General features: G+C 32.2%; 58 protein-coding genes (1 of these 58 only partly in view). 31 read left to right on the forward strand and 27 right to left on the reverse strand.

Annotated elements, in window-relative coordinates; genetic code table 11:
- The 6 genes from ACFWU4_RS06885 to ACFWU4_RS06910 form a co-directional block, all read left to right on the forward strand.
- A partial coding sequence (locus ACFWU4_RS06885) for a gliding motility-associated C-terminal domain-containing protein (protein WP_411126162.1) occupies positions 1-1,516 on the forward strand: 1,516 nt, incomplete at its 5' end.
- Between the two features lie 34 nt (positions 1,517-1,550).
- Entirely contained in the window at positions 1,551-2,477 is a 927-nt protein-coding gene (locus ACFWU4_RS06890) for a type IX secretion system membrane protein PorP/SprF (protein ID WP_411126164.1), read from the forward strand.
- Between the two features lie 10 nt (positions 2,478-2,487).
- A complete protein-coding gene (locus ACFWU4_RS06895; RefSeq protein ID WP_411126166.1) occupies positions 2,488-4,464 on the forward strand; it encodes an OmpA family protein in 1,977 nt (658 codons plus the stop codon).
- Between the two features lie 106 nt (positions 4,465-4,570).
- Positions 4,571-5,098 (forward strand): isopentenyl-diphosphate Delta-isomerase, encoded by a 528-nt coding sequence (gene idi, locus ACFWU4_RS06900; RefSeq protein WP_411126168.1) that lies wholly within the window; start codon positions 4,571-4,573, stop codon positions 5,096-5,098.
- A complete protein-coding gene (locus ACFWU4_RS06905) occupies positions 5,095-5,505 on the forward strand; it encodes a 6-pyruvoyl trahydropterin synthase family protein (protein ID WP_411126170.1) in 411 nt (136 codons plus the stop codon). Before idi ends, ACFWU4_RS06905 begins: the two co-directional genes overlap by 4 nt.
- An 81-nt stretch (positions 5,506-5,586) precedes the next feature.
- Positions 5,587-5,856 carry a hypothetical protein gene (locus ACFWU4_RS06910; RefSeq protein ID WP_411126172.1) on the forward strand — a complete coding sequence of 90 codons (270 nt, stop codon included), beginning with the start codon at positions 5,587-5,589 and terminating at the stop codon, positions 5,854-5,856.
- A 96-nt stretch (positions 5,857-5,952) separates the two neighbouring features.
- Here the strand turns inward: ACFWU4_RS06910 and ACFWU4_RS06915 are convergent, their stop codons facing one another.
- The 7 genes from ACFWU4_RS06915 to ACFWU4_RS06945 all read right to left on the reverse strand — a co-directional run bounded on the left by ACFWU4_RS06915 (position 5,953) and on the right by ACFWU4_RS06945 (position 9,986).
- A complete protein-coding gene (locus ACFWU4_RS06915; RefSeq protein WP_411126174.1) occupies positions 5,953-6,666 on the reverse strand; it encodes a DUF4369 domain-containing protein in 714 nt (237 codons plus the stop codon).
- Between the two features lie 52 nt (positions 6,667-6,718).
- Positions 6,719-8,029, reverse strand: coding sequence for a DUF819 domain-containing protein (locus ACFWU4_RS06920; RefSeq protein WP_411126176.1), 1,311 nt, complete (start codon positions 8,027-8,029; stop codon positions 6,719-6,721).
- 64 nt (positions 8,030-8,093) lie between these two features.
- Positions 8,094-8,273 carry an Arc family DNA binding domain-containing protein gene (locus tag ACFWU4_RS06925; protein ID WP_411126178.1) on the reverse strand — a complete coding sequence of 60 codons (180 nt, stop codon included), beginning with the start codon at positions 8,271-8,273 and terminating at the stop codon, positions 8,094-8,096.
- Entirely contained in the window at positions 8,266-8,781 is a 516-nt protein-coding gene (locus tag ACFWU4_RS06930) for a hypothetical protein (protein ID WP_411126180.1), read from the reverse strand. The genes ACFWU4_RS06925 and ACFWU4_RS06930 overlap by 8 nt, the downstream gene beginning before the upstream one ends.
- Entirely contained in the window at positions 8,781-8,939 is a 159-nt protein-coding gene (locus ACFWU4_RS06935) for a DUF4177 domain-containing protein (protein ID WP_411126182.1), read from the reverse strand. The genes ACFWU4_RS06930 and ACFWU4_RS06935 overlap by 1 nt, the downstream gene beginning before the upstream one ends.
- Before the next feature lies 1 nt (position 8,940).
- Entirely contained in the window at positions 8,941-9,123 is a 183-nt protein-coding gene (locus ACFWU4_RS06940; RefSeq protein ID WP_411126184.1) for a hypothetical protein, read from the reverse strand.
- 2 nt (positions 9,124-9,125) lie between these two features.
- Complete coding sequence (locus ACFWU4_RS06945) at positions 9,126-9,986, reverse strand: SPFH domain-containing protein (RefSeq protein WP_411126186.1); 861 nt, start codon at positions 9,984-9,986, stop codon at positions 9,126-9,128.
- A 382-nt stretch (positions 9,987-10,368) separates the two neighbouring features.
- On the opposite strand from ACFWU4_RS06945, the gene ACFWU4_RS06950 reads away from it, so the two are divergent.
- Positions 10,369-14,373 (forward strand): CHAT domain-containing protein, encoded by a 4,005-nt coding sequence (locus ACFWU4_RS06950; RefSeq protein ID WP_411126188.1) that lies wholly within the window; start codon positions 10,369-10,371, stop codon positions 14,371-14,373.
- Positions 14,374-14,376: 3 nt separating this feature from the next.
- On the opposite strand, the gene ACFWU4_RS06955 is transcribed toward ACFWU4_RS06950, so the two are convergent.
- On the reverse strand, positions 14,377-15,306 hold the full coding sequence (locus ACFWU4_RS06955) for an alpha/beta hydrolase family protein (RefSeq protein ID WP_411126190.1): 930 nt from the start codon (positions 15,304-15,306) through the stop codon (positions 14,377-14,379).
- Between the two features lie 372 nt (positions 15,307-15,678).
- The gene (locus ACFWU4_RS06960; RefSeq protein WP_411126191.1) at positions 15,679-16,284 is read right to left on the reverse strand and encodes an alpha-ketoglutarate-dependent dioxygenase AlkB family protein; all 606 of its coding nucleotides are present in this window, start codon (positions 16,282-16,284) and stop codon (positions 15,679-15,681) included.
- Between the two features lie 32 nt (positions 16,285-16,316).
- Here ACFWU4_RS06960 and ACFWU4_RS06965 point away from each other — a divergent pair, with 32 nt between their 5' ends.
- Positions 16,317-16,997, forward strand: a complete 681-nt coding sequence (locus tag ACFWU4_RS06965) for a M15 family metallopeptidase (protein ID WP_411126193.1) — start codon at positions 16,317-16,319, stop codon at positions 16,995-16,997.
- A 6-nt stretch (positions 16,998-17,003) separates the two neighbouring features.
- Here the strand turns inward: ACFWU4_RS06965 and ACFWU4_RS06970 are convergent, their stop codons facing one another.
- From ACFWU4_RS06970 to ACFWU4_RS06980, 3 genes are all read right to left on the reverse strand, one after another.
- Complete coding sequence (locus ACFWU4_RS06970) at positions 17,004-17,357, reverse strand: MauE/DoxX family redox-associated membrane protein (RefSeq protein WP_411126195.1); 354 nt, start codon at positions 17,355-17,357, stop codon at positions 17,004-17,006.
- On the reverse strand, positions 17,350-18,324 hold the full coding sequence (locus ACFWU4_RS06975; RefSeq protein WP_411126197.1) for a hypothetical protein: 975 nt from the start codon (positions 18,322-18,324) through the stop codon (positions 17,350-17,352). Before ACFWU4_RS06975 ends, ACFWU4_RS06970 begins: the two co-directional genes overlap by 8 nt.
- 108 nt (positions 18,325-18,432) lie before the next feature.
- Positions 18,433-18,774: a DUF6249 domain-containing protein gene (locus ACFWU4_RS06980; RefSeq protein ID WP_411126199.1), complete on the reverse strand. Its 342-nt coding sequence runs from the start codon at positions 18,772-18,774 to the stop codon at positions 18,433-18,435.
- A 211-nt stretch (positions 18,775-18,985) separates the two neighbouring features.
- Between ACFWU4_RS06980 and ACFWU4_RS06985 the strand changes: the two genes are divergently transcribed.
- Together ACFWU4_RS06985 and ACFWU4_RS06990 are read left to right on the forward strand one after the other, a co-directional pair.
- Positions 18,986-19,552: an RNA polymerase sigma factor gene (locus ACFWU4_RS06985; RefSeq protein ID WP_411126201.1), complete on the forward strand. Its 567-nt coding sequence runs from the start codon at positions 18,986-18,988 to the stop codon at positions 19,550-19,552.
- A gap of 3 nt (positions 19,553-19,555) precedes the next feature.
- Positions 19,556-19,960, forward strand: a complete 405-nt coding sequence (locus tag ACFWU4_RS06990; protein WP_411126202.1) for a hypothetical protein — start codon at positions 19,556-19,558, stop codon at positions 19,958-19,960.
- Here ACFWU4_RS06990 and ACFWU4_RS06995 read toward each other — a convergent pair.
- Positions 19,957-21,276, reverse strand: a complete 1,320-nt coding sequence (locus ACFWU4_RS06995; RefSeq protein ID WP_411126204.1) for a hypothetical protein — start codon at positions 21,274-21,276, stop codon at positions 19,957-19,959. The genes ACFWU4_RS06990 and ACFWU4_RS06995 overlap by 4 nt on opposite strands.
- A gap of 123 nt (positions 21,277-21,399) precedes the next feature.
- Between ACFWU4_RS06995 and ACFWU4_RS07000 the strand changes: the two genes are divergently transcribed.
- From ACFWU4_RS07000 to ACFWU4_RS07015, 4 genes are read left to right on the forward strand one after another with little or no spacing between them, the layout of a single operon-like run.
- Positions 21,400-21,948, forward strand: a complete 549-nt coding sequence (locus tag ACFWU4_RS07000; RefSeq protein WP_411126206.1) for an RNA polymerase sigma factor — start codon at positions 21,400-21,402, stop codon at positions 21,946-21,948.
- Complete coding sequence (locus ACFWU4_RS07005) at positions 21,932-22,444, forward strand: hypothetical protein (RefSeq protein WP_411126208.1); 513 nt, start codon at positions 21,932-21,934, stop codon at positions 22,442-22,444. The genes ACFWU4_RS07000 and ACFWU4_RS07005 overlap by 17 nt, the downstream gene beginning before the upstream one ends.
- Positions 22,428-23,639 carry a hypothetical protein gene (locus tag ACFWU4_RS07010; RefSeq protein WP_411126210.1) on the forward strand — a complete coding sequence of 404 codons (1,212 nt, stop codon included), beginning with the start codon at positions 22,428-22,430 and terminating at the stop codon, positions 23,637-23,639. The genes ACFWU4_RS07005 and ACFWU4_RS07010 overlap by 17 nt, the downstream gene beginning before the upstream one ends.
- Before the next feature lie 3 nt (positions 23,640-23,642).
- Positions 23,643-24,281, forward strand: coding sequence for a hypothetical protein (locus ACFWU4_RS07015; RefSeq protein ID WP_411126212.1), 639 nt, complete (start codon positions 23,643-23,645; stop codon positions 24,279-24,281).
- Between the two features lie 2 nt (positions 24,282-24,283).
- Here ACFWU4_RS07015 and ACFWU4_RS07020 read toward each other — a convergent pair whose 3' ends face one another.
- From ACFWU4_RS07020 to htpG, 10 genes are all read right to left on the reverse strand, one after another.
- Positions 24,284-24,670, reverse strand: a complete 387-nt coding sequence (locus ACFWU4_RS07020) for a DUF2306 domain-containing protein (protein WP_411126214.1) — start codon at positions 24,668-24,670, stop codon at positions 24,284-24,286.
- Between the two features lie 24 nt (positions 24,671-24,694).
- Positions 24,695-25,930: a DEAD/DEAH box helicase gene (locus ACFWU4_RS07025; protein WP_411126216.1), complete on the reverse strand. Its 1,236-nt coding sequence runs from the start codon at positions 25,928-25,930 to the stop codon at positions 24,695-24,697.
- Positions 25,931-25,975: 45 nt separating this feature from the next.
- Positions 25,976-26,524, reverse strand: coding sequence for a hypothetical protein (locus ACFWU4_RS07030; RefSeq protein WP_411126218.1), 549 nt, complete (start codon positions 26,522-26,524; stop codon positions 25,976-25,978).
- A gap of 1 nt (position 26,525) precedes the next feature.
- Positions 26,526-27,488 (reverse strand): 23S rRNA (adenine(1618)-N(6))-methyltransferase RlmF, encoded by a 963-nt coding sequence (rlmF, locus tag ACFWU4_RS07035; protein ID WP_411126220.1) that lies wholly within the window; start codon positions 27,486-27,488, stop codon positions 26,526-26,528.
- 40 nt (positions 27,489-27,528) lie between these two features.
- Positions 27,529-28,320 (reverse strand): class I SAM-dependent methyltransferase, encoded by a 792-nt coding sequence (locus tag ACFWU4_RS07040; RefSeq protein WP_411126222.1) that lies wholly within the window; start codon positions 28,318-28,320, stop codon positions 27,529-27,531.
- Positions 28,321-28,329: 9 nt separating this feature from the next.
- Positions 28,330-28,965, reverse strand: a complete 636-nt coding sequence (locus tag ACFWU4_RS07045; protein WP_411126224.1) for an MOSC domain-containing protein — start codon at positions 28,963-28,965, stop codon at positions 28,330-28,332.
- Positions 28,966-29,174: 209 nt separating this feature from the next.
- Positions 29,175-30,365 carry an NAD-dependent epimerase/dehydratase family protein gene (locus tag ACFWU4_RS07050; RefSeq protein WP_411126226.1) on the reverse strand — a complete coding sequence of 397 codons (1,191 nt, stop codon included), beginning with the start codon at positions 30,363-30,365 and terminating at the stop codon, positions 29,175-29,177.
- A 307-nt stretch (positions 30,366-30,672) separates the two neighbouring features.
- Positions 30,673-31,263, reverse strand: coding sequence for a Crp/Fnr family transcriptional regulator (locus ACFWU4_RS07055; RefSeq protein WP_411126228.1), 591 nt, complete (start codon positions 31,261-31,263; stop codon positions 30,673-30,675).
- 592 nt (positions 31,264-31,855) lie between these two features.
- Positions 31,856-33,682 carry a glycoside hydrolase family 2 protein gene (locus tag ACFWU4_RS07060; RefSeq protein ID WP_411126230.1) on the reverse strand — a complete coding sequence of 609 codons (1,827 nt, stop codon included), beginning with the start codon at positions 33,680-33,682 and terminating at the stop codon, positions 31,856-31,858.
- 131 nt (positions 33,683-33,813) lie between these two features.
- Positions 33,814-35,724 carry a molecular chaperone HtpG gene (gene htpG / locus ACFWU4_RS07065; protein ID WP_411126232.1) on the reverse strand — a complete coding sequence of 637 codons (1,911 nt, stop codon included), beginning with the start codon at positions 35,722-35,724 and terminating at the stop codon, positions 33,814-33,816.
- 178 nt (positions 35,725-35,902) lie between these two features.
- Between htpG and ACFWU4_RS07070 the strand changes: the two genes are divergently transcribed.
- The 3 genes from ACFWU4_RS07070 (at position 35,903) to ACFWU4_RS07080 (ending at position 38,415) form a co-directional block, all read left to right on the forward strand.
- Positions 35,903-36,913 carry a 3-oxoacyl-ACP synthase III family protein gene (locus ACFWU4_RS07070; RefSeq protein WP_411126234.1) on the forward strand — a complete coding sequence of 337 codons (1,011 nt, stop codon included), beginning with the start codon at positions 35,903-35,905 and terminating at the stop codon, positions 36,911-36,913.
- Between the two features lie 166 nt (positions 36,914-37,079).
- Positions 37,080-37,805 carry an acetolactate decarboxylase gene (locus ACFWU4_RS07075; RefSeq protein WP_411126236.1) on the forward strand — a complete coding sequence of 242 codons (726 nt, stop codon included), beginning with the start codon at positions 37,080-37,082 and terminating at the stop codon, positions 37,803-37,805.
- A 46-nt stretch (positions 37,806-37,851) separates the two neighbouring features.
- Positions 37,852-38,415: a hypothetical protein gene (locus ACFWU4_RS07080; protein WP_411126238.1), complete on the forward strand. Its 564-nt coding sequence runs from the start codon at positions 37,852-37,854 to the stop codon at positions 38,413-38,415.
- A 339-nt stretch (positions 38,416-38,754) separates the two neighbouring features.
- On the opposite strand, the gene ACFWU4_RS07085 is transcribed toward ACFWU4_RS07080, so the two are convergent.
- On the reverse strand, positions 38,755-41,232 hold the full coding sequence (locus ACFWU4_RS07085; RefSeq protein WP_411126240.1) for a TonB-dependent receptor domain-containing protein: 2,478 nt from the start codon (positions 41,230-41,232) through the stop codon (positions 38,755-38,757).
- A gap of 102 nt (positions 41,233-41,334) precedes the next feature.
- On the opposite strand from ACFWU4_RS07085, the gene ACFWU4_RS07090 reads away from it, so the two are divergent.
- Entirely contained in the window at positions 41,335-41,697 is a 363-nt protein-coding gene (locus tag ACFWU4_RS07090; RefSeq protein ID WP_411126242.1) for a CoA-binding protein, read from the forward strand.
- 65 nt (positions 41,698-41,762) lie between these two features.
- Here ACFWU4_RS07090 and ACFWU4_RS07095 read toward each other — a convergent pair whose 3' ends face one another.
- Positions 41,763-42,260: a DUF4251 domain-containing protein gene (locus ACFWU4_RS07095; RefSeq protein ID WP_411126244.1), complete on the reverse strand. Its 498-nt coding sequence runs from the start codon at positions 42,258-42,260 to the stop codon at positions 41,763-41,765.
- A 76-nt stretch (positions 42,261-42,336) separates the two neighbouring features.
- Positions 42,337-43,797, reverse strand: coding sequence for a sodium:solute symporter (locus tag ACFWU4_RS07100; protein ID WP_411126246.1), 1,461 nt, complete (start codon positions 43,795-43,797; stop codon positions 42,337-42,339).
- A gap of 78 nt (positions 43,798-43,875) precedes the next feature.
- Between ACFWU4_RS07100 and ACFWU4_RS07105 the strand changes: the two genes are divergently transcribed.
- From ACFWU4_RS07105 to ACFWU4_RS07165, 13 genes are all read left to right on the forward strand, one after another.
- Positions 43,876-46,857: a VPS10 domain-containing protein gene (locus ACFWU4_RS07105; RefSeq protein WP_411126248.1), complete on the forward strand. Its 2,982-nt coding sequence runs from the start codon at positions 43,876-43,878 to the stop codon at positions 46,855-46,857.
- 84 nt (positions 46,858-46,941) lie between these two features.
- Positions 46,942-47,559, forward strand: a complete 618-nt coding sequence (recR, locus tag ACFWU4_RS07110) for a recombination mediator RecR (protein WP_411126250.1) — start codon at positions 46,942-46,944, stop codon at positions 47,557-47,559.
- Positions 47,560-47,566: 7 nt separating this feature from the next.
- Complete coding sequence (locus ACFWU4_RS07115) at positions 47,567-48,667, forward strand: glycosyltransferase family 2 protein (RefSeq protein WP_411126252.1); 1,101 nt, start codon at positions 47,567-47,569, stop codon at positions 48,665-48,667.
- 92 nt (positions 48,668-48,759) lie between these two features.
- Entirely contained in the window at positions 48,760-50,118 is a 1,359-nt protein-coding gene (locus tag ACFWU4_RS07120) for a dihydrolipoamide acetyltransferase family protein (RefSeq protein ID WP_411126254.1), read from the forward strand.
- A gap of 191 nt (positions 50,119-50,309) precedes the next feature.
- Positions 50,310-51,086 carry an exonuclease domain-containing protein gene (locus ACFWU4_RS07125; protein WP_411126256.1) on the forward strand — a complete coding sequence of 259 codons (777 nt, stop codon included), beginning with the start codon at positions 50,310-50,312 and terminating at the stop codon, positions 51,084-51,086.
- A 23-nt stretch (positions 51,087-51,109) separates the two neighbouring features.
- Positions 51,110-51,721 (forward strand): fumarylacetoacetate hydrolase family protein, encoded by a 612-nt coding sequence (locus tag ACFWU4_RS07130; protein ID WP_411126258.1) that lies wholly within the window; start codon positions 51,110-51,112, stop codon positions 51,719-51,721.
- Positions 51,722-52,063 carry an Hpt domain-containing protein gene (locus tag ACFWU4_RS07135; RefSeq protein WP_411126260.1) on the forward strand — a complete coding sequence of 114 codons (342 nt, stop codon included), beginning with the start codon at positions 51,722-51,724 and terminating at the stop codon, positions 52,061-52,063.
- Complete coding sequence (locus ACFWU4_RS07140) at positions 52,064-53,314, forward strand: competence/damage-inducible protein A (protein WP_411126262.1); 1,251 nt, start codon at positions 52,064-52,066, stop codon at positions 53,312-53,314.
- A gap of 88 nt (positions 53,315-53,402) precedes the next feature.
- On the forward strand, positions 53,403-53,639 hold the full coding sequence (rpmB, locus tag ACFWU4_RS07145; protein ID WP_008271039.1) for a 50S ribosomal protein L28: 237 nt from the start codon (positions 53,403-53,405) through the stop codon (positions 53,637-53,639).
- A gap of 26 nt (positions 53,640-53,665) precedes the next feature.
- Entirely contained in the window at positions 53,666-53,848 is a 183-nt protein-coding gene (gene rpmG / locus ACFWU4_RS07150; RefSeq protein WP_008271040.1) for a 50S ribosomal protein L33, read from the forward strand.
- 9 nt (positions 53,849-53,857) lie between these two features.
- Positions 53,858-54,010, forward strand: a complete 153-nt coding sequence (locus ACFWU4_RS07155; RefSeq protein ID WP_008271041.1) for a DUF4295 domain-containing protein — start codon at positions 53,858-53,860, stop codon at positions 54,008-54,010.
- A 141-nt stretch (positions 54,011-54,151) separates the two neighbouring features.
- Positions 54,152-55,126 carry a signal recognition particle-docking protein FtsY gene (ftsY, locus tag ACFWU4_RS07160; protein ID WP_411126265.1) on the forward strand — a complete coding sequence of 325 codons (975 nt, stop codon included), beginning with the start codon at positions 54,152-54,154 and terminating at the stop codon, positions 55,124-55,126.
- Positions 55,127-55,174: 48 nt separating this feature from the next.
- A complete protein-coding gene (locus ACFWU4_RS07165) occupies positions 55,175-56,851 on the forward strand; it encodes an amidase family protein (protein WP_411126267.1) in 1,677 nt (558 codons plus the stop codon).
- 162 nt (positions 56,852-57,013) lie between these two features.
- Here ACFWU4_RS07165 and ACFWU4_RS07170 read toward each other — a convergent pair whose 3' ends face one another.
- Positions 57,014-57,671: the 3' portion of a serine hydrolase domain-containing protein gene (locus tag ACFWU4_RS07170; RefSeq protein ID WP_411126269.1), read on the reverse strand. 422 nt of this gene lie beyond the right edge of the window; 658 of the gene's 1,080 nt are visible here — the last part of the coding sequence; its start codon lies beyond the right edge, outside the window; it ends in the stop codon at positions 57,014-57,016.

The raw sequence follows: 57,671 nt of genomic DNA on the forward strand, positions 1-57,671 counted from the left end.
AGAAGACCCAAGTATAGAAGCCGTAAAGACTGTAGCGATTACCAATGATGTAGCACCATTAGGAGCGAGTTTAGGTGATACGATGACTTATACGATCACAGTCTCTAACACAGGTAATGTAACTTTAGATGGAGTAGCTATAGTAGATACATTTGAGGATGCTGATGGTAACCCATTAACTTTAGCAACAGGCCCAACGTTTGTAAACACGAACCAAGCAGGAGGTGTAGACGGTATATTACGAGTAGGAGAAGTAGCGACTTATACTGCGACTTATGTAATAGAGCAAGATGCAGTAGATGCAGGAGGCTTTAATAATAGTGTATTAGCTGATGGGGATAGTCCAATGGACACTAATGTAGATGACACGAGTGATGATGATGATGATTTAGATGGTAACACAGAAGATGATCCAACTGAGACTACAATACTACCAGAGCCGAGTATTAGTTTAATAAAAACTACTTTACCACTAGAAGATACAAACGGTGATGGTATTGCAGGTAGTTTAGACGATATTATATCATATGTATTTATTGTAGAGAATACAGGTAACGTTACTTTAACAAATGTTGAAGTACAAGATGTGCTACCTGGATTGAATTTAATGGGTGGACCAATAGCACAGCTTATACCAGGAGAAATAGATGATACAACTTACACTGCGTCATATTTAATAACTCAAGCAGACTTAGATTTAGGAACAGTGACAAATTCTGCTACTGTTAGTGGTGAATCACCTGACGGAGATATAGGTGACCCGACAGATGATATTACTGATACCAGTGATGACCCTAATGACCCTAATGATGGTGATGATAATGGTGATGGTGACCCTGATGATCCAACAGTAACTGAAGTTAATTCAATTTTTGATTTAGATGTTGATAAGGTTGTTAATGAATTACAACCAATAGTAGGTGCAGAAGTAACATTTACTATAGAAGTTGCAAATATTGGTAACGTAACTGCTACAAATGTTGTTATAAGTGAACAAATACCAAGTGGATACGTATTTGTATCTGCAATTACAACAGCTGGAACCTATTCAGAATTCGATGGTGAATGGACAGTAGGTCAATTAGACCCAGATCAAGTAGAGATTCTTGAGATTACAGTTGAAGTCTTAGGATTTGGGGACTATCTAAATACTGCATTCGTACAGAGTTCTACAGGTGGCATAGATATAAACCCAGGAAACGATGATGATGAAGCAGCTGTAGACCCAATTTGTTTAACTATTTATAATGAGTTCTCTCCAAATGGAGATGGTGTTAATGAAACATTTATAATCGATTGTTTAGAAAGGTTCACTAATAATAAATTAGAGGTTTATAATAGATGGGGTAACATTGTTTATTCTAAGAAAGGATATCTTAATGATTGGGATGGAACATCAAATGGAAGAGCAGTTATTAATCAATCCGATAAATTACCAGTCGGAACATACTATTACGTTCTAGATTTAGGTGATGGCTCAGAACCAAGAGTAGGATGGTTATATATTAATAGATAGAATTAATTAACACTGAATTATAAAATATATTAAAATGATACATAAATCATCAATTATAAAAGGATTAGTAGTGTTAGTATTTACAATACTTAGTGCTAACAGTTATGCACAACAAGATCCACAGTATACGCATTATATGTATAATACCCTCAGTGTTAATCCAGCATATGCTGGTCAAAGAGAAACATTGAGTGTTGTAGGTCTTCACAGATCACAATGGGTTGGTATTGATGGTGCTCCGCAGACACAATCTTTAGGTATACATTCACCTTTGCGTAATGAGCGTGTTGGTTTGGGATTAAACATTGTCAGCGATGCATTAGGGCCGGCAAGAGAAACATTTGTAGATGCTAATTTCTCTTATACAATTCCTTTAAATGCTAACGATTTAAAACTCTCGTTTGGAGTTAAGGGAGGGTTACATATGTTAGATACGGATTGGAGCAAAGGACGTTTTCAAAATCCAGATGTAGTATTTAATAATAATCTTAATCTAATTTCTCCAATGGTAGGAGCAGGTTTATATATGCATACTAGAAAATGGTACCTAGGAGTAGCAGTTCCTAATTTTTTAGAAACAGAGCATTATGATGACTTTCAAGAATCATTAGCAACTGAACGTATGCATTTTTATGCTATAGGTGGTTATGTTTTTAATTTAAGTGAAACAACAGAATTAAAACCTGCATTTCTTATAAAAGGAGTGGCAGGGGCGCCATTAATTGCAGATGTATCAGCAAACCTCTGGTTTCAAAAGAAATTGACTGCGGGTTTAGCGTGGAGATGGGATGACTCTGTGAGTGCATTAATTGGTTTTCAAGCAACACCGGGAATGTTTATTGGTTATGGTTATGATATGACAACAACCGGATTAAATAATTATAACAGTGGAACACACGAAATAACTTTAAGATTTGAAGTTAAAAGATTAGGTAGAATTTTATCACCACGTTTCTTCTAAAAATAGTATTATGAGAATAATTTCAAGATATATATGTACAGTACTGATAAGTATATTTGCTTTATCTGCTGTTGCACAGAACGGAAAAATTAAAAGCGTACAAGACGACTATAAAGATTTTGCTTATGTTAAGACTAGTGAGGTCCTTCTAGAAGTAGCAAACAAAGGTTATAAATCTGTAGATCTATTTCAGAAATTAGCTAACTCCTATTATTTTATTAATGATATGGAGAACGCTTCAAAATGGTATGGAGAACTAATGGCTTTAGAAGAAGTTGTTGAGCCAGAGTATTACTTTAGATATGCCTTAGCACTAAAAGGAACTAAGAATTATGAAGAATCTGATAAGTGGATGAAGAAATTTAATGCACTTAAACCAGATGATTTAAGAGGTAAAGCATTTTTGTCTAACGTTGATTACAAATCTTCTATCGAAGAATCGAGCAGAGATGATATTCAACCTAATAATTTAGATATCAATACTGAATTTTCTGATTTTGGAACTACCGAATATGAAAATAGTATAGTATTCGCTTCATCTAGAGGAGGAGGAAAAAAATATAGATGGAATCAACAACCGTATTTAGATTTATATGCTGTTGAAAGAACTGATGATAGTTTTGGTGAAGTAACAGAAATTCAGGGCAAGGTTAATACTAAATTTCATGAGTCTAGTGCCGTATTCTCACCTAATGGTAAGTATATGTTTTTTACTAGAAACAACTTTTTTAAACTTAAGTATAAGGAAGATGAAACAGGAATAAATAGATTACAACTCTATAGAGCTACAAAAAGTGAAGATGGCACTTGGGACGAAATTCATAAGATTCATTTTAATAGTGAAGATTATAGTGTAGCACATCCAACATTAAATCTTACAGGTAGTAGACTTTATTTTGCTTCGGATATGCCAGGAACATTTGGTCAATCAGATATATTTGTGGTCGATGTTAATGATGATGGTTCTTTAAGTACACCCGAAAATTTAGGACCTTCTATTAATACGGAAGGGCAAGAATCATTTCCTTTTATAAACACTAATGGAGATTTATATTACTCCTCTACAGGATTTCCTGGATTAGGTGGTTTAGATGTTTTTAAATCAGAAGGTTTAGATCAAAAAGTAAAAGTGGGTTCTAATAGAAATTTTCCTATTCAGAATGTGAGTCAACCAGTTAATAGTGCTGCAGATGATTTCGGTTATTATGAAAATTTAGTTACTAAACGTGTATACTTTAGTTCTAATAGAGAAGGCGGAAAAGGAAGTGATGATATTTATACATTTATTATCCCTGAATGTGAGCAATCAGTGACTGGTTTAGTAAAAGATAAAGAAACGGATGCTATAATACCTAATTCTACCGTTATTTTATTTGATGGAGAAGGGAAAGAACTACAACGCAAAACTGTTGGTGCAGATGCTGCATTTAGCTTTGAATTAGATTGTGAAATAGAATACCTAATTAGAGCAGAGAAAGAAACGTATGCTTCTGACGAAAAACGCTTTACAACACCTAAGAAAAAACAAGAACTCAGACTCCAATTACTATTAGAAAAAGATGTCATAGAGATTGAGCCTTGTGATGATTTAGCAAAAATCCTGGATATTCCAATTATTTATTTTGATTTTGATAAGTCTAATATTAGATATGATGCCGAAATAGAATTGCAGAAAGTACTTGCGGTACTCAACAAATATCCTACTATGAAAATTGATATTCGTTCACATACAGATTGCAGAGGACCTGCAACTTATAACGAAAAATTATCAGATAGAAGAGCACAATCGACGCGACAGTATTTAATTGATAAAGGTATTTCCCAAGATCGTTTAACTGCTAAAGGTTATGGAGAATCAAGACTAATTAACGATTGTGGCTGTGAGCCTTCAAACGAATCTAGTTGTTCTGAAGAAGAGCATCAATTAAATAGACGTAGTGAGTTTATCATAACAAGTATTAATGGTAAGACTTGTGATGACAACTAAAAGTCATTTATTTAAATAAAATATAAATAGCCGTTTAATTTTTTAAACGGCTATTTTTTATGAAATCCTTTAGTATTTTTAAAGCTTTAGATGTTAATTTTGCTTTATGACAGAAGAACAAGTCATCTTAGTAGATGAAAATGATAATCAGATAGGTTTAATGCCCAAAATGGAAGCGCATGAGAAGGCACTTTTGCATCGTGCTTTTTCAGTTTTTATTTTTAATAATAAGAATGAGTTAATGCTTCAGCAACGTGCAATGCATAAATATCATTCTCCTGGTTTATGGACTAATACCTGTTGCAGCCATCAACGAAATGGTGAAAGTAATATTGAAGCTGGTACAAGACGATTACAAGAAGAAATGGGGTTTGTTACAGATTTGACTGAGTCTACATCTTTTGTCTATAAAGCTCCTTTTGATAATGGCTTAACAGAACATGAATATGACCACGTTATGATTGGTAAATTTAATGGTGAGCCAACTATTAACGCAGATGAAGTTGCAGACTGGAAATGGATGACTTTAGAAAACGTGAAAAAGGATATTAGTATGTATCCTCAAAATTATACAGAGTGGTTTAAAATTATATTTGAAAAATTCTACGAATTTATTAACGTTAATAACTTATGAAAGTAACTGTACATAGAAAAGCTCATTTTAATGCAGCACACAGGCTTTATCGTAAAGATTGGAGTTTTGAGAAGAATGATTTAGTTTTCGGTTTATGTAATAATCCAAATTTTCATGGTCATAATTACGAGCTTATTGCGAGTGTAACGGGAGAAGTTGACCCAGAAACTGGTTTTGTTATTGATGTAAAAATATTGAAGGATATTATTAAATCTGAGGTTGAGAATGCTTTTGATCATAAAAACTTAAATGTAGAAGTTCCAGAATTTCAGGATTTAAATCCAACAGCTGAAAATATTGCAGTTGTTATTTACAATAAAGTCAAAGCTAAATTAGATTCTAAGTTCCATCTTGAGATAACACTTTATGAAACGCCTCGTAATTTTGTAACCTATTCAGGCGAATAATTTTAGAATTAATCTCTTAAATAATTTTTATCAATTAGTAAGAGAGATTCATTACTTTTGTAGCTCAAAACATTTATAAACATGGCAAATAAAAGAGATTTAAAAAAAGATATAAACTACGTTTTAGGAGATATTATCGAAGCAGTATATGTTTGGGAATTAACCAATACAGAAAAGCCTACAAAGGAAAGTGACGCCATCATAGATGACGCAATTAGCACATTCGATGAATTGATTGTGAGAGTTAATGACAGAGGCGTAGAAGATAAAAAAGTGCATTTTAAAGCAATTAATGCAGATTTAGAATCTAAAGGTAAAGCTCTAATTGAACGCATTAACAAACTAAAATAATTGTATTAGTATTTTAAATATAAACTAAAAAGCCAATCGTATTTGCGATTGGCTTTTTTAGTTGTAGACGTAAATTCTTTTTATGGCGCTAAAGTCTTAATTCGCTAATTTTCTTTCGGCTATAAATTCTTTTAACTTTCTACCATATAAAGAATTTTTAATTTCATTTGTTAGACCATTATAAACAGAATCAATGTATATAGGATTAGCGGCCGGAATTTCATATAAAGCTAAATATGGTGCAATTTCACTATCTTTATTATTCATTGCAAACTGAATAGTATAAGCATATTTTCGTTTTATAAGTTTTTGAGATTGTTTATTTAAAGAGTCGGAAGTTATAGTGTCATTAGCTTTTTGAGCTAAGAAATTAGCTTCAATTAAATCTAAATTTTGATTATTAAACTGAGACATTATATCAGTGTATTCATTTAAAAGTGCCTGTTGCCTAGATCCATTTATTTTAGCATCAAAATTAAAATTCTTTAAAGAGGTCTTAATTTCTGTAATACCTTCATCGGCAAAAAACGGTATGTAATGTTCTTCGCCGTCATTTTTAAATAATTTTAAATACAATAAAACGGGTTCATCTATTGTAGTTTTCAAAGTAAACTCAGATTGTCCAGCGATAACTAATGAATCTAGATTTATAATGTCGGTTGAATCTAAGTTCTTTTGAAGATAAACCACCCCTTTTTTAAGTCCTTTTATATTTCCTTTTAATGTGAAATTTCCTTCATTATCATTGCTGCAAGAAATCGCTAAGAATGCTAATAATGTGATGCTTAAAAATTTATAAATCTTTGTCATGAGTTTTTTTAATAATTAGGTGTGCAAATATCTTACAATCCTTTTAAAATTGCTAACTAACAGCTGCTAATTCCATTAATATTGTACAGGCGATAGCTGCAATTGTACCAACTGCGTATCCAAAAACAGCAAGTAGCACTCCTACAGTAGCTAGGGATGGGTGAAATGCAGAAGCTACAATTGGAGCAGAAGCTGCACCACCAACATTGGCTTGACTTCCTACAGCTAGAAAGAAATAAGGTGCTTTAATTAATTTAGCAACAACAATTAATAATAACGCATGAATAGTCATCCAAACCACACCAATTGCTATTAGTCCAAGGTTATCAAAAATAAGTGTTAAATCCATTTTCATACCAATAGTAGCTACTAGTATATAGATAAATACACTACCGAATTTACTTGCTCCAGCACCTTCATAGTTTTTTGCTTTGGTATTAGATAGCAGTATAGCAATTAAGGTTGCTATACTTATCATCCAAAAGAATTTTGAACCTAAGAATGTAAAAATATTTCGGGTTGTAGGTGATTCTATATTGGTGACAACGCCATCAAAAAATGGGGCTAAATAATTAGCTCCTAAATGCGCAATACTTACCGTACCAAAAGCGATAGCACAAATAATCATAATATCAGTAAGAGATGGATTACGCTTTACTTTTTCAGAAAAGGTAGATACTTTTTCTTTTAAGTCTTCAATAGAGGAGGTATCCGCCTTAAGCCATTTATTAATGCGATTTCGTTTACCTATACCTATAAGGATAATGGCCATCCATATATTAGCAACAACGATGTCAACGAAAACCATTGCTCCGTATCTAGCCTGATTGTACTCGTATATCTCTAACATTGCTGTTTGATTAGCTCCACCACCTATCCAACTACCAGCTAGCGTAGAAAGTCCTCTCCATACAGCATCTGGTCCAACACCTCCAACAGTTTCTGGAGATACAGCAGCAATTAATAGTATAGCAATGGGCCCACCAATAACAATACCTAAAGTCCCAGTGAAAAACATAACCAAAGCTTTCCAGCCCAAATTAAAAACAGCTTTTAAATCTATACTTAATGTCATTAAGACTAAAGCGGCTGGCAATAAATAACGACTTGCCATGTAATATAAGCTCGAACTACTTTCAGTTTTTACTCCTGACTCTGATACTGACGTCCATTCTGGAGAAATTAATCCAGTAGTTGTTAAAACCGCGGGAATCATATAGGCCATAAATAAACCTGGAACTATTTTGTAGAATTTTGGCCAAAAACCAGTTTTTATGGATTCAGTAAAAAAAACAAAACCCAATGCAAGCATTAAGATTCCAAATACAATCGTGTCATCAGTAATAATAGGCGAAGTGTCCATCGTTAGGATTTTTATTCTCCGCAAAATACAAAAATTAAAAACTAAAAAAAGTGACCATTTCTGATCACTTTTCATCTTTAGTGCTTTCTTTTTTCTTGGGATTCCTATTATGCTCTTTTAAGTATTGCATCAGCATCCATTCTATTTGTCCGTTAGTACTGCGAAACTCATCAGAAGCCCATTTTTCAACAGCCTTTAGCATATCTTCATTTATGCGTAATGCAAAAGCTTTTTTTTTAGACATTGTTACTTTTTTTAATTTTTGATTTATAGGTTAGCAAAACACGTTCTGCATCTACTTTTTTTTGTGTTCCTATTAGAAGCTTTTTCCCATTGATTAAATCTAGTTGTATGCCAATATCGCCAGAAATATTTATTGCTTTTCCTTTAGACTTATTCCATAACGCGCCACCTCTTAATCCCCAACCTCCATAATCGTTTATAGCATCATAAGTTCTTACATACACTTTGTTAATTTCACTCCAATTAATATGCTTATACTTTAAATGAAATGGAAAGAATTTATAATAAATACCAGTTTGGTCGATTCTTGTAGATAGCTTAAAAAAGAAAATAATACATGCAGCAAATACCACCAAGCCTAAAAGACCAATTAATTCTGTAGTTGAGTAACTTTTAGGATTTTTTATGTAAGTACCTAGTATAATACCAATAGGCATTATTATACTTACTACCATAAGTATAATAAGCCATAGTTGATTGAATCGTTGTTCCTCCTTAAAGATTCTCATTATCTGTTTTTATCTCGCTCTAGAATTATCAAAGGAGAATTTTGACCAATATGTTTTACTTCCCAACCCTCTCTGGCATATTGGTTTAACAAATCTTCATATTTCTGAATTCTATTTCTTAAACCTAGTTTTGGATGTATTACTTTATATTCTTTCATTTTACTCTTCTGTTTTATTGTCTTTTAATACCACTAGAGCTATTACTACACCGATTATTGTCCCAATAATAGAGCCATATACCATACTCATCGCAATATCTCCACTAACGGCTCCAATTGTAGTGCCAATACTTGTGCCCATTGCGCAACCCACGCCAATTGAAAATATTTGTTTCTGATTCATAATTAATGACTTAATGTTCCTGTATTCAATACTGGTGAAGCATCTTTATCTCCACAGAGTACAACCATGAGATTACTTACCATAGCCGCTTTGCGTTCTTCATCCAAATCTACAACTTGTTTCTTGTTGAGTTCTTCTATCGCCATTTCTACCATACTTACGGCTCCTTCTACGATTTTATGTCTAGCAGCTACAATTGCTGTGGCTTGCTGACGTTTTAACATCGCATTAGCGATTTCTTGTGCATAGGCTAAATACCCAATACGAGCTTCTAATACTTCAATACCAGCGATAGATAAGCGTTCGTCTATTTCTTTTTCTAGTGCTGTACTAACTTCATTAACACTAGATCTTAGCGTTATATCTTCGTCATGGCCTTCGTCTGCAAAGTTATCGTAAGGATACATGCTTGCAAGTTTACGAACCGCTGCGTCTGTTTGTACACGTACAAAGTTTTCGTAATTATCGACATCAAAAGCTGCTTTGTATGTATTATGTACGCGCCAAACTAAAATGGTGCTAATCATTATAGGATTACCTAGCTTGTCATTTACCTTAAGACGCTCACTATCAAAGTTACTAGCTCTTAGTGATATTTTCTTTTTGGTATAAAAAGGGTTTACCCAATAGAAACCATTTTTCTTTACTGTGCCGACATATTTTCCGAATAATAGTAATACTCTAGATCCGTTGGGTTGCACCATTAAAAAGCCAAAGGCTAATACAAGAGATGCTACAATACCAAAAACAGACCATCCTGTTTTAGTTATAGGTATTAATGCAATACTACCAAAGAATAATAGTACAAATAGAAATAACATTAAGTAACCATTAGCAGGAACAATGATTTTTTCTTCTTTCATAATTTAAAAATTTAACTGGTTAATAATTATTTTTATTTATTATGATATTAAAATGATATCATAAAGATATAACATATAAGTATGTTATTAAATCATTTTGTTACAATTTTTATAAAAAAAGTAAAAAATAAAGTTTGGCACGCCATTTGTATTATACAAGGTGTAATGATAATTACGATAGTTACCACTAGGTAACATACTACAAAATCGTAACATTACATTTGGTTGGTTAGTTAGAAAAAGCATCTCGTGGTTGGGATGCTTTTCATTTTTAGCAAATCTATCAACTAGTTTAAGGACTAGTGGAATTAAAAAAAATACGCAATACTGCGTATATATAGCAAAAACTAAAGTTTTAATTTTCGTTCTTAAATTTAAAGTAATGAAATTTATTCTTTCTCTTTTTATTACAACACTATCTTTTGCTTGTTTATCACAATCGCTAAATACAGAAGACCTCTACCCATACCTTAAAAAAATTGACAATAGAGAACACTCATTTCAAGGCTGTGTATCTGGTAATTGCACAAATGGTAATGGTGTTTATATGACCTTAAAAACAAAATCTTATACCTCTAGAAGTAACGCTGACAACTATAGAACAGTAACCATTTATGTATTTAATGGTCAATTCTCTGATGATGGTAAAAAATTAAAAGGAAGAGAGTTCGGTTTCAATACACCTTATTTTTTTAAAAACAATAAGAAGAAAAAAATGGAATCAAATTTTGCTACAGTACTTGATGGCTCTGACCCAGAATTGGATAAATTTTTAAATTACGAGGGTGAATTTAAATTAAATAACAAAACTTATCAGCGTCATGGCAAAGATGGAATTGAGCATTATTTAATGAGAGGGAATGATACTATCACAAATCATATTACAACCTATTACAATGGTTATAGAAACCGGCAAATGATAACCTATGCAAAAGATTATAAATATAAATCGTTTGAAGGTTGGATTCAACCAGGTAACAGAAAAACAATAGGCAAACTCGTCTTAGCAAATGATGATATTTATATGGGTACTTTTTTTAATGGTAAATATGAAGGTTACGGACGGCTTATAAGTTCTAATAGTACCAGAGAAGGGTTATGGAAAAACGGAAAATTGATTAAAGAAATAAAAATTACGATACCAGAAAATGGTTTGTTAGGTGAAATAATTAATGATGATAGGATTTGGTTAGAAATAGAACAATTTGAAGCTAAAAAAAAGGGAAATTATTTTGGCGAAAATATTAATGATGTACCAAGCGGACAAGGTTTATTTTTTGATTATTGGGGACATATAGCGGTCGGTAATTTTGAATATGGAGCTTTGAATGGTATAGGCTATAGGCTGACTACGAAGTCTGTAGTTAAATATGGCAAAAACGGAAATTATTATCCCTGTACCAAAGAATTTGGTGAATTTGTAAATGGTGAACTCGTAGATGGAACGATAATTTCTTATTATTTAAAATCTAGTGACAAAAAGATTTATCATTATCAAGAAGTTAGTTCAAAAGAAATATCGCCTGCTCAAGCAGCCACATCTAAAGAAGCTACTATTACGGGAGTCAATCTAAAGAGCAATGATATTAATAAGCAATACCAGCAAGCTACAGACTTGATGAATAAAAATGAGTACAGTAAAGCACTTTATATTTTACTTCAAATTATAGATAGACAAGGATTTAACTCTATAAATCATGTTCAAGCATCGTTCTGTTATTTAATGCTTCAAGATTTAGACAATGCTGCTAAATACGCGCAACAAGCTATTGATATTAATCAGACTGACTTTACAGGCTATTTCGTAAAGGCTTTAGAAAAAACTGCCAGTAACAAAATGGAAGAAGCAAAGACCACTATGTTAGACGCCTTCTTTTTTGACTCTAACAATAACAAAACGACATATACTAAAAGCTTAAAGGCTATGGTAGAGGCGAATCTCAATTCTGGTGGATGCTCAGAGATGCTATCGTTTGTAGACAAAAATTATAGTGCTAGAAATCAAAGTTATGCCACTATACAAAACGATATGAACACCGCAGCACAAAATTTAACTACTAACGTTGGTGTCGCTAAACAGGCTTTTAATTCAGCTATTAAAAAAAGCGCCACGATTAAAAGTAAACCTTGGTTAAAGGCTTATAATGCATACTATGCTGCTGGTAGCCTGTATTTTGCTAATCTATATGACGATGCAAAACCTTATTTTGATCAAGCCTATGTCGACGTTATTCAACATAAGGACGCTATTGGTCCATATTCAAAATTTCTATTAAATACTGTTTCGGCAGAATACGCTAGTAACAATCTAGACTTTGAAAAATCAAAAGGGTACTTAAACAGCGCAAAGCCATTTTTAAAGACAATAGGCACTTATGCTAATGATTTAAAAGCAAAATATTACCATAGTGAATGTAAATATCTCGAGCAGTTAGATTCTCAAAATGAATTGATTATAAACGCTAATAAAATGAGAGCGCTAAAGAACACGGGCTTTGATAATTATTACGAAGCTTTAGCCTTAAATTTTTTAGGAATGGGCTATGGTAAAAGCGGTACTGCAGAAGGACGAAAAAAATCGTTTAATTTCTACGAGCAAGCTTTGGTATTAGCTAAAAAAAATGGATTTACGCCTATAATACAAGATATTGAAGCTAATTTACCAATTGCATATTGGCAGTCAGGACAAAAGGAAAAAGCAATAAACCTTTATCGAAATAGTATTGACAAAAGTAAAGATTCTAAACAGTTTAAGGATGCGGAAATCGCCGCAAATAACTTAGCGTATTTATGCCTATATAATAAAGATTATACTAACGCAGCCAAATATTTTGAAGAAGCTACGGAATTGACAGAACAAGCACGACTGAGTTTAAGTAAAAAAGATAGAATTATTTACTTGCAAGGAAAAACAAGTGCTTATCAAGGTTTAATTTATGCTTTGGCTAAATTGGGCAATGTTGAAGGTGTATTTAATGCACAACAAAAAGATAGAGCCAGAGTATTGCTAGAAATTTTATCTAAAAAAAATAATAACAAAGAAATTTCGCTTTCAGAATTTCAAAAAACTCTAGCCGAAAATGAGACTGCTATTTTTTATTCTTTATTTGAAGCAGGTACTGCAATTATTACAACCGTTTCAAATAATTCAGCTAAGGTTAATATATCTGATAATAAGTTAGAATTTCTTAAAATTAAGAAGAAGTATCTCGATATGATGTATAAAGGGAAGCCCAGCTATAATGCAATTAACGTAGATCAAGCCCAACAGTTTGCAGACAAAGATGACCGTGTTGCATCTCAATTAAAAAATAATGATATGAATCTTATGATGGAATTGTATCGTGGTATTATAGATAAATCCATCGCTGCTCCTAATGAAACTGTAAGAACAAATTTACTTAATTCATTGGCTGATCAATATTATAAATTTTTAATAAAACCAATAGAGAATCAAATCGTTTCGAAGAATAGTTTAATCGTATATGCCGATGGTATTTTAAATTTTTTACCATTTGAAGCATTAAAGCCAATAACTTCAAATAATTATCTAGTCCAAACTTATGACTTACGTTATGGTCGTTCGGCAGGTGTTTCAAATTTACTAAGAAATAGAATTTACTCTAATATTCGTAAGCCTTTCTTGGCAATGGGAGGAGCAACATATGGTAAGATGGACGAATATGATAAATTAAAAAATAGAGGTATTAACTATACGGATTTAAAGATTCAAGCAATTACAAATTCATTGAATGGTAAATCACAGCGTGAGGTGTATGCAAAACTATTTGGCGAGAAAATGAAATATTTGCCTGGTACATTAAAAGAGGTCAATAATCTAAGTCAGATTTTTAGTGAATCTCAGATTTATGTTGGCGAAGAGATGAGCGAATCTATTATAAAGCAACTTTCAAAGTCAAAGGCACTTCAAAATTATAAAATTATACATTTAGCAACGCATGGATTTTCTTTACCAGAATTCCCTGAACTTTCTGGCCTTGCAATGTCTATATTTCCTCAGTCAAAAAACGGTGAAGACGGTTATTTAACAACCTCTGAAATCGCTAATTTAGATATGAAAGCTGATATGGTTGTCTTATCTGCCTGCGAAACAGCAATGGGTAAAATCTATGGTGGTGAAGGAGTTGCTGGTTTAACGCAATCTGTGTTAGAAGGTGGTGCAAATGCTGCCATGGTATCTCTATGGCCAGTCAATGATGCTGGTACTATGTATTTTATGACTGGATTTTACGAACTAACCGAAAAACAAGGAAAAAGCTATCAAGAAGCAATTAATATCATGAAACGAAAATTTATTAATGGTGATTTTGGAGAATCTTTTAAGGATATTCAAATATGGGCACCATTCATTTATTATGGGTATTAAAATTTATTGCAGTTTTATAAACTTAGTAATACTAGCTTTCAGTTGCGATGAAATTGCTCTAAAAGACTCGTTATAAGATTTAGAATTTTCTAAATCGTCACCTTTAATTTCAAAAAGGACATGATTCATATTTTCAATAATACTTAAAGTTGACTTCTCATTGGCTGTTTTTAGTAATTCAGCTTCACTTTCTGAAACTTGAAGGTCTTTTGTGCCATTAATAAGTAAAATAGGTATATCTAATTCTTTTATAATATCTTGAGGATTGTATTGCATCCAATTGATCATAAATGGTTGTATATCGGCATTAAATACAGATGCTAAAGCCGAGGGATATTCTGATGTGGTTTTACCTTCTTTTAAGATATTCACAACCTTTTGTGTTTGCTCACCTAGTTTGGGATCCATAGTCTTGACTTGGTCTACGATGACATCACCAATATTTTGTCCAGCTCCTGCTAAAGAAATAAAACCATCAGCTTTATCTTTAGCAGCTAACATACCAACTAAGCTTCCTTGACTGTGGCCTATTATATAGATTTTATTGTAAGTCGACTTTTCTTTAAAATAATTTATAACATCTAAGGCATCGTTCACAAAATCATCAAATAGTATATTTTTATCTACATTACCTTGACGTATCTGTTTAACAATACGCTTATCATACCTAAATGTGGCAATACCATTATTAGTTAAACCTTCAGCTAATTTTTTTAATGAATTGTTTTTTAGAAAGTTCTGATTTCCATCTCTATTGGTTGGACCAGAACCAGCAATTATAATGGCTAAATTAGATTTGTCATTTGCCGCAGGACTTAGTAATGTACCATCAATCCATTTAGAAACTGAAATATCTTCTTCAATAAATGTTTTTTCTTGACAGAAATTTATTGACGAAACTAAAATTGAAATGATAAATATGTAATACTTCATTTTAAATTTTTTAAGATGCTTAAAGTTAATTTATAATCTCATGAATTCTTATTCTTGAAACAATTTTTATCTCGATTTAGTATAATTTAATTAATCTTTTGTTTTTTTTAACAGTGTATTTCATCGATGAAATACATTATTTCACCTATAAAAGTTAAAATTATGTGTATTTCATCGATTAAATATGTTTTTAAGCGTTATAATTAAAGTGGAGTTATATATTTACAGTGTACTAAAATTTAGTTTTTAGTTCAATGGATTAATTAATTAATATTTGCATTATGTTGTTGACTTAGAGACCCTGAATCTACGCATAATTTTAAAAAGCAAATAAAACGAAAGCCGAGATTGAGGGATCTCGGCTTTTTGTTTTTATATATCTAGTAATTTCCTAAATGTAAGATTAATTCTTGGATCTATTTTTCTTTTAGTTTTTGCTATTTGATGCAGCCAATGGTGTTGCATTTCACCTTTCATTATTAATAAGCTTCCGTGTTCTAATATGAGCTTATGCCTTTCTTCTTTAATTGTTCTGTGTTTAAAATGAAATGGACGTGCTTCACCAAAACTTACTGATGCAATTACAGGATTTTTACCTAGTTCTTTTTCATTATCTGCATGCCAGCCATTACTATCATTACCATCACGATAAAGATTTATTAATAGTGTGTTAAATTTTTCTTCTGAAAAGGTTTCAACTTTATTTTTTATAGATTTTAATAATTTCGAAAAAGGTTCAGGATGCATGAGAATACTAGAGTAGCTATAAGTTTGCTTAGTTTCTCCATATAACGCTGTTAGTCTGGGCTGTTTATAGGTTTTTCCAAAAATGGTTATATCATCGTGTTGCCAATTGGTTTCAGCTTTTATAGATTCAAAGTAGATATCGGACTCTTCCTTTGAAAAGAAATTTGGGATATAGATTAATTCCGTATTCGGCAGTTTAAAATGTTGTTTCTTATCTGAAAACAAGTCCATAGTCTAAATTTTCTCTAAATTAGTATTTCGGTATGAAAAATAAAACACTTCTTTATATAGTTTTTACAGCTTTAGTTGTATTTGGTTTTAATCAAAAACAGATATTACCAGAAGGATTTGTTTATGCGAAGCATATAATACCAGATTTAGATGTAGAATTGCGATATTTTACCTCTAATAATTTTGTAGGTGATACAATTGACGGTTATAACGCTAACCAATTAATTATTACCAAAGCCTCTGCTGATAAGCTCAAATTAGTTCAAGAAGAACTGCAACAACAAAATTTATGTTTAAAGGTCTATGATGGTTATAGACCACAACGTGGAGTTAATCATTTTATTCGCTGGGCTAGAGATTTAAACGATACTATTAATAAATCTCAATTTTACCCAGAAGTTAATAAACGTAATCTGTTTAAAGCGGGTTATATAGCATCACGTTCTGGTCATAGTAGAGGTAGTACTCTCGACTTAACTATTATAAACGGTGAGACGGGAGAACCTTTAGACATGGGTAGCCCTTTTGATTTTTTTGGTGAAGAATCATGGGTTGATTATCAAAATATTACTCAAGTACAAAAAGAAAATAGACAATTGCTAAAAGCTGTAATGTTGAAGCACAGTTTTAGAAATTATCCTAAAGAATGGTGGCACTTCACTTTACGCTGGGAACCTTTTCCTGATACTTATTTTGATTTTGAGGTTGAGTAGGAGTATTTATAAATACATCCAAGCCCAATACATCAATCCAAATTGAAGTGGAATACGCAAAACTAAAATCCATTTTGGAATTCCTGCGGATGCTTTTTTACTCGATAGCATATAGAAGTGCACAGATAGAAAAACAATAAGCATCGCTATAATACCATAGATAGATATCATTTTTAATATGGGGATACACAAACCTATCCCTAAAATAATCTCAGCTATACCACTCCAAAAGACTAAGGCTTTATGACTTGGTAAATATCTTGGCATAATACGTAGATACATTTTAGGCTTTATAAAATGCATAACACCAGCAAAGATGTATATGCAAGCCATAATATACAGGCCAATGGGTTCAGTCATCTTTGTAGGTTTTAAAAGTGATGCCAACACCATAGTTAAACAAGTTTTTATCTAATAAGCTCGACTTAAACCCATTGCCTTTATCAAACTTAACCCATTCGTTACCACTAATAAATACACGTTTTATGTAAGTGTTTTTAGTTTTAATTTCGTTTGTAAAAGGTAAAAGCGGTCTAAAATTGGTAGGAATCTTTACCACTCCATTTTTAGATTTAATCTCTTTGTATTTTTTATTAGGTAATAATTTACCTGATTTATCTGAATAACCCATAACCTGTATAGATACATAAAAACCTGCTTTCGGTACATAAATATCATAGTCTTCAACATTTAATTGATGAGAATCTCCATCTTTTTCTGTCGCTCTAAAAACTATTGTTTGGTAGGTTAGTGTTTTATGAGGTAGCCCCTTATTATTTGAATAAAACTGAACTTTAAATAGAGTAGAAAACTTTTTCTTTTCACTGTTAGATCGGTTTCGTTTTTTCCAATCTTTGGATTCTAAAGCAATGGGAAAAGTTATCGAGGACAATTTCTGATCTTTAGTACTTGTTTTAGGAAAATAAACAGCGATCTCGGATTCTATAGTTGGCAACCAACAATTATAGTAATCATCGTCGAGGTAAGGTTTTAATATTTCTTTTTTAAACTTTCTATTTAGTTTAGTGCCAATTAAAACTTCGTCTAATTGATCTGCTTGAGGTTGCATTAGTAGTTGTTGAGGTAGGGTTTTGGTAGAAACATTTAAGTCTTTATATCCTAAGGCAGAAATATAAAGTGAATCAATATCTGGATATAACTTTTTACTGAAGAAAAATTCGCCTTCATCATCTGCAAAAATCCCTTGACCATTACCAAAGGATATGGTAGCATAACTTACAGGATAATTGGTAAGGCTGTCTAAGACTTTAATTTGGGCAACCCCAAATTGGCTTAGAAATACTACGAATAAAAAGATTTTGGGCATATGTATACTTTATAGCTAAATATACATCAATTATGCACAAAAAAAAACGCCTCATTTCCGAAGTTTCGGCAGAGACGCTTTAGTTTTTTGATTGATCAGTCTAGATTTTTAATCGTCTAATTCTTTTTTAGTTTGCCTATAACCTAGGTAAAGGCCAACTCCTGCCATAAAGAATATCACGGCTGCCATTGCACCTTCTTCTAAATTAGTATAGGTGTCGATTAATGCAGCTAAGAAAGTGCCTAAGCCTATACCCATTAATAAAAAAGCGATATTTATAACAACTACCTTCCAGGAAGATCCTGATCGCTTACCAATATTAAAAATACTGGCATCAGCACCTTTTTCTATTAAAGCTAGACGTTCTTTATTACGTGTAGAATAGTATAGGTAAACCATACCGAAAATGACTGCAAAAAAACTGAGTGGTATTAAAATTTCTTCATCCATAATGTTTGATTTTTAATTGATTAATTTTATTGTTTTAAAAGTTATATTCAAATCGATTTCGTCTTAAAATTTTGGCGCACTACAAAATGTTTTATTGACTCAATTCTTACCTTATGACGACATGTTTTTAAATGAGGTTACAATTTTTTTAAAAAAAATATTTTCAGCAATTTATGTAACCTTATATGTAAAGAAGTCGTCTTAAATTAAAATGACCACCAACGAAGAAAAAATATTAATAGAAGCAATTAATAATGGCGACACTAGAGCTTATGCTCAACTTGTAGATCGCTATAAGGATTTGGTCTATACATTGGCATTACGCATGCTTAAGCATAAAGAAGAGGCAGAAGAGGTAGCACAAGATACTTTTATTAAGGTTTTTAAATCATTAAAGCGGTTTAAAGGTGATTCTAAATTTTCAACTTGGATTTATAGAGTTGCTTACAATACATGTTTAGATAACATCAAGAAAAATAAGAAGTATTTAAATAATGTGACAATAGATGAGTTTACATTTAATAAGTTAGACAGCATAGACAATGCACTAGATAACATTATTAAGGAAGAAAAGCATACTTTGATTAAAAATTGTATCCATAAGTTACCAGAAGATAGCAGCGCATTATTAACCTTGTTTTATTTTGAAGAATTATCTTTAGATGAGATATCTAAGATTATTAATGTTGAATCTAACACGGTTAAAGTTAAATTATTTAGAGCTCGAAAAAAATTGACTGTTATACTAGAGCAGTATCTACAACCAAAAACAGTATGAATTATGGAAAAGGATGATAAAAGAATAGAAGATTTTGTAAACAAGTTAATAGAGGCTGACCAGCTAGAAACACCTTCATTTAATTTTACGGAGAATGTGATATATAAAGTGGAAGCTTTGAATACTTCTGATGTAACAGTTTATAAGCCTTTAATCTCTAAATATGTATTATGGTCTATTGCATTAAGTTTTACTGCATTTGTTGTCTATGTCCTTTTTAGCAAACCATCAAATACTGTAAGTCTATCAGAACGTTATAATTTACCTCAGGTATCATTTAATTTTTTAGAAAATTATTCAGTAAATTTTTCAAGTACTATAATGTATGCTGCGGTATTATTAGCAATTATGGTAAGTATTCAAATTCCATTATTAAAGCAATATTTTAATAATCGACTTTCATATTAGTTTGGATAATACCAAAAAGGTATTCTGTCATGATATTGCTTTATTGTATCATTATCTTTATTAATGCGCTTTCTTAAAACTTGTAGTAAGTGCTTTCCTTCTGGTACATCTTTTAAATTGATATAGGTTTCAAAACCCTTTTTGCCTTTTAAACTTTCCCCAAAAATAAAGTCGCTTTTATGGTCAATAGAATCTATTCTTATTGTAAAAACATCATTGAGCGTTTTAATATACTGCTGATGCAAACTGTCGCGTCTAGACCAAGAAATATTAGAATTAACTACAATATCAGACTCAATACCTCTAATATCTTTTGTTGGTTTTAAACCTTTATTAAAAGCAAAAATATAGTCATCAAAATCTTCATAAATTACCAAAAACACTTTTAGGTGTTTATCGGTTATAACTTTAGATGTTATTGCCACCTTATCGATGAAATTTTCGTCATTTAGAGCATCTTCATAATTATTAGTGTCTGCGATATAACTGTTTGATGATATATTACCATTAAAATAGTTTGACATTTTGTAATTAAAACTCGTAGAAATTAAAATTATAATGTAAATAGGCACTAAAGCAAAGCTTACGCGCCTACCAAACTTGTTGTCTAGAAAATTATATACCAAAGGACGATATAAAAATGCCAACGTTATTTTACTATAAACCCAATAAAAAGGAAAGTATAATTTACTTAACCACTTCTTTTTCTTTAGACCACCAAGAGTAATGAAATCAATAAATGTAAGTAGCATGCCAAATACAATAAAAACAAGTATAGGAATACCTATAAAAGGCCCATAAGAATTGCTTATAGTGTCATTATCTAGGAATGTATTTATCGTAATTGCGATTGCAACAATGGTAAACGTTAAAGCTAGTACATAGAAAATCAATAAAAAAGATATGGCGAAAATGATACTGCAATAGTTTTCTAATCTTCCAATGTAACGATCAAAAGATCCAACATTTTTTTTTAAGTATCGTGTAAATTTTTCGCTGTATTTAAGTTTATCATAATCAATATCACCAGAAACGTAGCGCAATCCTAATGCACCAATCCAAAGCCCTCTTAAAATAACATGAAGCAAAAGATTAAAAATTAGTATAGCACAAGAAACCGAAGCTACTAGGAGTACAATAGATAAATAAAGTTTATCATCATTTCTTGCGGCTGTGCCAGCAAGGTTAATTTCTGGAAAAGCAGTAAGAAGACCAAAAATTGCAAAACCAGAAATTAGTAACTCTAATTGCCAACTTTCTTCTTGTAGTTTCTGAAGCAATTTTTTAAACGCAGGATTATTGTAATCTTGACTCATCTCTAGATTGATTTAATTTCCTTTAAATTTAGGCATATTCATTTAATTTCAACTTTTTTAGTAAAAAATTGAAACCCTTTTCAATTTCTTTCGTTTTTAAATATGTAACCGCTAACCAATCAAATGCATAAAGTAGATCATACATTAATTGAAGCTTGTAAAAAAGGGAATCAGATTGCACAAATGCAGATTTACGATAACTACTCGCAAGCTATGTTTACGGTTGCTTGTCGCTATTTATATGACATAGAAGATGCAAAAGATGCTATGCAAGAAGGGTTTTTAAAAGCTTTTTTAAATATCGAAAAATTTCAACCTACCTCTACTTTTGGAGCTTGGCTAAAGCGAATTATTATCAATCAATGTTTGGATGTTTTAAGAAAGCGAAGTATAGAATTTAGTGAAGACGATCTAGAAACATTACAAATAGTTGAAGATGAAAATTGGAATTTTAATAATACGATATCAAAAACTGACATAGTAAATGCTATTGAAAAACTAAAGGAGAAACATAAGATTGTAGTAACGCTTTATTTAATAGAAGGCTACGATCATGCAGAAATATCAGAAATACTTGATATACCAATTAAGACATCGAGAACTCACTTAAGCAGAGGTAAAGCAAAATTGAGAGATCTACTAAAACAAAAATTTAATGAAGCGAGATATTAGAAAATTATTTAAAGAGGAAGGAGAATTAAAAACACTTCCAGAAAATCATAGAACTGAGTTTTTACAAAAGCTTAATAAGCAACCAAAGAAAAAAATGAATAGGTTCTTTTTGCTCAAGATAGCAGCCGTATTTCTTGTTCTTTTAGCAGTAAGTTATGGTGTTGTTTCTAATCAACCCAAAGAAGAAGTTTCAACAATGGTGGCGCAAATTGAAGCCGTAGAAGCAGAGTATCTAAAAAATATTGAAGCAGAGTGGAAGAGTTTTGTAGCTATTGCAGATGATGAAGTTTTGGTAGCTAGATTTAAGAAAAAATTGGCCGAATTAGATAACGATTATCAGGAGATTTCTATTCAATTTAAGACTGACTCTAATAATATATTAGTAATAGAAGCTTTGGTAGAAAACCTACAAACAAGATTACAGATATTAAAAGACATACAAAAGCACATCAAAATATTAAATCAAAATAACGAACATTATGAAAAATCAATTTAAAATCTTAACGCTGATGCTCATCACATCAGCAATGAGTTACGGACAAAGGCATCAGGTCTTAAAGAAAAGTGTTGAAGTAGATAAAAATACTTCAGTAGTATTAAACTTTCAAAACATCTATTTGGCAATAGAAGAATCAACGGACGGTAAAATTCACTTTGATTACGCCATGGAGTTTGAAGGTTATTCTAAAAAAAATATACAGAAAAAGCTTGATGAATTAGTAGCTGAGGTTTCAAGTTCAGATAACCATGTAACACTAACGGCTAAAAGCATAAATCAGATCACCTTTTCGTATTTTGAATTGAAATCTGATCATGGTTTATACATCGAAGGTGATTTTTTTGATATGAAAAAAGATTCAGTAATACGAAAATCTAAAGATTCATTACTCAGTCAAATTAGGAAGAATAATAGAAAAAAATGGTCTAAAAACCCTCTTGAGTATATTAATGGAAGATTTAAAAAGATAGATAAGGATGGCAACCTCTCAAATATTAGAAAAGGTAATGTTGATATTATGAGGAGTCAATTTGTAATTAAAGTTCCGCCCTTTGTGAAGCTAAATATTAATGCACAAAATTCTGGTGTACATTTTAGAAATGACATGCAAAACGAGTTATCCATATCGACTAAAGAAGGAACTTTAAAAACCAAAGCATTAATGAACACATATAATGTCATACGTATAGATAATGCCAATTTTGAAGCCGAAGCTATTTCAGGCGGTACTTATAATTTTAAAAACGTAAAAAATGGCAAGATTGGTAGTACACAAAATGTGAAAATTAAATCTGAATTTTCAAAGGTAGAGATTGGAGAAATAGGAAAGAATACAATCATAACTGACTTTAATAGTGAGTATTGGTTTTATAATTGGGCAGATAAGTTCGAACGTTTTAATCTGTATTCAGAATACTCTAAAATCCATTTTTGGTATCCTACACTTGATTTTAGTTTAAAGGTGATTGGTAATAATACTAAAAGTTTTTTAGGTAATGATGTTGTAATCAATATGCAACCAAATGACAAAGGTGAAAAGTATACTATGATGACTAATGAACCTGATAATGCTAATGATGTATCTGGTAATATATACTTTGATATTATTCATGGTATCATTTATTCAAATGATTTTATGCTAACTAAAGTAACTGGTGATAGAGAGATCGAGGAAACAACTATAAAAAATTAAATCATGAAACAAATTAAAATTTTAGCCGTTGCATTAGCTTGCTTCGGAGCAACAATAGCACAAGAAAAACAAGTAAATTATGAAAATCCGAAAGGATTGAAAATGGAAACTGAGTATTCGTCAGACAATTCTGAAATAAGAGATATTTTGAGTTTTGAAGGTATAGATTACTTAAAAATTAAATTTTCTGATGATAAATTAAAAGGTAAAAGTTATAAGCTAAGTGTAAAAGAAATATGGGATGGAGAAGTAAAATCGAAAACTATTGTTTTAGATAGTAAAAATTTAGGCATAAAGCAGTTTGAAACTTTAAAAGACTCTGTTCTCAATATGAAAGTCATTTCTAAATTGACAAGCGATAATCAACTGAAATTGACATTTAAATTTCCAAGATTTAGTGTGACAAAAAAATATGACGCCATTAAATCTGATGATTACAGTTTAAGAAACTTAGCAGATGAAAGTAATTTGAAAATAGGTTACAATGAAGAATTTTATCTTCTAGCTTATATTTTGCCTTATGAGAGAGAAGATGGTTCTAAATCTTGGTGTGAAGTTGGTACTTCTGGAGATGATATAGAAAAATGGGGTGAAAAATTTAGTATAAAACATTACCTGCTTTTTGAAATGAAGTTTGATTAAGACTATCCAAAAAACACCTCATGCAAATAGCGCCCTGGAACTAAAGTAAAACCTCCGGCAATAATAAGCGCACCAAAATAAAGTAAGATCATCTTTCTTTTGTGCGCTTTTACATTTCCTTTTTTTATAGCAAGGTAAGCGGTTGGTACTGCATGGATTGTTAAAAAACTAAAGATATGTATCCAACCAAAATGATCTAAAACTGTTGGGCCAACATAAGCTGGCATAAACAAAGTTACTATAGCTGTAAACAACATTAGTACCATATATATTCTGCCGAGTTGTTTATGAATTTTCGTTCCTTTTTTAATTATCAGAAGAAACCCACCAATAAATAAGCAAGGCACAACGGTGTATAAATGTAAAAACATTAAAGTCTTGTAATCCATAGTTTTTATTTTACCTAAAGCATATTAATACCAACGCTTTTTCTTTTTCTTAGAAGCTGTACTTTTGCGACCTTTTTTATATTTACTGCCTTTCTTTTTGTGGACGATTGGTTTAGCTTTAGGATCTAAAGGATAAGGATGTTCTGATTCTATGGGAATAGAAATGTTCAGGGATTCTTGAATTTTCTTAACGTAGCTTTTTTCGTCAGCCGAACACATCGAATAGGCTTTACCGATGTTACCAGCCCTTCCTGTTCTACCAATTCTATGAACATATGTTTCTGGTACATTGGGCATATCAAAGTTAAAGACATTGTCTAATTCATTAATATCAATACCTCTGGCTGCAACATCTGTTGCAATTAGAACTTTAACGTAACCATTCTTAAATTTATTTAAAGCGGTTTGCCTTTCGCTTTGGGCTTTATCTCCATGAATACTATTTACCGAATATCCATTTTTAAGTAAAGTCTGTTCTAGCTTGTCAACTCCATATTTAGTGCGTCTAAAAATTAAGATGTTTCCTTTAATGTTGTTACGTAATAGGTGTAAGCATAATTCAATTTTATTACGTTTAGGTACATAATATAAGACTTGCGTTACAGCCTTTGCAACAGATTTGGTAGGCGTAACATCTACACGTTCTGGGTTGTTTAAAATAGTGTTGGCGAGTTCTTCAATCTTAGAAGGAATTGTAGCAGAGAATAATAAGGTTTGTTTCTCTTCTGGACATAGACGTTCAACTTTTTTTACATCATCTAAAAATCCCATATCTAGCATTAAGTCTGCCTCGTCTAAAACAAAAGTTTCTACATAATCTAGATTAACATAATCTTGCTTATGCAAATCTAGTAGACGACCTGGCGTAGCGACCAATATATCAACACCCTTTTTTAAAGTATCGATTTGGGGCTCAATAGAGGCACCACCAAAAACAACCAATGAACGCAGATTTGTATACTGAGCATATGTTTTAAAATTCTGATGGATCTGTACAGCAAGTTCTCGAGTTGGACTTATAATTAAAGCTCTAATTTTTTTTCCCTTTTTAGGTGCATCTTGCTTATCATACAATTTTTGTAAAATTGGTAAGGCAAATGCTGCTGTTTTACCTGTACCAGTCTGTGCTGATACAATTACATCTTTACCATTTAAAACTAAGGGAATTGCTTTTTGTTGCACCAAAGTGGGCTCAACATAGCCAGAAGCTTCAATTGCCTTTTGTATTGGTTTGATGAGTTTTAAGTCTTTAAAGGACATCTAGTAGAATTTGCAACAAAGGTAAAATAAATGTTGTATTGCTATTTAATTACATCTATTTCTTTCTAAACCCAAATCCAAGCATAACTTTTGACGTCTTGGTTCGGCTTGCTCAGGTTTGTGTTTTAAAAATTTTATTGGAATATTATATCCAATTTGAAGTGCGTCAAAACAAGTTTTATCAGCAACATAAAAACTACCAGTATATTCTTTCTGATAAGTAAATTTATAGTCTATTATATAGAGCAAGAGCTCAACTTTATCAATTCTATTATCTACGCGCTCTTCGTAGGACTGATCTTCAATATACTTTTTTGTAATGATAGCCTTAGTGTAACTTCCGTACTTTTTAACAACTTCTTTTTCGTAGTAATACATGAAGCTCGAAGGCATAGTATAACCTAAAAAGAAACCCATAAATAAAGTTACAAAACCACCAGCCACTAGTAATGGAATATTAGCATCACTTGTTATACCAAGATAAATTAAGAAACACCCTATCCCTAAAAATGTAAGTCCCATTAATAGTAGAAAACTGTGCTTCTTAACAGCACTAATACTAAAGTTAACTTTATCTGATATCGTAATTTTCAAATTACGATTTAAATCTTTTGTTTATCCATTCTTCACGCTCTTTGTCAGACAAAAAGGTCCAGGCAATAAATCGACTTACTTTTTGACCTTGACCCATTTCAACAGTTTCTACAGCTGTTGCTTTTACGTTTTCTAAAATCTTATAAGTAGGTTTAAGCGTTGTTTCTTTTGAGATTAAACTTGTAAACCAAAGACACTGTTCTCCAAAGTGTTTGCTTTCGTAAATCATGTCTTTTATAAATCGTGCTTCACCACCTTTAGTCCATAATTCACTTTGTTGTCCACCAAAATTAAGTAATGCTTTACTTGGACGTTTGCCTTTTAGGTTCTTAAGCTTTTTGAGACTTGCCTTTTGAGCATCTTTCAATGAGGCATGAAATGGTGGATTACACATTGTAAAATCTACTTTTTCTTCAGGTTTTAATATCTCATAAAAAAAATTGTTAGATTTTTCTTGTCGTCTAATCTCAACATTGGATTTTAAATTATAATTTTTTTGCTCTATGGCTTTTGCAGATATTATTGCGTTTTCGTTAGTATCACTTCCGATAAAGGACCAACCATATTCATGATTTCCAATAATTGGATAAATACAACTGGCACCAACACCAATATCTAAACCTTTAATGGTATTACCTTTTGGAATTTTAGTTCCATTTCCTTTTAAAAGATCTGCAATATTATGAATATAATCTGCACGGCCAGGAATAGGTGGACATAAATAATGCTCAGGAATTTCCCAAAATTTAATGCCATAATGATGCATTAATAGGGCCTTGTTTAATGCCAAAACAGCTTTTGGATTAAAAAAGTCTATTGAATTATCACCATATTTATTTGGTGCTACATAAGCAGTTAATGCTGGCGAACTTTTTATGAGAGCATCAAAATTATAGCGTTCCCTATGTTTACTTCTAGGATGAAGTTGTGATTTTACTTTAGGATGTTCTCTTTTTTTTTGCAATTTATTGGGTCTTAGTTGAAGCAAAGGTAATCTAATAGGATTATGAGTGTACTTTTTCTGCAATAATATAAAGATAATCTCCAGATTCATTTTTGTAAGATTTTATAATCTCTTTTATATAGCCGGAATCAATATCTTTTCTCAAACTAGATAAACCTTTTTCAACTTCGTCTTTATGGGCTAAAGCACTAAAAGAAGAGATACCGTATCGTATACTTTCGTCAAAATATAATTCTGGATTTTGTTTTCCACAATATAAAAACTGATCTTGTAAATCTGGTTTTATCGAATACGCTTTTGTTGTTTTAATTATAATTTTAGCATTTGCCATGGCTTGTTTAACAACTTCTAATGATGGCATTTGGGCAATAGAATCTTCGAGCATTTTAGGAAAGTAATGATTTAACCAATAGCCTTTCATTTGTTTTGGAGTAGAAGTGAAGAGGACTATTTTACCTTTAGGTTTTAAAATGTATTCTAATTCTGAAAATGCTCTTGATAAATTAGTCCAATGATGTATGGTTAATGTTGCAATAATCCCATCGATACTTTGTTGAGGTAAACCTGTTTTTTCTGCTGTACCAATTTTCCATTTAATATTTTTATTCAATGATCGGGCTTTTTGAAGCATTTCGATGGAGGGATCAATACCAATAATTTCGTAGCCTTTATTTTGTAATTCTGAAGTGTAATTGCCAGTTCCACAACCAATATCTAGATACAAACCTTTCTTATTTGGTTTAAGATGATGAAGTAGCTGTGATAGTAAATAAGGGTCTGCCTTACGTGTTGTATTATAATTAATGCCTATTCTATTGTATTTAGTGGACATAATTAATCGTTATTTTAGAAAAAATTTCAAACGCTTTTTCATACGTGTTGCCAAAGCTTCGTTATTTAGCATCAAATGAATTTGATCTTTATTTTTGTTTTTAGAATGCAATAATTTGAAAAAATCAAAAATAGAAACGCTATCCTTTGTGTTTTCTACTAATGTAAAATGATCTCCCGTTTTTACATCACCTTCCTTTATCACTCTAACATAAATGCCAGAAAAACCATGATTAATAAACTGATGTAATACTTTTTCTGATCCAAATTTATGGGCAAACTTAAAACAAGGTTCTCTTGGCTGTGTTATTTGTACTAACGCCTTACCAAGTTTATAAATATCACCTATAAAGAGTTCTTTTTCATCTAAATCTTCTATTGTAATATTCTCACCAAACATGCCATAATTCCATTCTAGATTTGGATATAGAATACGCCAATACTCATATTGATTTGCTGAAAATAAGTAACAAGCCTTAAATTCGCCTCCATGTACACGTCTGTCTGAAACTTCATCGCCTCTTACTTCTTCTTTATTAAGTCGTATTGGTACATCCGTTGGTTTTTTATAGATTCCCGTTGTAACTTCTTTACCATCCCATATAATAGTAGTGGGTTGAGCAATATTGGTAGATATAACTTGCATTATTTAGTTTGTATAGCTTGCCAAATTGGTAATAAACTTTTTATATTTTTCTAGCATATTTATTAATGGTTCTACTGCAAATGAAATGAGGTTCTTATGCTCAACGAAATTTGTTTTCTCCTCCGGGTTTATGGTTACTATTGATTTTTTAGATATTATTGGACTTTGCGCAACGACAAAAAAAACTACCTATAACAAAGAATAATATTTTAATTTTTTTCAACTTTGGTATTAAATTTAGCTGATTTCCAAATCTTAAGCATTTCTGCTTCCTTTACTATTAAGTTATCCGGATTCGTTTCATATTTTGAACGTCTTTCGTCTGAGATAGACTCAGACGTCCACCAATCATAAGTGTCTTTAACGGTTTCTTTAATTGGTCTTAATGTTAAACCAGAATTGATAGCTTTAGAATTTGAAACTCTCGCAGTACCATAATTCTTGCCAAATGAAGGAATCCAAGGAACTGAAAAATAGACTTTATTTTCAACTAAAAAATCATAATTATCAATCCAAACAAAATTGTGCTCGATGTTAAAAGTTTTTTCTGCTTCAGTAATAAAGCCATTCATATTTTGTTTTTCTTTCGGACCAACCGCATTATATGTACCATATTGATTATTTTCGGCGAGTCTAATAAACCATTCTGCAACGTCTCTAACATCTATATATTGAACCAGATCTTCAGGTGTTCCTGGCACTAAAACCTCTCCACCTTTGGAAAGTCTAATAGGCCAATGTATAAATCGATCTGTCTTATCGGCAGGACCAATCATATATGTTGGGCGAACTATTATAGTACGTTTATCTCCAAAGGCTTTTATAGCTTCTAATTCTGAGTTTCCTTTCATTACTCCGTATTTTTGCTCGTACTGTTCATCTTCAGTTAGGCCTTCTGGCATCGATAGCACTAATTTTTTATCTTCTTTAATGTTATCAGTTAAATAGGGATAATAAACTCCGGTTGAAGAGGTGTACATATAAATATCAGCATTGTCTTTTAACAAGTTGGCTGTTGCCTTTGTCCATTCAGATTTGTGACCTGAATTATCAATAACTACATCCCATTTTCTATTTTCAAGAGCCTTTAGGTTATCTTCTCTATCTCCGATTAATTGCTCTACTTGGTCAAATAATTCTGCATGAACTGATGGTAGCGTTTTACCTCTTGTAAAAGTTGTTACAGAATGTCCTCGTTTAAGAGCATAAGCAATTTGATGAGGCCCTAAGAAACTTGTGCCTCCAAGGATTAATATTTTTAGTTTATTAAAGGACGCGTCTAGTATTTCTTTTTCATTTTTAGATTTACATGCTATTAGACTACTGCCAAGTATAGGAATTGCCATACCTGCCAAAGCACTTTTTTTTATAAAGGCTCTTCTTGTATTTTTGGTTTTCATTGAGAATAACTTTAGACAATAAAGTTAAAGAAAAAAGTGCAAGTCTTAAACTCGCACTTTTAAAGTTAGGGATTCGAAAAATTTATCTTGTAATTTTCAATAACTAAAATTAAAAAAATGTTGTTTTGATAAAAATGATTTATGGTAATTTATTGCAAATGAAAAGCGCAAGCTCTTAACACTTGCGCTTTTTTACTACTAAAAAGGGGGATTATCTTACTAACTATAAAAAAATAGGACTAATTAATAGTTAATACGTTAAAATTAAGGTATTTACGCGTGTTAAAAGTTGATGTATGATAAGTAATTAGGCCTGAGCAATTTCTTTTCTAATTCTACTTAAACTTTCTGTAGTAATACCTAGATATGATGCAATATGATAGTTTTTTACAGATTGCTCTATTTGAGGGTAACTTTTTACGAAATTTAAGTATCTAGCGCTGGCATTAAGAGACAAATAAGAAAGAATTCTTTTTTGAAACGAAGCGAAGGCAGTCTCTAATTTACCGCGAACATAGACTTCAATTTTAGGAATATGTTTGTACAGATGATCCCTGTCTTTTTTTGTGATTTCAAATAACTCAGCATCTTGTATTACCTCAACGCTCATTAGAGCTTTGCCGGCACTAAAAAAAGCAGTATAATCGCTAATCCACCAATCCTCAATTCCAAACTGAATAGTGTGCTCTCTGCCATTGCTATCGATGTGAAATGATCTTAAACAGCCAGAAACTATAAAATATTGTTTATCTACAATAGTATTAAAATCGATAAGTCGTTCACCTTTTTTAGCAGTAACTCGCTCAAATTTAGACTCAATAAGTATTATTTCTTCTCGGGTAAAACTGAGCCCTTCAAATATTGCAGATGCTGGTTCGTGTATTTTTACTTTTCCCATAATAACAAGTTATTAATTTATCTAATTTAACTCAACTATCAGTTTTAAGCGATAACATATGTTAATTGAGACTGTTAAAATTAAATTAATATTTAAATTTTCAATGAAATCCTTTTTAGGATTAAAAATTAACAATGGATTACTCTATGAGTTAAGGGAATTTTAGAAGAAGTTACGAATTTTTGTTCTATTAAAAGAAGAATTGTAAAAGTTTTACAAGTTTTTTTTATTTAATGCATCTCAACTAATAGGTTCAAATATTTGCACATATAGAGCAGATATTTAGCCCGACTGGTTTCCGTATCAGGGAAGTGTAAGTACCCTCGTGATTTCTTTTGAAGAAACCACTACTGTGCTTTCTGCCATTATTTATAGTTAAAGTACAGGAAAGTATAGGTATTGCTTATTTTGCAAATGAACGAGGTATATACAGTTAGTATTGTCGCACGTTTAGAAAATAATGATGATCTATGAGTGGCATAGAAGGTTCGCGGTTAGGTTATGAAATTGAAGATGTAGTTAACGCTTTTAATTTAAATTAGTAGAAAACATATTATGATGACCAAGTCTTTAAAACAGGACGAGGTGATCTTTATTGTTTAGCCTCATAAAACGATTTAAGTATAAAGAAAGCCATTTTCTTTTCACCTTTTTCAGAAATTAACCCCTTGCGATTCCAGTTGTCTTGTATTTCTGGTAAAACACGTCTCGGCGATCTAAAATCTACGAGTATCCATGGTGAGATACCTCTAAGTTGCTCTATACTAGATAACATTTTTAAGGTTTCTATATATAGGTATTCTTGGTATTCCTCTGTCCAACGCGTGTGTTTATCCCCATGTAATCCATATTTAGCACCAGCACCAAATTCAGAAATTACAACGGGTTTATCCAGATCAATTTTCCAGCTTATAGTAGCACATTTTTCTACTAATCCATCATACCAGCCTATATATTGATTAAAACTTAGAATATCTACTTTGTTAGCAAACTCATCACTAATAGTTCTTACAAATTTGTTACCATTATAGTCGCTTTGTTCTAGCGCTGCACTAATAAGACGTGTTGGATCCTTTTCTCGTGTAAATTTGGTGAGATTAGATAAAAATTCATTTCTTGCTTCACTAGTAGGCGTTTCGTTCGCCATAGACCAAATAATAACACTGGCTCTATTTTTATCGCGATCTATAACTTCTGAGAGCTGTTGTTTTGCATTTTCATAGGTATCTTTATTTTCCCATTGAATGGTCCAATACACAGGATTTTCTTCCCAAACTAAAATACCCATTTGGTCAGCTAATCTTAGCATGTGCTCATTGTGAGGATAATGCGATAAGCGCACATAGTTACAACCCAATTCTTTTGCCCAAAGTAGTAGTTGATGAGCATCCTCTTTTGAGTGACCACGACCACCTCTTATTGGACTTTCCTCGTGAATGGAAATACCTTTTAAGAAAATAGACTCACCATTTAACAAAATATCCGAACCCTTGGTTGCTATCGTTCTAAAGCCTATTTGGTCTATAGTTTTGTCTTGGTTTGTTTCTATGGTAACATTATATAGTTTAGGATTAATTGTTGACCAATATAAAATATCAGTATGAGAAATTTCAAATGTTGCTAATCCACTATTATCAGTTACTGTGTTATAATTAATATTTAATTCAGGAATTGCAATCGTGACATTTTGATTAGCATTATTTTTTCCATTAAGACTAATTTCTCCTTTTATCGATTCATTATTTTTCGGATCTAATTGAATCATATAATCATTAATAAAAGTATTTGGTGTTTCAATAACTTTAACGCCTCGTGTTAAACCGCCATAGTTCCACCAGTCTGTATTTAGCGTTGGTACACCTTCTTTTTTTCGTTTGTTATCAACCTTAACTACTAAGAAGTTGTTTTTTTCTTTTAGTAGGTTAGTGACCTCAAAATTAAAAGGAGTAAATCCGCCAGTATGTTTACCAAGTTTTTTACCGTTGAAGTATACATCAGTTTCATAATTAGAAGCTTCAAAATATACAAAAACACGATTAGAGGATTTAGAAACTAAATAGTCGAATGACTTTTTATACCAAACAGTACCTTCATAATAGAATAGTTTTTCTTTTTGCGTATTCCAATCGCTAGGAACAGCAATCGTATCGCTTTTATCAAAATTATATTCTATTAAATCTGTTTTAGATTTGGCCTTAGCATTGTTAAAGAAGGCTCCGTTACCTGGGTTTTCTTGTTTTTCAAAAGGCTCATACCTATAATTATAAAATCCATTTTCATAAGGATCTACTATGAAATGCCATTGCCCATTTAAGGATGTTACATCTCTGTTATAGGTGTTTACTATTAATGGATCTTGAGCGAATGAAAATCTGATAAAACTAAATAATAGAAATACAGCTGTGAGTTTTAATTTCATAATACAATGAGGTATACCCAAATATACTATTAAATTCTAATGTCAAAATAGGGGTTCTAATAACAAAAAAACCACCTCGAATTAGCGAAGTGGTTTTTCTATTCATGAGGTTCCTCTTTCGCAGGAATGTGTTACTTAATCATATCATAACTACGCTTAATAAAGTTTGTCAACTCTTCGCCTTTTAAAAGGCCTTGAGATAAACGTGCTAAATCTAAACTCTGATTAATTAAACGTTCTTGCTTCTTCTTAGTTTTAGTGCCTAAAATTTCACCAACCAATTCAGAATTTGTGTTAACGATGAGGTTGTACATTTCTGGCATATTACCAAACATATTCATTCCGCCACCACCTGTTGCTTGCATCTCTTTCATACGACGCATAAATTCTGGCTGCGTAATAATAAATGGTGATGCATCACTATCCATAGCCTCTAATTGTACTGCAAATTTTTCAGAAGGAATAACGTCTTTTAGGAGTGTATCTAATTCTGTTTTTTGCTCATCAGATAACTTAGATATTGCCGTCTCTTCTTTTTTAATTAGGTTATCGATATGGTCACCATCTACACGTGCAAATGAAATGTTTTCCTTGGTCGATTCTAATTTCTGAATAAGGTGAGATACTATAGGAGAATCTAGCATTAGGACCTCATATCCTTTAGCTTTAGCAGATTCTATATAACTGTGCTGTTGATCTTTGTTAGACGCATATAATATAACGAGCTTATCATCTTTGTCTGTTTGATTCGCTTTTATCTTATTGAATAATTCATCGTACGTAAAGAATTTGCCATCTACTGTTGGGTATAAAGCAAAAGCATCTGCTTTTTCGAAAAATTTCTCTTCAGATAACATTCCGTATTCAATAACGATTTTAATATCGTCCCATTTTGCTTCAAAATCTTCGCGATTCGCATTGAATAGTGATTTCAGCTTATCCGCAACTTTACGCGTAATGTAAGATGAGATTTTTTTAACCGCACCATCAGCTTGTAAGTAAGAACGTGAAACATTTAAAGGAATATCTGGGGAATCAATTACACCGCGTAACATCGTTAAAAATTCTGGTACAATACCTTCTACATTATCTGTAACGAATACTTGGTTTTGATACAGTTGAATTTTATCCTTCTGCATGTTCATATCATTCGTCATCTTAGGGAAATATAAAATCCCTGTTAAGTTGAATGGATAATCTACATTTAGGTGGATATTAAATAAAGGTTCTTCAAATTGCATTGGATACAATTCTCTGTAAAAATCTTTATAATTTTGCTCTTCTAATTCTGTCGGTTGTTTTGTCCAAGCCGGATTAGGATTATTAATGATATCATCTACTGTAATCTGTTTATGAGGCTCAGTCGTTTCTTTACCTTCTTCATCAGTTGTAGTCTGTGGAGTAAATTCTGGATCGTTTATCTCTTTAGTTCCGAATTTAATAGGAATAGGCATAAACTTGTTATACTTATTTAATAGCTCTCTGATACGAGATTCTTCTAAAAATTCTGTTGAATCTTCTGCAATGTGAAGAATAATTTCTGTTCCTCTGGTGTCTTTATCAGACTTCTCTAAAGTAAATTCAGGTGAGCCATCACAAGACCAATGTGCAGCATCAGCACCAGTATGAGATTTTGTTATAATTTCTACTTTCTCTGCAACCATAAAGGCAGAGTAGAAGCCTAAACCAAAGTGTCCAATTATACCAGAATCTTTTGCAGAATCTTCATATTTATTCAAAAACTCTTCTGCACCAGAAAAAGCAACTTGGTTAATGTATTTTTCGACTTCTTCAGCAGTCATACCTAATCCTTGATCGATAATATGAAGTTTTTTACCTTCTTTATCAATCTTAACTTCTAGTATCGGATTGCCGTATTCAGATTTAGATTCACCTATGCTAGTAAGGTGTTTTAATTTTAGTGTGGCATCTGTACCATTACTAATTAGCTCACGTAAAAAGATTTCGTGATCACTGTATAAGAACTTTTTAATTAACGGAAAGATATTCTCTACCGATACATTAATACTTCCTTTTGTCATGATATATAGTTTTTTGTATTATTATTTTGAATACTTTCTTATAGTCAAATAAAATACCAATGCGTAAATTATGACAAGATGGCATAATTAAAAACTATTATGCACGCATAACGAATCCAAATTGTAATAAAAGTAAATTGTTTCTTATAGGTTAATTTAGCACTACTAAATAAATACTATGTACAATTCAAAAATAATAGGCTTAGGAAAGTATGTGCCAGAAAATGTTGTAACCAATAACGACTTGTCTAAACTAATGGATACTAATGATGAGTGGATAACAGAACGTACTGGTATTAAAGAACGACGTTGGGTAGAGAAAGGTAGTGGTGACACTACGGCAACAATGGGTGTAAAAGCTGCTAAAATTGCCATAGAACGCGCAGGTATCGATAAAGATGATATAGATTTTATAATCTTTGCAACGTTAAGTCCAGATATGTATTTTCCTGGTCCTGGAGTACAAGTACAACATGCTCTAGATATTAAAACGGTTGGAGCTTTAGACGTACGTAACCAGTGTTCTGGTTTTGTATATGCGCTTTCCGTAGCAGATAATTTTATAAAAACTGGGATGTATAAAAATATCCTAGTTATAGGAAGTGAGTTGCATTCTCACGGGTTAGATAAAACCACTAGAGGCAGAGGAGTAACTGTGATTTTTGGAGATGGAGCAGGTGCTGCAATATTAACTCGAGAAGAGGACACCTCTAAAGGTGTATTATCAACACATTTGCACTCACAAGGAGAACATGCAGAAGAGCTAGTATTAGTAGCGCCAGGAATGGGTAAGCGTTGGGTTAATGATATATTAGCTGAGAATGATCCTAATGACGAAAGTTATTTCCCTTACATGAACGGACAATTTGTATTCAAAAACGCTGTTGTTCGATTTAGTGAGGTGATTATGGAAGGCTTACAAAAAAACAACCTTAATGTTGATGCTATAGATATGCTAATACCTCACCAAGCTAATTTGCGTATAGCACAATTTATACAGCGCAAATTTAAGTTAGAGGACGACCAAGTTTTTAATAATATTCAGAAATACGGTAATACAACTGCTGCTTCTATTCCAATAGCTTTAACTGAAGCTTGGGAAGAAGGCAAGGTAAAAGAAGGAGATACGGTTGTACTTGCAGCCTTTGGTAGTGGATTTACTTGGGGAAGTGTTATAATTAAGTGGTAACTAAACTCAAGTATTTTAAATATTATGTTTAATTCTAGTTAGTTGTTTTTGGATTACTAAAAATGCTGCTTTATCTTTCTAGATGTTTAATGTTGCCTAGATGCGTTGTTTAAAACCCTTTAATTATGATGCCTCCATGGGTTCCACTAGTTACAAAATAAAACAAATGACATTAAGAAAAATCATATTATCAATTATGTTTTTGGGATTATTTAGTTGTAATTCTAATAAAGATAGAAACCCTCCTGCCGATTCTTACCCAAACATAAAAATTGTGAGTGCAATGAGAAATGTTATGTGGAAAGGAGAATTAGGTGGTAAAATTAGATTTGATACTATTTCTAATAAAAAAGGACTGTATGGAATTGGGCCTTTAAGTTATTTAGCAGGAGAAGTATTGATAAATAATGGGGTTAGCTACGTTTCAAAAGTGACGACCGATTCGACCATGACAGTCGAGACAAACTTTAATGTTTCGGCACCGTTTTTTGTTTATACCAACGTAACCGAATGGGACAAGATTGAATTGCCATCAGATATTAAAACTATTCGAGATATTGAAAAACTTGTTGACGAGAAAACAGTTGGTTTGAAAAGACCTTTTGCATTTAAATTAAGAGGAAAAGTATCAAGAGCTATAATTCACATTCAAAATTTACCGGTAGGGACAAAGGTTTCGTCACCAGCAGAGGCACATCAAGGACAAACGAATTACGAAATAAATAATGAAGATGTAGAGATTATTGGTTTTTTCTCAACAGAACACAAAGGAGTTTTTACTCACCATGATTCTAATATTCATTTACACTTAATAACAAATGATAAGCGTAAAATGGGACATTTGGATGAAGTGGAAATTGAAAAAATGAAAATATACTTTCCAATCAAATAAATACAACGCCTTGTTTTTAATCTATATAAAAATATTCTTGTAGAAAGTGAAAAGGATTATTGTACTATTAGTAATTCTAGTAATTACATTTACATCTTGTAAATCTTCAGAAAATAAAACTGACAGCGTAAAAATTGCTCAACATTATTTCGAGATTTTAGACCAGTCTGATTACTCTAATATGTCTAATTGGTTTGCAGATAGTCTAACCACAATCGAAGGTGGTTATAAACAGGTATATTCTAAAAATGAATATTTAGAATTTTTAAAATGGGATGCTGTTTTTGATCCAAACTATGATATACTAGAGATTACAGAAACTAATGGTATTGTAAATGCAAGGATTTCAAAGATGGATAAAAGAATTGCTTTTCTTCATGAGGAACCTTTTATTACCCAGCAGACTTTAAAATTTAAGAATAGAAAGATAATTGAAGTAGAAACAACATATTTAGATTTTAAAGAATTGACTTGGCAAAAAAACAAAGAAGCACTTCTAAGTTGGGTTGATAATATCCATCCTGAGTTAAACGGATTTATATATGACCAAACAGAAGCTGGTGGGATAAAATTCCTAAGAGCTATTGAACTTTATAAAAATAAAGAATAAGGTGTTTGTCTTATAAGATACTAACATAAAAGAAAAGCCCAAATACTATTCGTATTTGGGCTTTTCAGCTATTAACCAACTTAACTAACACTTATTATAAAAATTAATTTATAATTACTATTACTATAGACGTAATTGCGTTGATTTTATTTCATGGTTTAGCATATTTAACGTGTATTTAACAAAAACCCGAAACAAGACGTTTCGGGTTTTATTATTTAATAACTATACATTAACACTAACCATCAACTATTTATGTAGGTTATTAAATATTATCTTAGCATATCTATTATGAAGACGCTTTATTTATAAAAGTGTGACACTTTTGATATGTTTTTTTTACATAAATCCACCACCTTCTTTTTCATTTTTATCTCTTCGTTTACGAGATTTTGCTCTGTATTTCCCACCACCAAAACGATATGAGAGACCAGCGAATATGGTTTTAAATTCAGGCTCAAAGAATACGGTTTGGTTAAATGGTCTCTCACTTAATATATTTATTTCTTGTGTGTCAAAAACATTATTAAAGTTGAGACTAAATGTTGCTCTGTTGTCTTCTAAGAAGCTGTAACGCATACCTAAATTAACAAAGTACATAGGCTCCATTTCAAAATTAAGACCTGTATCTTTTCCGCGATACATTGCAAATGCGGAAAGTGATAATTTTTTAGTCACTTTAAAGTTATTAAAGACTCTAAAGTTGAATATTTCATTAGTAACTTCTACACTACTAACCGTAATATCACTTTCGGTCGGGTTTGCTAACGTAGGATCTAATGATTCTGCAAAACCTGTTTGTTTACGTACATATAAATCTACACTTGCATTAAAACTCCACCACTTGGTTGGTCTGTAACTACTAGATAATTCCATGCCATAGGCTGAGGTATTGTCGAAATTGTCATTGGTTAAAATAACACGACCAGATCCAATATCTGAGCGGTCTACAAAAACACCTTGGTTAATTTCATCTTCTATGAGTCTATAAAACACACCACCTGTAATACTACCTTTTTCTAAATTACGCGTGTAATTAACTTCTAACGAATTGGTGAATTGTGGTTGCAATTCTTGATTTCCGAATTGTGAAATTAAAGGTGTATTAAATTCTGGAATAGGGTTTACCTGTCCCACGCCTGGTCTATCTACACGTCTACTAAAACTCATTTGGTATGAGTTTTTTTCTGATGGATTGTAAGTCACAAAGCCAGATGGGTAAAATTGTATATAATCATTGTCAAAAGGAAAATCTGTAGTTGTATTGGCGTTTAAATCTGTATCAATGGCTAAAGCATCTTCCATTACAGTTTCTGCTCTCACACCAACTTGGTATGCCCATTTTTCGTTAATTGTTTTTCCATATGTTGCATAAAGTGAGTAGATATCTCTAGTGTAACCAAAGTCTGTTGCTGTTGGTATAAAATCACCAAATTCATTTCTTACTCTTGCGTTAGAACTATAAACGATATCGTTTTGAAATAATAGTGCCTGTGCTCCCAATTCTAGTTTAGAAGATTCGGTTAATGGATTAACATAGTCTAAGTTAATTGTAGTTCTGGTGCGATCTGTGTTTGTGAATTCATCAAAGTCTGGCCTACTGTCTATACCAGAGAAATTGTTATCTGTAAAAATGTCATTATCGAAGATGTTAAAGTCGGCTTCGAGCTCAATATTATGCCCTTCTTTATCAAAATCTAATTTATAGTTTACATTGTATTGCTGACTGTAATTTTCGTTATTATTATCAAATATTTGAAGTTGATTATTAGCCATGTTATCATTAAAAATAACTGCTGTCTCACCTAATGCACCACCATCAAATACGTTTTGATTTGTAAAGACAGAAAACGTATTCTTCTCATTGATATAAAAATCTACACCTACTTTATAAAGATGAGAATTACGCTCATCTGTAATATCGAAAGTTTGAAATAAATTGGCTTGGGTTTGATTTAATTGACCTCTATTAACATTATCAGCAATGTTATTTCCATAGCTACCATAAAAGTTGAGCTTTCCGTTTCGGTAATTCATATCAATAGAACTATTAAATTTTGGGGCTATTTGATAACCTAATCCAAAATTAAGATTCCCATTAAAACCGATATTTACATTTTTATGAAGAATAATATTAATAATACCACTCATACCTTCTGGGTTATATTTGGCCGAAGGGTTTGTGATTAATTCTATCTGCTTAATTGATGTTGACGGAATTTGTTTTAGTAACTGAGCAGCTGGTATATTGGATAATTTTCCATCTACCATAACCTGTACGTTCTGATTTCCTCTTAAAGCCACATCACCAGTTTGCTGATCTACATTTACAGACGGAATGTTTTGCATTATATCTGAAGCCGTGGGGCCAGAAGTAGTGAGGTCTTTACCAATAGTAATAACCTTACGATCAATTTTTTGCTGTATTGTTGACGTTTCCGCGACAACAGTAACTTCATCTAGACTTTCTGCATCTTCTTCTAGTAGAATATCTCCCATCTTAACGTCGTAATTACCTTTTCCTAAAGTAATAGTCTTCAAAATAGTTTTGTAACCAATAAAAGTAATTTCCACTTTTATTGTGCCTTCAGGAATCTTTTTTATTTCATACGTTCCATTAGCGTCAGTAATGCTTCCTGTAATTACTTTATCGGCAGCATCTTTAACTATTACATTAACGTATGGTAAAGGCTCATTTAATTGTGCATCTAAGACACGTCCTGATATAGAACCGTTTTTAATGTCTAAATTTGAATTGGGTTGTCCACTTAAAATGGTTGATGAGACCATTAAAAGCATTAGAAAGAAATGCTTCATTTTTGATTGATTTTTTGATTGATTTGATAGTTTCTTAATGTGTAGACGACTACATTTATATTATGTTACCGCATTTAACATTACTTAACATCTTTTTAACATATGAATAAAAAAACTTTGGTGCTAGGCGCATCGTTAAAGCCAGAACGCTATTCAAATATTGCTATAAACAAACTCCGTAATTATAATCATGAGGTTGTAGCATTTGGTTTAAGAAAAGGAAGTGTTAGAGATGTAGAGATTGATTCTGAATTAATAAATTATGATAGTATTGATACCGTAACATTATATCTCAACCCAAAACGACAAGAAGCCTATTACAATTATATCATTGGTTTAAATCCTAACCGAGTTATTTTTAATCCAGGCACTGAGAATCCTGAATTCTACGCGCTTTTAAGGCAAAATAATATTGATTTTGAAGTAGCTTGTACTTTAGTATTACTTTCAATTGGACAGTACTAAGGCAAAAAAGCAGAAAACTTGATTAAGTTTTCTGCTTTTTTTATTAGATAAATAGAGGTGTAAATTTATTCTATGTTACCGTAATAGGTCATAAGAATAGTATTATCTCGTGGCGCTAACGTCACTTTTGTATAACCATTAGCTCTAATAAGCATATCCACTTTGAGAATATTAGCTCTAAATTTAATAAAGTAACTTACGTTTATAGTATTCTTTTTCTCATCAATATCTACATCGTATTTACTAATATCACCTTCATAATAAATATCTTCAGTATTTTCTGGATCACTTAAACTTTTAAAATTATATAATTGTAATTGACATCTTATCGATTCATCCTTAACTATAATATAATTGAGTATATTTCCCATGGTTTCTCTCGTTCCCGTACCTGGTCGCTTCCATTGTGCTACAAACTTAAAACTTTTAGATTCTACAAGTTCTTTAGTTTTTTTAAATACAACATTGTTGTTTTCTAGTTTGTTAGCTTTAGAGTCATTGATTTTTTGTCCGAAGGCTAAAGAGCCAATAAAAACAAATAATAAAAGTGTAACTTTTTTCATAATCGAGAGTTTTAGAATTTAGGTTATCCTAACTTTTAAGATATATAAAAGAAGTATCAAAAAGGGTGCCATTTTATTAAGGCTTTCTTTTAATAAGACAGGTCAAACCAATAAACGTAATTAAACCATTAAGTGGCAAAATTTCCCAATTAAATACATAACTACCAATAATACTTTCGGGTAAGATGCTAATTATAAAAGTAAACGTAATAGATAAGAGAGCTACCATCCAAACATATTTATCTTTTATTTGGTGCTTAGTTAAAATTCCAAAAGCAAAAAGACCTAATAATGGTCCATAAGTAAAAGTGGCGAATTTAAATAGATTACCGACTACGTTACCTTCTAACATGTTAAATAGAATCACTACAAGAACTAAGAGTATAGATACTGCAATATGTACCTTTTTTCGTAATGGTTTTTGTTGTTCTATAGGTTTGTTTTCAATATTTAAAAAATCTACGCTAAATGATGTTGTAAGTGATGTTAATGCACTATCTGCACTAGAGTATGCTGCAGCTATTAAGCCTATTAAGAAAGTAATAGCAAGACCTTTTCCCAATCCTTGATTCATAGCGATTTCTGGAAATAACAAATCTGTACGAGGACGGCCGTCTAAAATTGGGATATCTAGGTTAAAGGCTTCAGCATAGATAAAAAGTAATGCGCCTAAAGACAGAAAAATAAAGTTTACTATCACCAATAAAGTAGCCATACTAAAAATGTTTTTCTTTGCATCTAATGGGTTCTTACATGTCAAATTTTTCTGCATCATATCTTGGTCTAACCCTGTCATAGCAATGGCTATAAAAATACCACCTATAAAGTATTTCCAGAAATAAACCTTAGCATTTGGATCATCGAAAAAGAAAATTCGTCCTTTTTGTTTGAACTCTTCAGAACTTAAAAACTCAAAATAAGTCCATTCTAACTTTTGGTTAATAAGGTAGATAGCAACACTTACTGAGACTAACATTGCCAGAGTTTGTAATGTGTCAGTCCATACTATCGTTTTTATACCTCCTCGATTTGTATAAATCCAAATCAGTAAAATTGAAATAACGACGGTTATCCAAAACGGAACACCCATTTGCTCAAAGACAATATATTGCATTGCAAGTGCTACTAAGAAAAGCCGAAAAGATGCTCCTGTAACACGAGAAAGTAAAAAGAAAAAAGCTCCAGTTTTGTAACTAACAAAACCAAAACGTTGCTCTAAGTATTGGTATATGGACGTTACATTTAATTTATAATAAAGTGGTATTAATACGGTAAGTATAAAAATATACCCAACAAAAAAGCCAAATACCCCTTGCATGTACGCAAATTGTTCGCCGCCAATCATTCCTGGTACAGAAATAAAGGTTACACCAGAGAGTGAGGCACCAATCATTCCAAACGCCACAACATACCATGGTGACTGCCGCTTAGCTTTAAAGAATACATCGTTACTATCGTCTTTACCAGTAAAGTAAGAAATCAAAATTAGGATACTAAAGTAGCCAATAATTAAAAGTAGAATCGAAGACGTACCCATAAAAACATAGTTTTTTTAAGAAAATTTTATGAAAAATAGTACATTTACAAAAACAACCTACTTAAATATTCCTTTTTTATGAAAAAGATAACCCTACTATCGCTACTTTTAACGTTTTCTCTTGTTGCCTCAGGACAAAATTATTTAGACTTAATAGCAGAAGGTACACATACAGTAGAATCTATTGTAGAAATAGCAGAACTTCATTTCGATTCCGTCGGCAGAGAACGAGGTAAAGGCTATAAACCATTTAGACGCTGGCAATATTTTGCTGAACGTGCTATGGATGAAACAGGAAAACTTAAATCTCCAGAATTTTATTATAACGAATTATTAGATTATAATGCAAGAATAAATAGTGAAGGTTTAGCATCAAGAACTGTTGTTGGTACTTGGGAGGAGATGGGACCAACATATTGGAATGCCACCGCAGGCTGGAATCCAGGCGTTGGTCGAATTACATCCATTGCTGTTGAAGAAACTAACTCTGATCATATAATAGCCGGTGCAAATACAGGTGGTGTTTGGAAGAGTCTAGATGGTGGAGCTTCTTGGACTGTACTTACAGACAATCTTGCTAACATAGATGTGTATGCATTAGCCATAGACCCAATGGTCAACTCAACCTATTATTGGGGTTCTACTGGTGGTAGTATATTTAAATCAATTGATAGTGGATCAACTTGGACGCTACATGGTAGTTTGCCAGGTGGCACTGTAAACAGAATTCTTATTGACCCTACAAATACTTCTAAAATGTATGCTAGTGCCCAAAGTGGTGGTCTTTATGCATCACTAAATGGTGGAGTGTCGTGGAGAATTATAGATAATGATGCTACGACCGGTTATGACTTTGAGTTTAAGCCAGGAGATCCAAATACGGTTTATGCTTCTGGTTCTAAGTTTTTTATTTCAACTGATGGTGGTATCACATTTACTACAGATGGTGGTTTAGATGTTTGGGAGCAAGAGTTTGTTTCTGGTACCACATCTTGGACTACAGCAAGCTCCAATCAAAATAATACAGTTACGCCTAAAACTGGCAGTGGTCTGGGTTTATTTTATATAGGTAATTTTTCTGCGCCTTCTACAAGATTAGTAACTCCATCAATGGATTTGAGTGGTGCAATTAATCCAGAAGTCAAGTTTTCTTATACTCAAGTAAATTGGGAAGGAGATATAGATGAACTCAAGGTATTATATAAAACATCAACCGCAGGTAATTGGATAGAGTTAGAAAATTACACAGCTGAAGTAACAAGCTGGTCAGATATTACAATAAGCTTACCTAACGTATCTTCGGATTACTATGTGGCTTTTGAAGGAACTTCAAACTACGGAAGAGGCTTAACTTTAGATGATATCTCAGTAGAAACAAATGCAGGTGTTATTTTTTCTGATGGTTTCGAAACGTCCTCAAATGCATTTAGTTCGGGTCCAAAAATGATCGGAGTTTCTCCTGCAAATCCTTCAGTGGTTTATGTAGTTGAATCGAGTGGTGGTATTTTTGGAGGACTTCATGTATCTTCAGACAGTGGCTCTACTTTTGAAAAACGTAACCATTCAAATTTAAATTTCTTTGGTTACGACACTAATGGATTAGATACAAGTGGCCAAGCTCCTAGAGATATGGATATTGCAGTTAATCCTAATAACGCTGATGATGTGCATATAGCAGGTATAAATACATGGAGATCTACTAATGCAGGTGTTGATTTTAATATAACGTCACAATGGGTGCCAGGAAATGCTGCAGGATTAGGTATTGGTTACTGCCATGCTGATGTAGATTTGTTACTTTTTGTTGGTACAGGTATAGATACGAAGCTATTTGTAGGTTCTGATGGTGGTATTTTTAGGGCAGATGATCCTACAAATGTTACGAGTCAATATTACACAGATTTAACAGTGGGTATGGGTATTAGACAATTTTATAAAATAGGAATTAGTCAAACAAATCCAGTCATTGTAACTGGAGGTTCTCAAGATAATGGGACATCAGTGTTAGGTGCCGATGGAAATTGGACTGATTGGTTAGGTGCCGATGGTATGGAAGGTTTTGTAGATAAAAATAATCCGCAGATTATGTATGGTACGACACAGTTTGGTGGACTAAATAAAACATTAAACGGAGGTGCAAGTCGATTTGGTATAGCTAATCCTGCTGGAGATGGAAACTGGAATTGGGTTGTGCCAATAGAACAAGATCCAATTGTACAGAATACAGTATACGCTGCATATAAGCAGGTTTTTAAATCTGTAGATGGCGGAAATAATTGGACCACCGCTTCACAAGACTTCGGAATAAATATCGACCAGTTTAAAATAGCACCTACTAATAGTGATAAAATGTATTTAAGTATTAATGGTGCATTTTGGTATACAACAAATGGCGGTTCATTATGGTCACAAGCTTCTTTAAATCTTAATGGCGGAAGTATTAATTCAATCGCTGTTCATCCAACAAACCCAGATAAAATAGCAATAGCTACAACAAATAGTGAGAAGGTTTACTTAAGCACAAATAACGGACAATCATGGACGTCTTTAAGATGGGACTTACCTAACTTTTCTTCACAGGCTTTGGCATGGCAAGATAATGGCGATGATGGTCTCTATGTAGGTATGAATTATGGTATCTATTATACGGATGTTAATTTAGGAAATACATGGGTTCCATTTAATAATGGTTTACCCAATGTTAGGATTAACGAATTAGAGATTAACACAGCTGATGATAAAATATATGCTGCAACTTATGGAAGAGGTTTATGGAGATCTAATGTTTATAACGCGACTCTAAGCGTCAATAATTTCGAATTTATCGATCTTAAGATGTATCCTAACCCAGCGAATAGTGAAGTAAATCTTAAGTGGAATAAATCAGAAGAAGTAAGTGTTAGAATTTACAATACTGTAGGTAAATTAATGTTTTATGGCAAAGATATCAATCTTTTAAATGAGACTAAAATTGATATATCTTCATTTAGTACTGGTGTATATTTTGTGAAATTAAACAGCTCAATAGGTGAAGTGACCAAAAAGTTGATAATAAAATAATAACCAACCAAATTGTTTAAAAGTCCAACAGTAAATCATTTACAGTTGGACTTTTTATTTCTAAAAATCTGTACCTTCGCAATAATGGAATTTTCATCTAAGCTTTTAGAGAATGCAGTAAATGAGATGTCGCAATTACCTAGTATAGGTAAGCGCACAGCATTGAGACTTGTGTTGCATTTATTGCGTCAACCAGAGCATCAAACATTTCAATTATCCGAAGCTTTGTCTAAAGTAAGATCAGAAATTAATTTTTGTAATTCTTGTCATAATATTAGTGATAAACCGCTTTGTGAAATTTGTTCAAACCCTAATAGAAATAGTCAAATCATTTGTGTTGTAGAGGATATTAGAGATGTAATGGCAGTAGAGAATACGAGTTCGTTTAAAGGTTTGTATCATGTTTTAGGAGGTAAAATTTCTCCAATGGATGGCATTGGTCCACAAGATTTAAATATCGCTTCCTTGGTAGAAAAAGTAAAGTCTGGGAAGGTAGAAGAGCTTATATTCGCTATGAGTCCTACAATGGAAGGTGATACAACTAATTTTTATATTTTTAGACAGATTCAAGAGCATAATATTGCAACTTCTACAATCGCCCGAGGGGTAGCCGCAGGTAATGAATTGGAGTATACAGATGAAATCACTCTAGGACGCAGTATAGTAGACCGCATTCCTTTTGAAACCTCTTTGAAATTGTAAGTTATATTTGAAATTATCTGTTGTCATACTAAATTATAATGTGCGCTACTTTTTAGAATTAAGTTTAAAAAGTGTAGAAGCCGCTATAAAGACTATTGATGCGGAAATAATAGTAGTTGACAATAACTCTTCGGACGGAAGTTGTGAGATGGTAAAAGAGCTGTTTCCGTCCGTAAAGCTAATCGTAAACAAAGAGAACTCGGGTTTTTCAAAAGGTAATAATATTGGTGTGGCTGAAGCTAACGGTGAGTATTTATGTATTCTCAATCCAGATACGGTAGTTGCAGAAGATACTTTTGCAAAACTTCTTTCTTATGCTAAGTCTAAAAATGATTTAGGAATTATTGGTTGTCAATTAATTGATGGAAAAGGCCAGTTTCTGCCAGAAAGTAAACGTAACATACCAAAGCCTAAAGTCGCTTTAAAAAAGCTACTAGGTAGATCACATGATTATTATGCTAATCAAATACAAATCGAAGAAACTGGTAGAGTTGAAATTTTAGTAGGCGCTTTCATGCTTTTAAAAAAGGCGGTATATAACGCGGTTGGTGGTTTTGATGAAGACTATTTTATGTACGGAGAAGATATTGACTTATCGTATAAAATATTAAAAGCAGGCTATCACAACTATTATTTTGGCGAAACTACAATTATTCATTTTAAAGGAGAAAGTACATTAAGAGATGCAAATTATGCAAAACGTTTTTATGGAGCGATGCAAATATTCTATAAAAAGCATTTTAAACGGAATCTCCTATTTAATGGATTAGTCTGGCTTGGTATTAAAATGGCTTATAGTATTCGAACTTTTCCTGCTAATGTGAATATAAAGCTAAATAACATCTATATTTATTCTGAAGTTGTTAATTCGTCTTTAAGTAAAGTTTTTAAAGAGCCTGTAAATGAATTAACCTCTTTATCAAATGAAATTAAGAACGATAGCATGTTGATTTATGATTTCAATTATTTGAGTATAACAAATGTTATAGATGATATTAAACAAAAATCTAAACAAGAAAATATTGTTATTAGATTTATTCCAAAAAACAGTAATTTTATCATCGGCAGTGATAGTGCAATAAATAGAGGCGAAATAGTAAAGTTTTGATAGATGTATTTTTTGAATAAAAAGCAAAGAAATATCTCTTTTTTTATTAATTTTGCAGTCAATTAGCAATTAAAGACCTTCAAATTATAGATATGGCAAAGTTTGAACTTAAGTTACCTAAAATGGGAGAGAGTGTTGCGGAAGCGACTATAACCTCTTGGCTTAAAGAAATAGGCGATACAATAGAAGCAGATGAAGCCGTTTTAGAAATTGCGACCGATAAAGTAGACAGTGAAGTACCTAGTGAGGTTGATGGAATTTTAGTAGAAAAACTATTTAATGTTGACGACGTTGTTCAAGTAGGTCAGACCATAGCGGTTATAGAAGTTGAGGGAGAAGGTACGATTGAGATAAAAGGGCAAGAAGAGCAGCCAGTCGTTGAGGCAGAAGTACCAAAGGAGGCTGCGGATGTTACTAAAACTGTTGTTGCCGCTAAAGAAACTACAGCAGCTGTTATATCCTCAGAAGACCGTTTTTACTCGCCATTAGTAAAGAATATAGCAAAAGCAGAAGGGGTTTCTCAGTCAGAATTAGATGCTATTCCTGGAACAGGAAAAGATGGCAGAGTAACTAAAAATGATATTAAAACATATTTACAATCTCGAGGAGAAACAACAATTTCTGAACCTAAGATTACTGAAGTTAGTGCAACGCCCTTATCATCTAATTCAAGTGAGGTAAAAGAATCAGGACCATTAAAACCAATAGAAAAATCTAAAACTACTTCAGTAATTGCATCAGGTGATGATGAAATTATTGAAATGAGTAGAATGGGCAAACTCATTTCCAAATACATGGTGGATTCTGTACAAACGTCTGCACATGTTCAATCTTTTATAGAGGCCGATGTAACGGATATATGGAATTGGAGAAATAAGCATAAAGATAATTTTAAAAAGCGCGAAGGTGAAAACCTAACGTTTACACCAATATTTATGGAGGCCGTTGCTAGAGCATTACGCGACTTCCCATTAATGAATATTTCTGTTCAAGGCGATAGTATAATTAAAAAGAAGCATATAAACTTAGGTATGGCAGCTGCATTGCCAGATGGGAACTTAATTGTGCCAGTTATTAAAGATGCTGATCAGCTAAATCTTTTCGGCATGGCTAAAAAAGTAAATGATTTAGCAAATAGAGCACGGTTAGGGCAATTAAATCCAGACGATATACAAGGAGGGACTTATACAGTTACAAATGTTGGTACGTTTGGCAGTATAATGGGCACTCCTATTATTAATCAACCACAAGTTGGTATATTGGCCTTAGGTGCAATACGTAAAATGCCTGCAGTTATAGAAACACCAGAGGGTGACTTTATAGGTATCCGTTACAAGATGATTATGTCACATTCTTATGATCATCGTGTAGTAAATGGAGCACTTGGAGGACAGTTTGTAAAAGCTGTTAAAGAGTACTTGGAAGCTTGGGACTCTAATAGAGAGATTTAACAAATTCCTTGGGTTAAAGAGGTCTTACAATACAAAATAAAAAGCACGGTTTTAGACTGTGCTTTTTTTAGTTTTTTATGAACCTTTAAATTATTTTGGCCGTCTAAGTTCATAAATTCAAGTCAGCTTTTTAAGTCCTAACAAGGCTATTCTACTTATTCTAATTATCTTTGATTTTCAAACAATAACATATGCAACTCAACCTTAACAAACCCATCTGCTTTTTCGATTTAGAAACTACAGGAATAAATATTTCTAAAGATAGAATTGTAGAAATTTCAATTCTCAAAGTCTATCCTGATGGGAAGGAGGATACTAAAACTTGGATTGTTAATCCAGAGATGCCAATTCCGACTGAGGTAACAGCTATTCATGGTATTTCAGATGCTGATGTAGTAGATAAACCTACTTTTAAGGAATTATCTAAGGAAATTTATAATATAATAAAGGACTCTGATTTAGGTGGTTTTAATTCTAACCGTTTCGATATACCTTTATTAGCAGAAGAAATGCTTAGAGCAGAAATAGATTTTGATATGAAGGGTAGGCAATCTGTAGATGTGCAAACTATTTTTCATAAAATGGAACAGCGCACACTGAGTGCTGCATATAATTTTTATTGTGATAAAAGTTTAGATGATGCCCATAGTGCTGAGGCAGATACTAAAGCTACTTACGAAGTTTTAAAAGCACAATTAGATAGGTACGACACTCTAGAAAATGATACTAAATTTTTGGCTGAGTTTAGCTCACGCAAGAAATTTGCCGATTTTGCAGGTTTTATAATCTTTAATAAAGAAGGGGAAGAATGTTTTTCTTTTGGTAAGCACAAAAGTAAGAGAGTAGTTGATGTTATGGAAAAAGAACCAGGATATTTTGGTTGGTTACTCAATGCAGACTTTCCTTTATATACTAAAAAAGTATTAACTGCTATAAAGTTACGTCAGTTTAATAATAAATTAAGTTAGGCTCTAATCTTAAACGTCAAAAAATGAAACTCATCTGTATTGGTCGAAATTATACAGACCATATAAAAGAATTAGAGAACGAAAAGCCAGCAGAACCTGTTGTGTTTTTAAAACCAGATACTTCGATTTTGTTGAAGAAGCAACCATTTTTTATACCAGATTTTTCTAATGATGTACATCATGAGGTTGAAGTTTTAGTGAAAATCAAAAAAGTTGGAAAATATATAGATAAGAAATTTGCTCATAAATATTATGATGATATTGGGCTTGGAATAGACTTTACCGCACGTGATGTACAAGCACAATTAAAAGCTAAAGGTTTGCCTTGGGAAAAAGCAAAGGCATTCGATGGGGCAGCAGTGATAGGTAAGTGGTTGCCTAAGGATCAATTTAATGATATTAATACTATTGACTTCAGTTTAAAAAAAAATGATGAAATTGTACAATCAGGTAATACCAAATTAATGCTTTGGAAGATTGATGAACTAATAGAATATGTATCAAAATATTTTACTTTAAAAATTGGAGATATTATCTTTACCGGCACACCTTCAGGAGTTGGTAAGGTTTTTGCAAACGATCAATTAAAAGGATATATTGGGAATAAAGAACTATTTTCAATAAAAATTAAATAAATGGCAGAATATTATAAACTACATCGCGTTCGTGAAATGGCAGAGAACGACGAAGATTTTGTTGCAGCGTTAGCAGCAGCTTTCATAGAAGAAGTGCCTGAGGACGCAGAACGTTTAAAAAAATCAGTTCCAGCAGGAGATTTTCACGAAACCTACCAAGCTGCTCACAAAATGAAGCCGACGATAGACCTATTTGAGCTAGGTGTTTTAGATACTTTAATCGAAGTACAAGATTGGGGAAAACACGAGCAAGCAGACAAAGATGTGTCTATCCAACTCAAAGTTGTCTTAATAGCTGTGGAGAATGCAGTAAATGAAATTAAAGCCGACTTCGGATTATAAATGCAAGCTGAAATAATTACTATTGGCGACGAAATTCTAATAGGCCAAATTGTAGATACAAATTCTGCATTTTTAGGAAAAGAGTTTAATAAGGCTGGTATATCTATTTATCAAATTACTTCTGTACAAGACGATAAAGCCCATATTTTAAAGTCGTTAAAGGAAGCAGAAGAAAATGCAGACATCATTATTGTTACTGGTGGTCTAGGACCTACAAAAGATGATATTACAAAACATACTATTTGTGAATACTTTAATGATTCTTTGGTCGAAAATAAAAAAGTACTTGCTCATGTAGAGCATTTGTTTTCTAAATATATTAATACGCCTATTTCAGAATTAAATCGCAAACAAGCACTTGTTCCCTCAAAAGCTAAGGTGCTAATGAATCTTTTTGGTACTGCACCAGGTATGTGGTTAGAAAAAAATGGGAAAGTATTTGTATCACTGCCTGGTGTGCCATACGAAATGAAAGCTTTAATTACTAATGAAGTAATTCCAGCCTTAAGATCAAAGTTTAAATTCCCCTATATAAAACACAAAACCATATTAACTTATGGATTGGGTGAAAGTGCTATAGCGAATAGAATAGAAGCTTGGGAAGATGCATTGCCGAAATTCATAAAATTAGCATACTTACCTAGTTTGGGTAAAGTAAGATTACGATTATCTGCTAAGTCAATGAATAAGAATTTGGTAGATGAAGAGATTGAAAAGCAAATTAACATACTATTGCCCCAAATTAAAGATATTTTTGTTGGGTTTGAAGAAGACTTGTCATTAGAAGCTTTAATAGGGAAGCAATTAACTGAGATGGGTAAAACATTATCGATTGCAGAAAGTTGTACCGGTGGAAAAATTGCACAGGCCTTTACTGCTAATGCAGGAGCATCAAAATATTTTAAAGGGAGTATTGTGAGCTACGCTACTGAATCTAAAGTAAATATACTAGGAGTTTCTCAAGCAGATATAATGTCACATTCGGTTGTGAGTAAAGCAGTGGCAATGACAATGGCAAAAAATGTAAGAGAACTTTTTAATACGGATTATGCAATTAGCACCACAGGTAATGCAGGTCCTTCAAAAGGCGAATCTGATGCAGATGTTGGTACCGTCTGGATTGCAATAGCTACTAAGACCAACGTTTACTCTGAAGTTTTTAACTTTAGTAATCAAAGAGAAAAGGTGATTAATAAGGCTAAGAATAAAGCTTTTGAAATGCTTCAGAAAGAAATAACAATTAAACCTTAAAAAAAGTAGGTTTTTATGTTTGTTGAAACGTAAAGTTTTCATAAATTTGCATCCTGTTAAAAATTAACATACCTAAAGAAAGAATACAATGTCAAGAGTTTGTGAACTTACTGGGAAAAAAGCGATGGTTGGAAACAATGTTTCTCACGCGATGAATAAAACGAAACGCAAGTTTAACGCTAACTTAGTTAAAAAACGTTTTTTTATTCCTGAAGAAGATAAGTGGGTAACATTAAAAGTTTCTACATCTGCATTAAAAACAATCAATAAGATTGGTATCAGTGCAATGTTAAAAGAAGCTAGAGCAAAAGGATTTTACAAATAATAGCATAGCGCTTAAGTCAATTTATAATGGCAAAAAAAGGAAATAGAATACAAGTTATATTAGAGTGCACTGAGCACAAAGCTTCTGGTCAGCCTGGAACTTCAAGATATATCACAACGAAGAATAAAAAGAATACGCCAGATCGTATGGAGATTAAGAAATTTAATCCTATTCTGAAGCGTATGACAGTACATAAAGAAATTAAATAATTATTTGACATGGCAAAGAAATCAGTAGCATCTTTACAGACAGGATCTAAGCGTTTGACGAAAGCGATAAAAATGGTAAAATCACCAAAAACTGGAGCTTACATGTTCGTAGAATCAGTAATGGCACCAGAATTTGTCAATGACTTTTTAAATAAAAAATAATATTTATTTATCTATAGCTTTACAAAACTGCTTTCATTTGAAAGCAGTTTTTTTATGGCTATATTTGACCATGTATGACAACTTAGCAGTAATCTACTATAGGCAAGGTTGTTGCTGTTAGCAAAGCAAATGGAATTATAAATGAGTTTTTTTAAAAAAATATTTTCTTCTGAAAAGAAAGAAACACTAGATAAAGGTTTAGAGAAGTCTAAGTCATCTTTTTTCAATAAACTAAATAAAGCTGTTGCCGGGAAATCTAAAGTCGATGAGGATGTATTAGATAATCTTGAAGAAATCCTAGTGACCAGTGATGTTGGGGTAAATACCACTTTAAAAGTTATTGAACGCATAGAAGAACGCGTGTCAAAAGACAAGTATTTAGGTACTTCTGAGCTTAACAAGATTTTAAGAGAAGAGATAGCTGGCTTATTATCGGAGACTAATTCTGGAGAAGATACCGATTATATAATTCCTGATATTCCAAAACAAGCTGATGGTTCCAAAACACCCTATGTGCTTATGGTTGTTGGAGTTAATGGTGTAGGCAAGACCACAACAATAGGTAAATTAGCCTATCAGTTTAAAAAGCAAGGCTTAAAAGTAGTTCTTGGTGCAGCTGATACATTTAGAGCAGCTGCTATAGATCAATTGCAAGTTTGGGCAGATCGCGTGGATGTGCCAATGATACGCCAGGAAATGGGATCTGATCCTGCATCAGTAGCTTTTGATGCATTACAATCTGGAGTAAATCAAGAGGCGGATGTTATTATTATTGATACAGCAGGGAGATTGCACAATAAAGTTAATTTAATGAATGAGTTAACGAAAGTTAAACGCGTTATGCAAAAGGTAGTTGATAATTCACCTCATGATGTGCTGTTGGTGTTAGATGGTTCGACTGGTCAAAATGCTTTTGAACAAGCGAAGCAGTTTACTGCAGCAACCGAGGTAACATCTTTAGCAGTTACAAAGTTAGATGGCACTGCCAAAGGAGGTGTTGTGATAGGTATAAGTGACCAATTTCAAATCCCAGTGAAATATATTGGAGTAGGTGAAGGTATTGAAGACTTGCAAGTTTTTAATAAATATGAGTTCGTAGATTCATTCTTTAAATAGACGTATTATAATCATTCGGTTTTCGTATTTTTATAAAAAATACAAATCATGCGTTATATTTTATTTCTACTAACTCTAGTTTTTATTGTTTCTTGTAAAAATTCTAAAACTATTGATTCCAACGATACACCTAAAGATTCTAATATTAAACAAGAACCAATTGCAGAAGAGACTTCAGGCTTAGATGCTATATCTACTAAAGATTTTAGAGAGTTTAAAGTGTTAGATTCTAGGAATTTATCAAAGTCAGAAATCTGGAAAAACACTAATGATGTTTTAAATGGTTTTTCAGAAAAAGATTATCAAAGGCTAAAGCCATTAATTTTAGAACAAGATATTCCTACACTTCAACAAAATAGAAGAGAAAATAAATTTACATATGTACAACTAACTCAGTTCTATCTTTACCGCATTAAAACTTACGATCGTGAAAATGAACTTTCACTTAATGCAGTAATTTCTATTAACCCTAATATTTTAGAAGAGGCAAAATTAAGAGATCGCGATTTTTTTAATAAAAAATTAAAGCATGCTATTTTTGGTATGCCAATCTTACTAAAAGATAATATCAACGCTGCTCATATGGCAACTACTGCTGGTGCAGTTGTTTTAAAAGATAATATTACAAAGGATGCCTTTATAACTGCACAACTAAAAAGTAAAGGAGCATTAATTTTAGGTAAAGCTAATCTAAGTGAATGGGCATATTTCTTTTGTGGAGATTGCCCTAGTGGTTACTCAGCAGTTGGTGGGCAAACTCTCAACCCTTATGGTAGACGTATTATTGATACGGGTGGTTCTAGCTCAGGTAGCGGTGTTTCAGCATCTGCGAATTTTGCAGCCGCTACAATAGGAAGTGAAACAGCTGGATCTATTTTATCGCCAGCAAGTCAAAATTCTGTAGTAGGTTTAAAACCTACTATCGGTTTAGTAAGTCGAAGTGGTATTGTCCCAATTTCCTCTACTTTAGATACTGCAGGTCCCATTACTAAGAATGTGATGGATAATGCTATTGTTTTAGATGCTATATTCGGAGAAGATGAAGCAGATTCAAAATCGATATATGCTCTATGGGAATGGGGTTTTTATTATAGAAATTTAAAGGAAGCAAGTTTAAAAGGTAAGCGGTTTGGGGCACCAAAGCGACTATTAGGCGATACATTATATAGTAAAGCTTTAGAAGTGCTAAAACAACAAGGTGCGGAAATTGTAGAAATTGAAGAAGAAAAATTAGGATTACCAAATTTTGTCAGACTTCTAAATCTTGATATGAAAAAAGATTTACCAGCTTATATGACGACTTATGCTAATAAGAGTATAGACCTAAGAACAGTTTCTGATGTAATGATATTTAATCTAAAAGACTCGTTAAATACAATGCCTTATGGCCAAAATTTATTTAAAGGTATCGCCGAAGATAAAGGGGACGAACAATTTTTAGAACGTATTAAAGATACTTTGCATACTAATGGAAAAAAGTATTTTAATATCCCTATGGATACTAATAATTTAGATGGCTTCTTGTCAATCAATAATTATCATGCGGCTTTTGCTGCTGTTGCAGAATATCCTGCATTAACAGTGCCAATGGGTTATACTGGAGAAGGAGTACCTAAAGGTTTAACATTTATAGGTAGACGACTGCAAGAAAAACAATTATTAGAATGGGCCTACGTCTACGAGCAATCATCTAAGGCAAGAGTTTTACCTAAGAATTATAATTAGATTAATGTTTTAAGCTAATTAGTAAATTGTTTAAAACAAAAAGTTTGAGAATTTAAAATTGGAACCTCCGTCGATTTGAGATCGTGGTTATTTAAGTTAAACTCAGATCATTCTATATTAGAGCGCTATTGATAGTATTTTATGTCTAAAATAAGATTTATATCAATTAATAAGAGCGTTTATTCGTAACCACAATTGATTATCAAAATTAGATAGGGCAAAGGTTTCATTATCTGCGGCATTTCCCATTCTAATCACCACTAATTTTTCACTTGGCGCTATATAAATTTTCTGATCATTCTTTCCTAAAGCGGCATATAGATCTGAAGGTGCATTAGGTATGAGAGAACCGTTAAATTGTAATTGAGATTGAGGTAATCTAAAGGTGGATTTTCCATTCAACCACCACATAAATCCATAAGCGGCATTTAGGTTTTGAGACGTATTTATTGATTCATCAAAAAAAGCTTCAGTTATTATTTGTTCATTTAGCCATTTACCATTAGCATAATTTAATAAGCCAAACCTTGCCATACTTCGAGTTGTGCTCCAATAGACATTGAAATTATCATTCTGAATCCATACACCGGTCATACCAATTCTATCTTTTAGTTTTGAATTAAAATAATTAGACCAAGATTGATTACTAGCAGCAGCCACTGCGTCTTGTAGCTTTATATGTACGTTGTGATAAGCCCAACGGTCACCAGCATCTGCTAAATATTGCAAATTTGAACTTGATATGTCATCACCTAAGCCATCATCTAACCCAGAAGTCATAGTTAATAAATTTCTGCAATAAATTAGATTTTCTTTATCT

Source organism: Winogradskyella sp. PE311, assembly GCF_046545555.1.
In the GTDB taxonomy this organism is placed as follows: domain Bacteria; phylum Bacteroidota; class Bacteroidia; order Flavobacteriales; family Flavobacteriaceae; genus Winogradskyella.

Coding starts and splice junctions, on each gene's coding strand:
- ACFWU4_RS06890 (WP_411126164.1), top strand. CDS start 1,551: ATGATACATAAATCATCAATTATAAAAGGATTAGTAGTGTTAGTATTT.
- ACFWU4_RS06895 (WP_411126166.1), top strand. CDS start 2,488: ATGAGAATAATTTCAAGATATATATGTACAGTACTGATAAGTATATTT.
- idi (WP_411126168.1), top strand. CDS start 4,571: ATGACAGAAGAACAAGTCATCTTAGTAGATGAAAATGATAATCAGATA.
- ACFWU4_RS06905 (WP_411126170.1), top strand. CDS start 5,095: ATGAAAGTAACTGTACATAGAAAAGCTCATTTTAATGCAGCACACAGG.
- ACFWU4_RS06910 (WP_411126172.1), top strand. CDS start 5,587: ATGGCAAATAAAAGAGATTTAAAAAAAGATATAAACTACGTTTTAGGA.
- ACFWU4_RS06915 (WP_411126174.1), bottom strand. CDS start 6,666: ATGACAAAGATTTATAAATTTTTAAGCATCACATTATTAGCATTCTTA.
- ACFWU4_RS06920 (WP_411126176.1), bottom strand. CDS start 8,029: ATGGACACTTCGCCTATTATTACTGATGACACGATTGTATTTGGAATC.
- ACFWU4_RS06925 (WP_411126178.1), bottom strand. CDS start 8,273: ATGTCTAAAAAAAAAGCTTTTGCATTACGCATAAATGAAGATATGCTA.
- ACFWU4_RS06930 (WP_411126180.1), bottom strand. CDS start 8,781: ATGAGAATCTTTAAGGAGGAACAACGATTCAATCAACTATGGCTTATT.
- ACFWU4_RS06935 (WP_411126182.1), bottom strand. CDS start 8,939: ATGAAAGAATATAAAGTAATACATCCAAAACTAGGTTTAAGAAATAGA.
- ACFWU4_RS06940 (WP_411126184.1), bottom strand. CDS start 9,123: ATGAATCAGAAACAAATATTTTCAATTGGCGTGGGTTGCGCAATGGGC.
- ACFWU4_RS06945 (WP_411126186.1), bottom strand. CDS start 9,986: ATGAAAGAAGAAAAAATCATTGTTCCTGCTAATGGTTACTTAATGTTA.
- ACFWU4_RS06950 (WP_411126188.1), top strand. CDS start 10,369: ATGAAATTTATTCTTTCTCTTTTTATTACAACACTATCTTTTGCTTGT.
- ACFWU4_RS06955 (WP_411126190.1), bottom strand. CDS start 15,306: ATGAAGTATTACATATTTATCATTTCAATTTTAGTTTCGTCAATAAAT.
- ACFWU4_RS06960 (WP_411126191.1), bottom strand. CDS start 16,284: ATGGACTTGTTTTCAGATAAGAAACAACATTTTAAACTGCCGAATACG.
- ACFWU4_RS06965 (WP_411126193.1), top strand. CDS start 16,317: ATGAAAAATAAAACACTTCTTTATATAGTTTTTACAGCTTTAGTTGTA.
- ACFWU4_RS06970 (WP_411126195.1), bottom strand. CDS start 17,357: ATGACTGAACCCATTGGCCTGTATATTATGGCTTGCATATACATCTTT.
- ACFWU4_RS06975 (WP_411126197.1), bottom strand. CDS start 18,324: ATGCCCAAAATCTTTTTATTCGTAGTATTTCTAAGCCAATTTGGGGTT.
- ACFWU4_RS06980 (WP_411126199.1), bottom strand. CDS start 18,774: ATGGATGAAGAAATTTTAATACCACTCAGTTTTTTTGCAGTCATTTTC.
- ACFWU4_RS06985 (WP_411126201.1), top strand. CDS start 18,986: ATGACCACCAACGAAGAAAAAATATTAATAGAAGCAATTAATAATGGC.
- ACFWU4_RS06990 (WP_411126202.1), top strand. CDS start 19,556: ATGGAAAAGGATGATAAAAGAATAGAAGATTTTGTAAACAAGTTAATA.
- ACFWU4_RS06995 (WP_411126204.1), bottom strand. CDS start 21,276: ATGAGTCAAGATTACAATAATCCTGCGTTTAAAAAATTGCTTCAGAAA.
- ACFWU4_RS07000 (WP_411126206.1), top strand. CDS start 21,400: ATGCATAAAGTAGATCATACATTAATTGAAGCTTGTAAAAAAGGGAAT.
- ACFWU4_RS07005 (WP_411126208.1), top strand. CDS start 21,932: ATGAAGCGAGATATTAGAAAATTATTTAAAGAGGAAGGAGAATTAAAA.
- ACFWU4_RS07010 (WP_411126210.1), top strand. CDS start 22,428: ATGAAAAATCAATTTAAAATCTTAACGCTGATGCTCATCACATCAGCA.
- ACFWU4_RS07015 (WP_411126212.1), top strand. CDS start 23,643: ATGAAACAAATTAAAATTTTAGCCGTTGCATTAGCTTGCTTCGGAGCA.
- ACFWU4_RS07020 (WP_411126214.1), bottom strand. CDS start 24,670: ATGGATTACAAGACTTTAATGTTTTTACATTTATACACCGTTGTGCCT.
- ACFWU4_RS07025 (WP_411126216.1), bottom strand. CDS start 25,930: ATGTCCTTTAAAGACTTAAAACTCATCAAACCAATACAAAAGGCAATT.
- ACFWU4_RS07040 (WP_411126222.1), bottom strand. CDS start 28,320: ATGTCCACTAAATACAATAGAATAGGCATTAATTATAATACAACACGT.
- ACFWU4_RS07045 (WP_411126224.1), bottom strand. CDS start 28,965: ATGCAAGTTATATCTACCAATATTGCTCAACCCACTACTATTATATGG.
- ACFWU4_RS07050 (WP_411126226.1), bottom strand. CDS start 30,365: ATGAAAACCAAAAATACAAGAAGAGCCTTTATAAAAAAAAGTGCTTTG.
- ACFWU4_RS07055 (WP_411126228.1), bottom strand. CDS start 31,263: ATGGGAAAAGTAAAAATACACGAACCAGCATCTGCAATATTTGAAGGG.
- ACFWU4_RS07060 (WP_411126230.1), bottom strand. CDS start 33,682: ATGAAATTAAAACTCACAGCTGTATTTCTATTATTTAGTTTTATCAGA.
- htpG (WP_411126232.1), bottom strand. CDS start 35,724: ATGACAAAAGGAAGTATTAATGTATCGGTAGAGAATATCTTTCCGTTA.
- ACFWU4_RS07070 (WP_411126234.1), top strand. CDS start 35,903: ATGTACAATTCAAAAATAATAGGCTTAGGAAAGTATGTGCCAGAAAAT.
- ACFWU4_RS07075 (WP_411126236.1), top strand. CDS start 37,080: ATGACATTAAGAAAAATCATATTATCAATTATGTTTTTGGGATTATTT.
- ACFWU4_RS07085 (WP_411126240.1), bottom strand. CDS start 41,232: ATGAAGCATTTCTTTCTAATGCTTTTAATGGTCTCATCAACCATTTTA.
- ACFWU4_RS07090 (WP_411126242.1), top strand. CDS start 41,335: ATGAATAAAAAAACTTTGGTGCTAGGCGCATCGTTAAAGCCAGAACGC.
- ACFWU4_RS07095 (WP_411126244.1), bottom strand. CDS start 42,260: ATGAAAAAAGTTACACTTTTATTATTTGTTTTTATTGGCTCTTTAGCC.
- ACFWU4_RS07100 (WP_411126246.1), bottom strand. CDS start 43,797: ATGGGTACGTCTTCGATTCTACTTTTAATTATTGGCTACTTTAGTATC.
- ACFWU4_RS07105 (WP_411126248.1), top strand. CDS start 43,876: ATGAAAAAGATAACCCTACTATCGCTACTTTTAACGTTTTCTCTTGTT.
- recR (WP_411126250.1), top strand. CDS start 46,942: ATGGAATTTTCATCTAAGCTTTTAGAGAATGCAGTAAATGAGATGTCG.
- ACFWU4_RS07120 (WP_411126254.1), top strand. CDS start 48,760: ATGGCAAAGTTTGAACTTAAGTTACCTAAAATGGGAGAGAGTGTTGCG.
- ACFWU4_RS07125 (WP_411126256.1), top strand. CDS start 50,310: ATGCAACTCAACCTTAACAAACCCATCTGCTTTTTCGATTTAGAAACT.
- ACFWU4_RS07130 (WP_411126258.1), top strand. CDS start 51,110: ATGAAACTCATCTGTATTGGTCGAAATTATACAGACCATATAAAAGAA.
- ACFWU4_RS07135 (WP_411126260.1), top strand. CDS start 51,722: ATGGCAGAATATTATAAACTACATCGCGTTCGTGAAATGGCAGAGAAC.
- ACFWU4_RS07140 (WP_411126262.1), top strand. CDS start 52,064: ATGCAAGCTGAAATAATTACTATTGGCGACGAAATTCTAATAGGCCAA.
- rpmB (WP_008271039.1), top strand. CDS start 53,403: ATGTCAAGAGTTTGTGAACTTACTGGGAAAAAAGCGATGGTTGGAAAC.
- rpmG (WP_008271040.1), top strand. CDS start 53,666: ATGGCAAAAAAAGGAAATAGAATACAAGTTATATTAGAGTGCACTGAG.
- ACFWU4_RS07155 (WP_008271041.1), top strand. CDS start 53,858: ATGGCAAAGAAATCAGTAGCATCTTTACAGACAGGATCTAAGCGTTTG.
- ftsY (WP_411126265.1), top strand. CDS start 54,152: ATGAGTTTTTTTAAAAAAATATTTTCTTCTGAAAAGAAAGAAACACTA.
- ACFWU4_RS07165 (WP_411126267.1), top strand. CDS start 55,175: ATGCGTTATATTTTATTTCTACTAACTCTAGTTTTTATTGTTTCTTGT.